The following is a 54,536-nucleotide window of genomic DNA, read 5'->3' as shown; positions in this document are numbered from 1 at the left end:
CGGCGGCGTGCAGCTTCGAGGGCCCGGCGATGACGGCCGAGTGGAGGAAGTTGCGGCGGCCCCAGCGGCAGGGCGTGCCGCCCAGGCAGTCGGAGTACAGCTCGATGTTCGCGCCCATGCGGCGCAGCTCGGAGGTGTAGCCGAAGCGGTTCTCGTACACGGTCTCGTGCATGATCGACAGGCCGTCGGCCTGCGTGAGCGCCACGACGATCGGCTGCTGCCAGTCGGTCATGAGCCCGGGGTGCACGTCGGTCTCGAGGGCGACGGGCTTGAGCGGGGTGCCCGGGTGCCAGAAGCGGATGCCGCCCTCGATGGGGTCGTCGTTCACCTCGTACGCGCCGCCGATGGAGCGGAACACGTTGAGGAACGTCATCATGTCGGCCTGCTGCGCGCCGCGCACGTACACGCTGCCCTGGGTGGCGAGCGCCGCCGAGGCCCACGAGGCGGCCTCGATGCGGTCGGGCAGGGCCCGGTGCGAGTAGCCCTTGAGCTCGTCCACGCCCACGATCTCGATCACGCGGTTGGTGTGGACCTTGATGATCGCGCCCATCTTCTGCAGGATGCAGATGAGGTCGATGATCTCGGGCTCGATCGCGGCGTTGCGCAGTTCGGTGGTGCCCTTGGCCATCACGGCGGTGAGCAGCACCTGCTCGGTGGCACCGACGGACGGGAACTCGAGCTCGTAGCGGATGCCGTGGAGGCCGTTGGGGGCCGAGAGGTGCGTGCCGTCGGCGCTCTTCTCGACGACCGCGCCGAACTTGCGGAGCGCGTCGAGGTGGAAGTCGATGGGGCGGCCGCCGATGTTGCATCCGCCGAGGTCGGGGATGAAGGCGCGGCCGAGGCGGTGCAGGAGGGGCCCGCACAGGAGGATCGGGATGCGGCTGGTCCCGGCGTGGACGTTGATCTCCTCGACGCCCGCGGACTCGACCGAGGTGGGGTCCATGTAGAGCGTGTCGCCGTCGAGATCGACGTCGACGCCGTGGACGCGGAGCAGCCCGGTCACGACCTCGACGTCGCGGATGGCGGGCACCGAGCGCAGGACCGAAGGGGAGGTGCCCAGCAGGGCGGCGACCATGGCCTTCGAGACGAGGTTCTTCGCACCGCGGACCTGGACCTCGCCGTCGAGGGGGGTGCCGCCGTGGATGATCAGCATGTCTTCGGAAGGCGCGGTTTCGGGGGTGGTGGCGTCGGTGCTGCTCAAGAGGTCTCCTCGGTGGGTGGAGTTCTGGGACTGAGGCCGGGAACTGGGGAGTGGTCCGTTGGGTGTGCGTTCACCCTCGCATCACTCGGCGGACCAACGATAACGGAATAGCCACGGGAGAAACGCCCAGGTAGCGACATAACCTACGGTGATCATGCGCACCTGGAACCGGCCAGTGCACGAACCCGTCAAAGCGTTGGTGAACGCCCGACGCGGGCCGCCGCGAGCCCCTTCCAGGAACACGCGGCGGCCCGCGTCGGCGGTTGCACTTGTGGCGGCACTCGCTCTACGGCAGCGCGAGCATCCGGTCGAGCGCCTCGCGCGCGTACCCGGCGGTCTCGGCGTCCACGGTGATCGTGTTCGGGACGCGCCCGGCCACGAGTTCCTCGAGCGCCCACACCAGGTGCGGCAGGTCGATCCGGTTCATGGTGGAGCAGTAGCAGACCGTCTTGTCCAGGAACGAGATCTTCTTGTCCGGGAACTGGTTCGCCAAGCGCCGGACCAGGTTCAGCTCGGTGCCGATGGCCCACGACGAGCCGGGCTCGGCCGCTTCGAGCTTCTTGATGATGTACTCGGTCGAGCCCACGTAGTCGGCGGCCTCGACGACCTCGTGCTTGCACTCGGGGTGCACCAGGATGTTGACCTCGGGGTCGAGGCGGCGCATCTCCTCCACGCATTCGAGCGTGAAGCGCCCGTGGACCGAGCAGTGGCCCTTCCACAGGATGATCTTGGCGTTCCGCAGCTCCTCGTCGGTGAGGCCGCCGTTCGGCTTGTGCGGGTTGTAGAGCACGCAGTCCTCGAGCGAGTAGCCCATCTCGCGGACCATCGTGTTGCGGCCCAGGTGCTGGTCGGGCAGGAACAGGACCTTCTCGCCCTGGTCGTAGGCCCACCGCAGCGCCCGCTCGGCGTTCGAGGAGGTGCACACGAGGCCGCCCTCGCGGCCCACGAAGCCCTTGATCGCGGCCGTCGAGTTCATGTACGTCACCGGGACGGTGACGTCGGCGATCCCGACGCGCTTGAGGTCCTCCCAGCACTGCTCGACCTGCGAGGCGGTGGCCATGTCGGCCATGGAACAGCCCGCGGCGAGGTCGGGCAGGATCACCTGCTGGTGGTCGCCGGTGAGGATGTCGGCGCTCTCGGCCATGAAGTGCACGCCGCAGAACAGGATGTACTCGGCGTCGGGCCGCGCTGCGGCCTGCTGGGCGAGCTTGAACGAGTCGCCGGTGACGTCGGCGAACTGGATCACCTCGTCGCGCTGGTAGTGGTGGCCCAGGATGAAGACGTTGCCGCCGAGCTTCTCCTTGGCGGCGCGGGCGCGCTCGACCAGGTCGGGGTCGGAGGGCGCGGGCAGTTCACCGGGGCAGTCGACGCCGCGCTCGGAGCCGGAGTCGGTGCCGCGTCCCAGGAGCAGGAGCGCGGTCTGAGTGGAAGCAGGTTCGTTGAAGCCCGTCATGGCGGCAATGTTAGACCTTTTCGAGCCCGCCTCGGACTCCCTGAATCCGCCATGCGGACAAGCCGTCCACAGGCTGGGCCCTCCGATCCATCGGAAAGCGGTTACACCCAGCTTCCGGGCATCCACTAGGCTCACGGTGTGCGCATCCTCATAGCTCCCGACAAGTTCGCCGGCACCATGAGCGCCGCCGAAGCCGCCGACGCCGTAGCCGCGGGCTGGCTCCGCGGCCGACCCGAGGACACCGCGGTCACGCTGCCGCTCGCCGACGGCGGCCCCGGCTTCGTCGACGTCCTCGCCCACGCCCTCCCCTCCGCGGTCCGCCGCACGGTCGAGACCTGCGACCCCCTCGGCCGCCCCGTCAAAGCCGACTACCTGCGCGACGGCGAGACCGCCTACATCGAGTCCGCCGCCGCCTGCGGCCTCCACCTCCTCGAAGCCACTGAACGCGACCCGCGCCGCACCACCACCTACGGCCTCGGCCTCATCGTCGCCGACGCCGTCGAGACCGGCGCCCGCCGCATCGTCGTCGGCCTCGGCGGCTCCGCCACCAACGACGCCGGCGCGGGAATGCTCACCGCCCTCGGCCTCACCCTCCTCGACTCGACCGGCGCCGCACTGCCCTACGGCGGCGGCGTCCTCTCCGCCTGCACCGAGATCGAGGGCCACGCCCGCACCCGCGGCGTCGAGTTCATCGCGGCCACCGACGTCGACTCGCCGCTCCTCGGCCCGCACGGCGCGACCTACATGTTCGGCCCGCAGAAGGGCGCCAGCGGCAACGCGCTGCCGTTCCTCGAGATGTCCCTCTCTTCCTTCGCCGAACTCGCCGAACGCCGCCTCGGCCCGGTCGGCGCCTCCGAGCTGCCCGGCGCCGGCGCCGCCGGGGGCCTCGGCTTCGCGTTCTTCCTCCTCGGCGGGCACCGCGAATCCGGCGCCCGCCTCACCTGCGACGCAGTCGGACTCGACGCGCAGATCGCCGAAGCCGACCTCGTCATCACCGGCGAGGGCTCCTTCGACGCCCAGAGTCTGCGCGGCAAGCTCGCCGCCGAGGTCGCCTCGGGCGCGAGCGCCCACGGGAAGCCCTGCCTCGTCATGGCCGGCCGCTCCGACGTCGACGCCCACCCCGACCTCGCGGGCGTCCACTCGGTCACCGACCTCCTCGGCAGCCCCGAGGCCGCGATGCGCGAACCCGTGCAAGGACTCACCTCACTCGCCGAGAAGGTGGCGAAGGGATGGCAGGAGTAGGTACGGTCGAGGACTGGTCGACAGCGCACGTCACACCTACGGGTATGTGACCTCCGGAATAACGACACACGCGACGCCGTTGGGTACTGTTGACCTGTCGAAGAGACCCGATCGACTTGGATCTCGCACACACACGAGGGAGTTGCCAGTGAGCGCCACCCAGCAGGCCGACGACGTCAAGGACAACGCCACCAAGGTCGGCGTCGTGCTCACGGAAGCGGCCGCCACCAAGGTCAAGGCCCTGATCGAGCAGGAAGGCGAGGAAGGCCTGCGCCTGCGCGTGGAGGTCAGCCCCGGCGGCTGCTCCGGCCTGCGCTACGGCCTGTACTTCGACACCGACGTGCGCGAGGGCGACACCGTCCAGGACTACGAGGGCTTCGGCGTCGTGGTCGACAAGATGAGCATCCCCTACCTCATCGGTGCCAGCATCGACTTCGCCGACCGCATCGACGCCCAGGGCTTCACCATCGACAACCCGAACGCCCAGGGCTCCTGTGCCTGCGGCGACTCCTTCCACTAGAGGGATCGAATCGGTAGCGCTCCAGCCCGGTCGATCTCCGGATCGGCCGGGCTGAGCCATGCGCTAGGCTGGCTGCTCCCACCACGGGCCTACCGCCCGTTTCTGTACCGCGCGCAGCCGATGCGCCTTGCGCGCTTGCGTTTCGCAAGACCACCATTCTCCGCGTCCCCGACTGAACGAGGACAATCCCAGTGCCACTTGTCGTGCAAGGCATGAAGACCGCCGTCACCGGAGCGACCGCTGAAACGGTCGGCCACGGCATGAACCGACTCGGCCAAGCGCCGGTCGTGATCGACGGCGAAGAACTCGACCTCATCGAGGTCATGGAGCGCGACGGTACCCTCCGCCTCGTCCACATCGGGCCTGGCGAGGCCAAGGCCATGCACGCCTACGCCGACCAGTGCCGCGACCTCGGCCTCGAGTTCAGCGCCGACCCCGGCGACCTCGAAGGCGAAGAGGCCGTTGACTTCCTGACCGGCGCCAAGTTCCTCGTCACGAGCCAGGACCGCTACCAGCTGCTCCAGGCCACCACGGGCCTGAGCGACGACGAGATCCTGGAGCGGGTGCGCGTCCGGGTGACCACTCTCGACCAGGACGGCGTCGAGATCGCCGGCCACGACATCGAACGCGTCCGCGTGCCCTTTCCGCGCGCCCGCGAGATCATCGACCCCGCCGGTGCGGGGGATGCCTTCACGGCCGGCCTCCTGGCCGGTCTGGGCTGGGGGATGGGCCTGCGCCGCGCGGCCGAGGTCGGTTCGCAGATGACCGCGCTGGCTCTTGAATCCATTGGGCCGCAGGGCTATGCGGTGAACCCCGTGGAGTTCGTGCACCGGCTGGAGCAGTCGTACGGCCCGGCCGCCGCGGCCGAGGCCTCCGCGTACCTGCTGCCGGAGTGATCCCAAGTGCCCCTTGGGACATCACGAGAAACTTGCATCTCATTAATTGGGATTACAACGGCAATACGGACGAAATAATTGCAGCCCAAGGTCTCTGCCAACCGTCTGCACGGTAACGATTTCACAACGCACTCTATCTTTTGAGGGTGTTGTGCGCCATGGTGTGAGTTATCCCACGACCCACTCACGCTCTGGAGACCCTCGTGAAACGAATGCGAATGACGGTGGCCGCAATCGCCGCCGCCGGAATGACGGCGGCGACCGCCGCCTGCGCCGGAGACGAAGGCGACGTCGGTGGTGAAGGCGGCGGCAGCGGCGGCACCGTCAACATGCAGATCGGCGAGATCCGCAGCCTCGTCCCCGGAGGCTCCGGCGAGTCCGAGGGCTACCGGATCATCAAGAACGTCTACGACGGCCTGGTCTACTACGACCGCGAAACCGGCGAGCCGAAAAACCTGGTGGCCGAAGAGATCTCCTCTCCCGACAACCAGACCTGGACCATCAAGATCAAGGACGGACTGACCTTCCACAACGGGGAGCCGGTCAACGCCGACGCGTTCATCCGCTCCTGGGACCGCACCGCCTACGCGTCCAATTCGCTCCCGCTGAACTACTTCTTCGGGACCTTCGAGGGCTGGGAGGAGATGAACCCCGACCCGCTGCCCGAAGACCAGTGGGCCGACCCCGAGGTCCCCGAGTGGGCGCCGATCGAGACCACCCACCTCTCGGGTGTGACCGCGGTCGACGACCTCACCATCGAGGTCAAGCTGACCGCGCCGTTCATCGGCTTCCCCACGATGCTCGGCTACGAGGCGTTCTATCCGGTGGCCGAGGAATGCCTGGCTGACCTCGAAGCCTGCGAAGCCAAGCCGATCGGTAACGGCCCCTTCATGTTCGAAGAGCCGTACGACATCGAGAACGGCGGCACGGCGGTCCGCTGGGAGGACTACAAGGGCGACATGCCGGCTCAGATCGACGAGGTCAACTGGAAGGTCTACCTCGAAGGCGACGACTGCTGGGCGGACTTCCTGACCGGTGACATCGACGTCTGCCGCCCGACCGCGGCCGACTACGAGAACGCCATGAACGACCCCGACCTGAGCGAGCGGCACATCCAGCAGGACGACCCGAGCATCCTGATGCTCGGATTCCCGCTCTACGACCCGAAGTTCCAGGACGTCAACCTGCGCCGCGCCATCTCGATGGCGATCGACCGCGAGGGCGTCGCGAACGTGGTCGGCCCCGAGCGCTTCTACCCGCTCGACCAGTGGGTCCCCGAGTCCATCCTCGGCGGTGGCACGCACTCCTGCGGTGAGTACTGCGTCTACGACGCTGCCGCTGCCGCTGACCTGCTCGAACAGGCCGGCGGCTGGCCCGAGGGCGAGAAGCTGAAGATCTGGGTGAACGACGCCAGCGACAACGTCGACATCTTCCGCGCCATCGGCGACTCCATCAAGGACAGCCTCGGCATCGAGTACGAGCTCGTCACCATGGACTTCCCCGAGTTCCTCGCCACCCGCGAGGAGCACAACCTCGACGGACCGTTCCGCTCCGGCTGGGGCCCGGACTACAACCTGAACGAGAACTACCTGGAGCCGATCTACGGCGGCGGCGCCTCGGTCAACGACCAGGGCTGGGAGAACGCCGAGTACGACGCCAAGATCGCCGAAGCGGGCTCCGCGGCGACCCTTGACGAAGCCGTGGCCCTCTACGCCGAGGCCGAGGCCATCCTCGCCGAGGACATGCCGAGCGTCCCGATCTTCGGCGAGCGCTTCAACTACTTCTACACCGACCGGCTCGAGAACGTGTACGTCCACCCGATCTACAGCGGGCCGGGCGGCGACTGCGAGCTCCGAGAAGTCACCGTCGTCGAGTAGCGCCTACAACTGAAGACCGCCCGGGCGGCACCCGCCGCGGCTGCGCGAGCAGACCCGCGGCGGGGCCCCTCGGGGGCTCTGGATTTGGAAAGAACCATGGGACGCTACATCATCCGACGCCTCCTCCAATCCCTTCTCACCCTCGGGATCGTGCTCTTCCTGCTGCACTACCTGACGGCGCTGTCCGTTCAGGTCAGGGGCAACCCCGCCCTGCTGTTCTTCGGCGGGGACCGCACGCCCGACCCGGGGATGCTCGCCCAGGTCGAACGGCTCTACGGGCTCGACAACAAATGCTATGAGCGCGTGGGCGACCCGTGCCTGTCGCCATTCGTCGACCGTCTCCAGAACTTCGTTCGAGGCGACTTCGGCACCACCCTCAACGGCAACCGCGACGTCGGCCAGCTCCTCGGGATCTACATTCCGAACACCTTGCGGCTGTTCGTGTTCGCGACGATCACGCTCGTCGTCGTCTCGATGGTGCTCGGCACCTGGGCCGCCCGCCACCGCGGCAGGTTCATCGACCACACCGTGCGCGGCACGACCATCCTGGCCGACTCGGTGCCGGTGTTCCTCATCCTGCTGTCCTACGTGTACATCGTGGCGGTCCCGCTCACCCGCTGGGCCAGGGGCATCTGGGGCACCGAGTCCTTCATGGGCCAGGTGTTCAGACCGAACTACAACGCCGACTACCCGTGGACGACGATCATCATCCCGGGCATCATCGTCGGGACCGTCGGCCTCGCGACCATGACCCGCCTCATCCGCGCCGCCCAGCTGGAGAACCTCGGCTCGGACTTCGTGCGCACCGCGAAGGCCAAGGGCCTCAAGCCGATGCGCATCACGATCGTGCACGTCATCCGCAACTCGATGATCCCGATCGTCACCGGCATCGGCTTCCTGTTCGCGTTCATGCTCTCCGGGGCCGTGCTCACCGAGGGCGTCATGGGCATCCCGGGCATGGGCCGAATGATCTTCCAGGCGGTGCAGCGCCAAGAAGGCAACCTCGTCATCGTGGGACTCACCGTCTCGGCATTCGTCGTGGTCTTCGTGAGCCTCATCGTCGACCTCCTCTACGCCGCACTCGACCCGAGGATCCGCTATGAGTGAGCTGACCGCGCCCGTCGCCGCCGAGGAACGCCAGGCCTCCCTATGGTCGGACGCCTTCCGCACCATGCGCAAACGCCCCGATGTCATCATCGCCACCGCGGTGCTCCTGCTCGTGTTCGCGATGGCGGCGTTCCCGGGCCTGTTCACCGACAAGGACCCGACCGTGTGCCTGGGACGCGAGGCGAAACTGCGGCCCGACACCTGGTTCACCGGCGACCACCCGATGGGCACCGACGCGTTCGGCTGCGACTTCGCCTCCACGCTCGTCCACGGCACGAGGCCCACGATCGCACTGGCGCTCAGCGTCATCATCGTGTCGGTCCTGGTCGGACTGGTGCTCGGACTGCTCGCCGGCTACTACGGCGGCTGGATCGACAGCCTCATCTCGCGGTCGCTCGACGTCTTCATCGTCATCCCGATGCTCATGGGCGCCATCCTGATCCTGAGCCTGTTCCGCGGGCGCGTCTCCGCCGACACCCTCGTCGGGACGATCGCCGCCCCGGCGATCGCGCTCGCGCTGTTCGGCTGGATGGAGTTCTGCCGGTATACCAGGGCGGCCACATTGGAGACGAAGCACCTGGATTACGTGGTCGCCGCCAAGTGCCTCGGCGCGAGCGACCGCCGCATCATGTTCCGGCACATCCTCCCGAACGCCATCGTCCCGGTCACGGCCGTCGTCCCGACCACCATCGGCGGCATCATCGTCACCGAGGCCGCCCTCGCCGTCCTCGGCATCGGCGTCCAGCCGCCGGCCACCAGTTGGGGCGTGCTCCTCTCCAAGGGCACCGAATGGGCCGGAGGCGGCTACGTCTACCTCTTCGCCTGGCCGCTGGTCATGCTCATCCTGACCGTGTTCGCGTTCGCGACCTTCGGCGACGCCCTGCGCGACGCCCTCGACCCGAAACTGAGGTGAGCGAGCAATGGTTTCCCAAGTGCGCGTCGTCGGCGACACCCTCCCCGGCGCCGACCTGAACGCCCCACTGCTCGAAGTGGACGGCCTGCGCGTCGAGTTCCAGGTGCGCGGCAAGCGGATCCCCGCAGTCCGCAGCGCGAGCTTCACCCTCGAGCAGGGCCGCACCCTCGCCATCGTCGGCGAGTCCGGCTCCGGCAAGTCGGTGACCTCCCAGGCGATCATGGGCATCCTCGACACCCCGCCCGCCCACATCACCGGCGGCCGCATCCTCCTCCGCGGCGTCGACCTCCTGGAACAGGACGAGGACACGCGCAGGACCGTGCGCGGCAACCACATCGCCATCGTCTTCCAGGACGCCCTGTCCGCCCTCAACCCGCTCTGGTCGGTCGGGTTCCAGATCGGCGAGCTCTTCCGCGTGCACCGCGGCCTCAGCCGCGCCGACGCCAAGCAGCGGGCGGTCGAGCTGCTCGACCTCGTCGGCATCCCCGACGCGAAGAACCGCGTCGGCCACTACCCGCACCAGTTCTCGGGAGGCATGCGCCAGCGCGTCATGATCGCGATGGCGCTCGCGCTCGACCCGGAGATCCTCATCGCCGACGAGCCGACCACGGCCCTCGACGTCACCGTCCAGGCCCAGATCATGCGCCTGCTCAAGCGCATCCAGGCCGAGCGGCACATGGGCCTGATTCTCATCACCCACGACCTCGGCGTGGTCGCCGACGTCGCCGACGACGTGGCGGTCATGTACGCGGGGGAGGTGGTCGAGCGCGCCGGCATCCGCGACACGTTCAAGCGCCCCGCCCACCCCTATACGAAGTCCCTGCTGCGCGCGATTCCGCGCGTCGACACGGTCGGCCGGGAACTCGAGGTCATCCGGGGGCTCCCGCCGAACCCGGCGAACCTGCCGAGCGGCTGCCCGTTCCATCCGCGCTGCTTCGCAGCCGAGGACAAGTGCGCCACCGAGGTGCCGCCCTGGCTCGAGCCGTCCGAATCCCACGGCAGCCGCTGCCACTTCGCCGAGGAGGTCTACGCCGATGAACGCTGAACTCGGCCAAGCGAACACCAGCACCGAGCCGGTCCTGGAGGCGAAGGACCTGGTCAAGCACTTCCCGATCCAGCGGGGCGTCGTCGTCAAGCGCACGGTCGGCAAGGTGCAGGCGGTCGACGGCGTGGACCTGAAGCTCTACCCGGGCAAGACCCTCGGCGTCGTGGGCGAGTCGGGCTGCGGCAAGTCCACGCTCGCGAAGCTCCTGGTCGGCCTCGAGACGCCGACTTCAGGCTCGATCAAACTGCAGGGCAAGGAGATCGGCAACCTCTCTGCCCGCCGGATCCGGCCGTTCCGGCGGGACATCCAGCTGGTCTTCCAGGATCCGTACACCTCGCTCAACCCGCGGCTCACGGTCGGCGACATCGTGGGCGAACCCTTCGAGATCCACCCCGAGGTGGTCCCGAAGGCGCAGCGCGCCAAGGAGGTCAAGGAACTGCTCGACATGGTCGGCCTCAGCCCCGACCATGTGAACCGCTACCCGCACCAGTTCTCCGGCGGCCAGCGCCAGCGCATCGGCATCGCCCGCGCGCTGGCGCTGCGCCCGCAGGTGCTGGTGTGCGACGAGCCGGTGAGCGCCCTCGACGTCTCGATCCAAGGCCAGGTCATCAATCTCCTCGAGCGGCTGCAGGACGAGCTCGGTCTGGCGTACGTGTTCATCGCGCACGACCTCTCGGTGGTGCGCCACATCGCCGACGAGGTCGCGGTGATGTACCTCGGCAAGGTGGTCGAGCGCGGCACGGGCCGGGAGATCTACGACCGCCCGCGGCACCCGTACACGCAGGCGCTGCTCTCGGCGGTGCCCGTGCCGGACCCGGACCTGCGGGGCCAGCGCGACGAGATCATCCTGCAGGGCGACGTTCCGTCCCCGATCAACCCGCCTTCGGGCTGCCGCTTCCGCACGCGCTGCTGGAAGGCCACGGACCACTGCGCCGAGGAGGTCCCGTCACTCGAGGTGGGGGACAAGGGCACGCACCCGACGGCCTGCTTCTACGCCAAGGAGCGGGACGTCACGCACGCCGTCAAATAGCCCTATCCCCGCGGTCGCCGGAGGCACGCCTCCGGCGACCGCGACCTCGAAGTCGGCGGTAACCTCCTGCGGGTCGCGCAGCCGCCCATGTAGGTGCATGCGCTGCGATCCGAGGTCTACCCTTCCCTGGTGCCCCAGGACCCGTACGCCGCCGCCCCGGCCGACCTCGACGCCCTGGCCTCGGCCTACGGGCTCGGCGGCTTCCACGAGATCCGCCACCTTCCCGACGGGCGCATGAACCGGAACTGGTACTTGGACACCGATCGCGGCCGCTTCGCCCTCAAACACCTGACCGACCGCGACCCGGAGGCGGTCCGCCGCAACCTCGGCTTCCTCGACCGCCTTGCCGCCGTTGGGATCCCGGTCGCCGCGCCCGTCGCCGACCGCTCCGGTGAACTCGTCACCGACATCGATGGCAACGCCTACTACCTGTGCGAATGGATCGACGGCACCCACCCCGGCGCGGAGCTGACCCCCGCCCAGGCCGAGCACATGGGCGCCCTGATCGCCCGCATCCATGACGCGCTCGCCGACCCCGCCTTGGGTCTCCCTGCACCGCAGCAGGTCCCGACGGGCATCCCCGATCCGGCTGCAGCCCTCGCCGAGACCGGACGGTTCCTCGAACTCGCCGCGGGGCACCCCGCCCAGGACTCGTTCGACCGCGCCGCCGCCCCGGTCCTCCGGCAGCGACTCGACCTCATCGCCGCCCACGCTCACCGTCGCCCGGGCCCGAACACCGCCACCGGCCCCCGCGGCTGGACCCACGGCGACTGCCAGAACTTCAACCTCATCTGGTCCGGCGACCACGTCAAGGCCGTCATCGACTGGGACCGCATCCGCGTCGGCTCTTACGCCGAAGAACTCGCCCGCGCCGCGGCCTACCAGTTCTGCACGCCCGACGCGCGCATCGACCTCCCGAAGGTCGCGGCCTTCCTCACCGGCTACGGCGCCATCCGCCCGATGGACCCGGGAGACCTGGCCGCTGCCGCCCGCCTCCGCTGGTGGAAGATCCTCGCCCACTGCTGGCAACTCGACTTCCACTACGACCGGGGCGACCCCGGCTGCGACGACCTCTTCTTCCGGGACCACCGCCTCATCGCCTGGTGGACAGCGAACCTCGAAGCGGTCGAAGCGACCTTCGGGGGTCCCGCCTTACTTTCGGGCCTTGTGGACGGTGGTCTTCTTGATGGTGCCGTCGGTGTTGTAGTAGTGCCACTCGCCGACCTTCTTGTCCTGCTCGTAGCGGCCGCTGTCGATGAGGGCGCCGTCGACGGTCCAGCGTTCCCAGAGGCCTTCGCGCTTCTCGTGGTCGAAGTCGCCGCGCTGGAGGACCTGGCCGTTGGCGCGCCACCAGGTCCACTGGCCGTGCAGGAGCCCGTCGGCATAGCCGCCCTCGGAGCGGAGGCGGCCGTCGTCCGCGTAGTGCCGCCAGATGCCCTCGCGCTGGTCCGCGACGTACTCGCCGACGACGAAGCCGCCGTGGGCGTCCTCCTCGGCCCACAGGCCGGTCTTGCGGCCCTCGTCGTCGAGGCGGTTCTCGGCGTCCTCGGGTCGCGGCCTGTCCCGCTGTGCCATGGTCGACCTCCCGTCTGCTCGGTGGGCGCTCCCGCGAGCGGCCCACCGCCGAGCCTAGGCGCTCGGCGGGGCGGGCACTCAGGCTTCGAGGAGGTCCTGCGCGGTTTTCAAGGCGCCGGAGAGCCGCTCCTGGTAGGTGAGGAGGTCGGTCTCGATCACCGCATAGGCCGCCAGCGCTTCCGCGTCCGCCGCGGCACTGAACGCCACCAGGTACCCGACCTCGTCGGCGCGGCCGGCGAACGCGACGGTCATCTCGCACACCTGCGCCCCGCCGGCTGCTACGCGAGGAATTTCGCGTAGCAGACCGAGATGTCCCAGTCGGCGTAGTGCCCGAAACGGGGGATCCGGTGGTAGCCCTCGCGCTCGTAGAAGCGGATCGCGTCGGGCTGGGCGACGCCCGTCTCGAGCTTCACCGTGCCCCAGCCCCGTTCGCGGGCGGCGTCCTCCAGCGCGGCGAGCAGCGCCGGGGCCACACCGGAGCCGCGTGATCCGGGGACGACGTACATGCGCTTGATCTCGGACGACTCGGCGTCGAGTTCGCGGAGCGCGCCGCATCCGATCGCCTCGCCGCCGGGGCCGAATGCCATGAGGAAGACCGAGACGTCCTCGGCGGACGGCAGCGGGCCGGGCTCGTGGTCGTCGCAGCCGTACCGCTCGTCGAGTTCGGCGCGCTGGCACGTGCGGAGGGCGACGCCCTGCGGGTCTTCCCAGTCGCGGGCTTCAATGGTCCAGGTGGCGGTGGTCGGCATGGGTCCTCCTCGTCGCAGTTGTCGTAACAGATGTTACGGTAACACTTGTTACGAAAACGAGGGGAGCGGGCCATCGCACGCAGGGCGGATCACGAGGCGCAGCAGGAGCGCATCTCGAAGGCGGTCTGGAGCATTCTGGCGGGCAAGGGGATCGAGCACCTGACGATCCGCGCCGTCGCGGCCGAGGCCGGGTGCACGACCGGCCTGGTCATGCACCGCTTCCCCGGGCGCAAAGCGCTGCTCGCCCACGCGCGGGACCTGCTGCACGCCCGCACGCGGGTGCGTGTCGAACGCCTCGAAGCCGAGGCCGGGACGCCGCGCGCGGCGCTCCGCGCAATCCTCGCGCAAGGCATGGCGCTGAGCGAGGACTCGGCGCAGGAAGCGCTGGTGTGGATGGGGTTCCTGGCGGCCTCGGTGGGGGACGAGGAACTGATCGCCCTGCACCGCAAGAACAACCGCGCCTGGCGCGACCGCGTCGAACGCCTCGTGGCGGCGTCTGCCCCGGACTGGGAGCCTGCACGGGTCCGCACCGCGGTCTTCGCCCTCGTGGGCGCCACCGAAGGCGCGGCCCAACTCGGCTGCTTCGACCCCGCGTCCTACAGCGCCGCAACCCAGGAGGCGATGCTCGACTCCCTACTGGTCGCTTACGGCCTTTCCTGATCGGAGGCGCCGACGAATGCGGCGAGCTCCGCATCCAGCGGATACGCCCGCTCGACCGGCAGCAGGCGGCGGACCTCCTCGCCGCCCCCGGCTTCCGCTCCGATGCGCACGGCAAGGTCGGTGACGTCCTCGATCGCGGTGATCCAGCGGTCGACGTAGCGGTCCACGGCCTCGCCGGAGAGGCCGATCTGGATCGACCGGTGCTCCAGCCGCTCCAGACCCGGCCCGCGCTCGGGATCCCACTGGACTCGCACCGGCGACGCCGCCAGCCGTGCCTTCCAGGCCTCCTCGGTCTCGCACTCGGCCGGGCGGCTGCCGCACGAATGCGCCAGCGCCCACTCGAAGCCCTCCCGCGTGATCCGCAATGCCAGGACCCGCTCCTGACCGGGCTTCGAGGCCCAGCCGCAGCGGTACATCATCCACAGGAACGAGGGCTTGATCCAGGTCATGCGCTCGCGCTTGAACGGCAGCGCGAACGTCTGCGCGGCGAGCGCCGGTTCGGCGATCGCGGGGGAGTACGCCTGGTAGACGGTGATCGTGTCCGCGTCGAAGACGGCGCGGATCTGGCGGGAGGGGGTCGGCATGGTCCGAATCCTGCCAGCACCCTCCTTGCGCGACAACCCGATTGGAAACCCGCGGACCGCCGCGCGCTCCTCACATAAGCGGCGCGGTGCTTGTCGTGGTGCAGTCGAGGACCCGAAGACGCGCAAACCCTATCGAGACAACCGCCGAATGCCCTCTACCAGGCCCGGCAGCACCTCGAGGAACCGGTCCACCTCGTCCTCCGTGGTCTCCCGGTGCAGCGACACCCGCACGTTCCCGTGACTGAGCACGCCCATCGCCTGCAATACATGCGAAGGCCGCAACCGCGTCGAAGCGCACGCCGAACCCGACGACACCGCGAACCCGGCCCGGTTCAACTCCGTCAGCAGCACCTCACCGTCCACCCCCAGGCAGGAGAACGTCACGATGTGCGGCAGCCGGTCCACCGGATCGCCCGGCAGCTCCACCTCCGGAATCGTCTCAGCGATGTGCTCCCTGATCCGCTCCGTCATCGCCCGCACCCGCTTCGACAGCGCATCGCGCTCAGCGGCCACCGCACGCAGCGACGCCGCCGCGGCCACCGCCGCCGGAACGTCGATCTCGCCGATCGCCTCGCGGATAGAGGAGTCCTCCCCGGGGAACGGGTTCCGCCAGCGCGTCCCCTTGCGCACCACCAGGATCCCGGCCCCTGACAGCCCGCCCCACTTCCGGGCGCTGGCGGCCAGCACCGACCACCCCTCGGGCACGGGCTCCCACGGCAGGCTCGCGGCCGCGTCGCACACCAGCGGCACGCCGCCCGCGTTCGCCGCGATCTCGGCGATCGGCTGCCTGGTGCCGACCTCGTGATTCGCGCTCTGCACGACCAGCACCGAGGCGTCCTCGATCCCCGCCAGCGGGTCGGCGTCGACGCGCCCGAGCCGGTCCACGGGGACCGCGACCGCGGTCCCACCCCTCAGCTCATGCCACTGGGCCGCGTGCAGCACCGACGAGTGCTCCACGGCGCTGTGCACCAGCGGCCCCGGATCGCTCCGGGCTGCGATGACGCCGAGTACGCCCGCGTGCACGGCCTGTGTCCCGCTCGATGTGAAAGTGACCTCATCAGGGCTCACGCCCAGGGAGGCGGCCGCCGACTGGCGGGCGGCCTCCAGCAGCATCCGGGACCTCCGGCCCAATGTGTACAGTCGGCCGGGGCCCGCCCAGCCCTCCGACAAAGCCGCAGCATAAGCATCGCGGGCCGCCGGATGGGGCGGCTGCGCGGTCGCGCCGTCGAAGTACGTGTCGGTCACCTGTCAAATGTAGAAGACTTCTCGCCGCGAACCCAACCCCTTGCACTTCCGGGCCCGGGCCAAGCAGTAGGCTCTTGCCGTCAAGATCTGCGCCTTGCCGCCCGCCCGGCGGCGGACGCGGAGCCGAGCGCTGAGAAAGGCATGAGACAGGTGGTCGGAAAACCGTCCCGAGAACGTCGCGGCCGAGCCCGCCGCGCGATAGGTCTCACCGGGATCGCCGCGCTGCTCCCGATCGTGCTCGCGGGGTGCAGCCTTGACGACGCGTTCTACCTGGGCTGGCCGCGCACGCGCCCCACGTCCCAGTCCGAGCAGATGTTCGATCTGTGGATCGGCTCCACGGTCGCCGCGCTTGCGGTCGGCGTCATCGTGTGGGGTCTGACCTTCTGGTGCATCGCCGCCTACAAGAAGAAGGACAGCGACACCGAGCTGCCCCGCCAGACCAAGTACAACCTGCCCGCCGAGCTCACCTTCACGGCGCTGCCGTTCGTGCTCATCGGCATCCTGTTCTACTACACGGTCATCGTGCAGGACAACGTCACCGAGATGAGCGACGAGCCCACCTCCTGCACCAACGTGACGGCGTTCAAGTGGAACTGGCAGTTCACCTACTCCGACGAGCAGTGCGAGCCGCTCGTCGGCGCCGACGGCCAGCCCGTCACCGAGACCGGCGACTCGGACTACATCCCGATCATCGTGGTCCCCAACCAGGAGGACGTGCGCTTCGTCGGCAACGCCGAAGACGTCATCCACTCCTTCTGGGTCCCCGACCTGCTCTTCAAGCGCGACCTCATCCCGGGCTCGGACGCGCAGACCACCCGCTGGGAGGTCGACTTCGAGTCCGAGGGCACCTTCGTGGGCCGCTGCGCCGAGCTCTGCGGCGCCTACCACGCCTTCATGAACTTCGAGATGCGCGTGGTCTCCCCGGAGGACTACGAGACCTTCGTGAACGCCCGTGTCGAAGGCATGACCACGCCGGAGGCGCTCGAACTGATCGGGCAGGCGCCGTACGCGACCACCACCCACCCGTTCGACACCGACCAGGCCACTGGCGAAGCGAGCTAGGGGAACGCCATGAAGACCGAGAACCGCCTCTTTTTCATCGTGATGATCTCGATGTTCATCTTCGCGGCCATCTACGGATACGTCACCTGGATCAACGACAACCCGGCCTACGGCGTGCCGAACCACGTCGAATGGGTCGGCACGGTCGCCCTCATCTTCTCCGGTCTGCTGACCGGCATGGTGTGGCTGGTGTTCTGGGTGATCTCCCGCCGCATCGACCCGCGCCCGGAGGACCGCCCCGACGGCGAGATCGCCGACGTCTCGGGCGAGGTCGGCTTCTTCAGCCCCGGCTCGTACTGGCCGCTGGGTCTGGCGCTGACCGCCGTGCTCGCCGGTGTGGGCGTCGTGTTCTGGCTCCCGTGGCTCATCTTCGCGGGCGGCGTCGCGATCCTGTTCGCAGTGGGCGGCCTGACCTTCGAGTACTACACGGGCACCCGCAAGCTCGGCCCGCAGTAGCGCGATACGTCGAGAGGCCCGGAACCACCCTGATTCACGGCGCGCAAGCTTCGCCGAGGGTGGTCCGGGCCTCTTCGCTTTCCGCCCTTGGCAACCCCTCAGCGCAAGGGACGCCGTCGTGCAGCGTCCGCCGGTCCCCTGGGTAGGGTGTGGCGGTGACTCCCTCTGTGCAGCGCCGGAAGGCGCCGCTGCTGCGGCGCCTCGCCGGAGTGGTGTTCTACAACCTGCCGCACCCGATGCGGCGCCGGATCGTACGGATCGCCACGCCCACCTACACGCTCGGCTCGGTCGTCCTCGTCATGGACGCGGACCGCGAACGCCTGCTCATGCTGCGCCAGCCCCCGGGGAAGCGCTGGTCGCTCCCGGCCGGCCTCCTCAACCGCCGCGAGCAGCCCATCGAAGGCGCCCGCCGCGAACTCGCCGAGGAGACCGGCATCGAGGCCGAACTCGACGAACTGGTCCCCGCGAACCCCTGCGCGGTCGTCCACACCTCAGGCCGCTGGGTCGACAACGTCTTCCACCTCGAGCGCGACCCCGAGACCACGCAGATCCTCGTCGACGGCCACGAGGTCTGGGACGCCGGATGGCACCCGGTCGACGACCTCCCCGAAATGACCCGTGCGACCGCGAAGCTCCTGGCCCACTACAAGATCGGCCCGCTCGCCTAGCGCAGCCCGGGTCGTGCCGACCCGCTCGCCTACGCCAACCGCAGCAGGACCCCGGTCGCGTCGTCATGCCGCTTCGCCTCGGGATGGAACCGCGTATCGGCCTCGCCGTGCTCCCTGACGAGCTCGACCAATCCCTCCACCCCGACCTCCGCGACCCGCTCGAACAGCTCCGGCCACGAGTACCCGTACCGCTCGACGAGCCGCGTCAACCCGTCGGTGCACAGCAGCACCTCGCTCACCTCGCCGATCGCCAGCGACCCGGTGAGCGCCTGCGAAGCGGCCCGGTAATCCGCGGCCGCCACCCAATACCCGCCCTCTCGATTCCGCACCGACTCGACATACGCGATCGGCCAGCGCCGCACCCCGCCCACCGACTCGGCAGGCACACCGTCGAGACGCGCCAACCTGTCATCCGACCGAAATTCGACCCGACCCTCGCGATCGCGCCACGCCACAGTGCAGTCCCCGAGAAGCAGCCAATCGAGCCGATCCCCCTCTCGCCGGACCAGCCCCACAGTCGACCCCGGTGTCACGGGATTGCCCAGATCGCAGGTCCCCGCCTCAAGATGCGCCTCCCCGATCTCGGCGATCGCCTCCGCGAGCACCCGCCGCAACCCACCCCCAGGCGACCCGATCCGACGCCCCACCGCAGCCCCGAGCCGCCGCACGAACCAGGGCACATCGTGAACACAACCATCGTCCGGATACCGGGTGATCCCGTCGAGCACCAGCGCCGACTCAGCCCAGACCAGAAAGTGATCCTCATTCGGGGCGCCGCCACCAGGCGAGGAGAACGCGGAAACCTGCATACGGCCATCCTGCCGTGCAACGACTGGGAACGAGATGGCCGATACGCCGGGTTCTGTCGTTGAGCGGCCATCCATCTAGGCGCGCCATCGCTGGCGCGCTCGAGCGGTCTACCCGCGAAGGTAAGGCGAGGCGTCGCTTTCGCGCGCATCGACCGGTTTCGGGCGGGCAGCCCTCGAACCTTCGCGCAGAGCCTCACGGCTCCTCTTGACCTTGCTCCGGGTGGGGTTTACCGAGCCGCCACCGTCACCGGCGGCGCTGGTGGTCTCTTACACCACCGTTTCACCCTTACCGGCCCGAAGACCGGCGGTCTGCTTTCTGTGGCACTGTCCCGCGGGTCGCCCCGGGTTGCCGTTAGCAACCACCCTGCCCTGTGGAGCCCGGACGTTCCTCGCCGGATGTGGTCTCCCGCATCCGCCGCGACCGCCTGGCCATCTCGTTCCAGCGCTCAAGCGTACGCTGCCTGAGCCATGAATCTGCTCCAGGTCTCCGCACTGCTCATCGCCGGTCTGCTCGGCGGCGGGCTCAACGCCGTGGCCGGAGGCGGCTCGCTCATCACCTACCCGACCCTGATGGCGGTCGGCGTGCCGCCGCTCCTGGCGAACGCCACGAACGGCATCGCGGTCGCGCCCGCCTACACGGCCGCCGCGGTCGGCTCCCGCGAGAACCTCCGCGGCCAGAAGCGCCGCGCGCTGACGCTCATCCCGACCGCCCTGGTCGCGTCGGTCTGCGGAGCACTGCTGCTGCTGAACACGCCGCATTCGGTGTTCGAGACGATCGTGCCGTTCCTGGTGCTCGCGGCGACCGTGCTCATGGCGATCGGCCCGTGGGTCAACCGGAGGGTGACCAAGCTCAACGGCGGCCGCGCACTCCACCCGGCGGTCCTCCACATCGGGGTGTTCGCCGGGTGCCTCTACGGCTCGTACTTCAACGCCGCCCTGGGCCTGATCCTCATGGCCGTGATCGCCATGGGCGTCTCCGAGACGCTCGGCCGCGTGGGCGCCCTGAAGAACTTCTGCACGATGCTCGTCGGCGTCGTCACCAGCGTCATGTACGGGATCTGGGCCGACGTCGCGTGGTGGGCGATCGGCGTGCTCGTGCCCGCCACGTTCATCGGCGGGTACATCGGCGCGCGGATCTTCCAGCGGATTCCCGAACGGCCGCTGCGGATCGCGATCGTCGTCTACGGCCTCGTGCTCTCCGCGGTCCTCCTGGTCCGCTCGCTCTGATCCAGACCACTTCCCGGAACTCCGGTGACGGGAGCGGCGCGGGCGCGGAAGAATAGGCCTATGCCGACGCTCCGAATCGCACTCGCCCAGGACAACCCCATCGTGGGCGACCTCGACCACAACGCCGACCTCATCCGCCGGGCCGCCTCCGCGGCCACGGCCGCCGGGGCGCACCTGCTCGCGACCGGCGAGCAGTCCCTCACCGGCTACCCGGTCGAGGACCTCGCGCTGCGCCACTCCTTCGTGGAGGCCAGCCGCGACCGCCTCGTCCGACTCGCCGAAGAGATCGCCGCGGACGGGAACGGATCGCTGCCCGTCGCCGTCGGATATCTGGACGCGGACGGACCCATCGGTTCCACCACAGGTCACGGCATCCGAAACGCCTTGGCGCTGCTTCAGGACGGCAAGGTCCTGTTTCGCTACTACAAGCATCATCTTCCGAACTACGGCGTCTTCGATGAGGACCGTTGGTTCGTCGCGGGCCACGAACTGCACCTCGCGCGCATCGGCGGGGTGGATGTGGCCTTCACCGTCTGCGAAGACGTGTGGGGCGGCGTGCCGTTCACCGTCGCCGAGGAGGCCGGCGCGGGCCTCGTGGTCAACATCAACGCCTCGCCGTACGAGCAGGGCAAGCACGAGCGCCGACTCGCGGTCGTCAAGGAGCGGGCCGCCGGTCTCGGCGCCCCGGTCGCGTACCTCAACACCGTGGGAGGCCAGGACGACCTGGTGTTCGACGGCGGTTCGATCATCGTCGCCGCGGACGGCTCGGTCCTCTCCAGCGCCCGCCGCTTCGCCTCCGAGCTGCTCGTCACCGATGTCGAGTGCCCGGCTTCGGGAGGCCGCGACATCGCGAACCACTCCTCGGAGCTGATGAGCACCGCGCTCCACGTCCTCTCCGCCGAGCCGAAGGTCCTGGAGACCCGCGTCGAGCCGTCGTTCGCGCCCGAGCTGGGCCACCACGAAGAGGTCTGGGAGGCCCTGCGCCTCGGTCTGGCCGACTACGTGAACAAGAACGGCTTCCCTTCGGTGCTGATCGGTCTCTCCGGCGGCATCGACTCGGCGGTCACCACCGTCCTGGCGCGCGACGCGATCGGCGCCGACCGCGTCTTCACCGTCGCGAACCCGAGCCAGTTCTCGTCGCAGCACTCGCTCGACGACGCCGCCGACCTGGCGGAGCGGTGCGGCATCACGCACGTCGTGGAGCCGATCCAGCCGATCGTCGACGCGTACCTCTCCGAGATCGCCGTCTCGGGGCTCGCCCTGGAGAACCTGCAGGCCCGCGTGCGCGGCGTGATCTGGATGTCCCTGTCGAACCAGCACGGGCACCTGGTGCTCGCGGCGGGCAACAAGAGCGAGTACGCCGTGGGCTACTCGACGCTGTACGGCGACTCGTGCGGCGGCTTCGCGCCGATCAAGGACGTGCTGAAGACCCTCGTCTACGAGCTCGCGAACTGGCGCAACGAGAAGGCCCGCAGCCTCGGCGAGACCGAGCCGATCCCCGAGAACATCATCATGAAGCCGCCGAGCGCGGAGCTGCGGCCCGACCAGCTCGACTCCGATTCGCTGCCCGACTACGCGGTGCTCGACGGCATCCTCGTCGGCTACGTGGACGGCGACGCGGGACGCGAGGATCTAGTAGAGCAGGGCTACCCCGCCGAGGTCGTCGAGCGCATCGCCGGGCTCGTGGACCGCGCCGAGTACAAGCGCCGCCAGTCCGCTCCGGGCACGAAGATCACCGTGAAGTCGTTCGGTCGGGACCGGCGCCTGCCGATCACGAACCATTTCCGCGGAAAGCCCGGTCGAGGGAAGTAGTAGCTGGATCACCCGGCCCTCGGGCCTGTGCCGATTTACGGCTCGCAAGCTTCGCCGAGGGGTTATTTGTCACAGCAAGCGCTTCGCCGGATGACAAGGACATCGATGAGCGTTAGTTTGGATCGGTATTACCCGGGGACCGGCCTGGCCGGCCACGAGGAGATTCTGGAGCAGCGACGATGACGTCCTCATCGATTTCCCCTGACGAGATCCCGAGCCTGTACGGGCCGGGCAAGAACGTCAAACGCGTCCGCACCCGCCACCTCATCGAAGCCAAAGAGCGCGGTGAGAAGTGGGCGATGCTGACTTCCTACGACATGTACACGGCCGCCCTCTTCGATGAAGCCGGTATCCCGGCGCTGCTCATCGGCGACTCGGCGGCGAACAACGTCTACGGCTACGAGACGACCCTGCAGATCTCGGTCGAGGAGCTCGTGCCGCTGGTCGCGGCCGTCGCCCGCTCGACCCAGCGGGCGCTCGTCATCGCCGACCTGCCGTTCGGGTCCTATGAGACCGGCCCGGCCCAGGCCCTCGAGACCGCCGTGCGGTTCATGAAGGCCGGGGCCCACGCCGTCAAGCTCGAAGGCGGCCGCCGCATGGCCGAGCAGATCCGGGCCCTCACCAACGCGGGCATCCCCGTGATGGGCCACATCGGCTTCACACCGCAGAGCGAGCACGCGGTGGGCGGCTACCGCGTGCAGGGCCGCGACGCCCAGGCCGCCGAGGTCGAGGCCGATGCGCACGCCGTCGCCGAGGCCGGCGCGTTCGCCGTGGTCCTGGAGATGGTCACCTCGTCGGTCGCCGCCGAGATCACCAAGCAGATCCCGATCCCGACAGTAGGCATCGGCGCGGGTCCCGACACGGACGCGCAGGTCCTCGTCTGGCAGGACATGGCCGGGCTTCGGCGCGGCCGCCCGCAGCGGTTCGTCAAGCGCTACGCCGAGGTCGCCGACGTCCTGCAGGACGCCGCGAAGGCGTTCGCGGACGAGGTGCGGGCCGGGGAGTTCCCCACGAAGGCCCACAGCTTCGAATAAGGCGTGAGTCTGGTCGCCTTGCCCTTTGGGCGAGGCGGCCTTTCGCGTAGCGTCTCCGTACGTGAACGACGCGATCCTGCTGTTCGACTACGACGGCACCGTGCGGCTCGGCTCCGAGCACGCGACCCATTACGCCCGTCTCGTGGCCTCCCACCTCGACGCCGTGGACGAGCGCGCCTTCCTGGCCGCGCACGCCGCCTTCGTCGCGGGCAAGCCCACGACCGCCTCCACTTTCGACGCCTACGACGCCGACAACGCGGTGCGCCGGCTCGCGGGCGAGTACGGCGTCGACGAGTCGATCCGCCACGACGCGTATGTCGAGACGCGCAAGCGCATGGCCGCCGGTGATTTCGAGATCTGGGCGCCGAAGGGCTTCCAGGAGTTCATCTGGAGCCTGCCGCGCGGCATCGAGGTGGCGCTGGTGACGAACGCCCCCGCGGCGGGCCTGGAGGACACCCTCGAGCGGCTGGGTCTCGACGGCCTTTTCGATCACGTGATAGGTGACGCCGGCAAGCCCGAAGGACTCGATTCGATCATCGACGAGCTGCTGGAGGAGCGCCCCGCCGAGGCGCTGCTGAGCATCGGCGACATTCCCCGCAACGACCTCGCCCCCGCCGCCGATCGCGGCTGCGCGACCGCGTACATCGACCACTACGGGCGGCCGTGGCCGCGCGCCACGGTCTCGGCGGCGTCCCTTGAGGAGCTGTACCCGTTCATCCACCGCTGGGTGACCGAGCGCAAGTGACGCTCGCCGGGCCGCGCAGCGCGTGAACCCTGCTTGTCGCACCCACGCTTTATGCTGGGAATGCGCCCTGAGCCGACCGATCCCCGGCTCAGGGCGTCCTTTCGTTCAAGGGTGCTTTACGCGGCGATCGCGTCGCCGACCTTGATCGTCACCGGCTCGCTGATCCGCACATATACGCCGAAGTGATTGCCCAGCTCGGTAATGATGTGCTTGTGCAGGTCCTTGTCGCGGACGTTGGCGCCGTTCGGGTCCCAGCTCGGGAGCACGCACCGCTCGCAGGGCTTCTGCAGCGTGAACTCGTGCTCGCCCAAGCGGATTGCCAGGCCGGGTTCGAGCGCGGTCTCCGCGAACGGCTCCAGGTCGGCGTCCACGATCACGTTCGGCCGGAACCGCATCGCGTCGATGTCGCGGCCCAGCTGCTCGCTGAGCTTGCGCACACTCGCCTCGAAGACCACGAGCATCCGGCCGTAGTCGCGCTTGACCTTGCGGATCTCCACGCCCTTCTCAGCGTCGACGGTCTCGGCCAGCCGCTCGGGGAGCCCGGCCTCATCGGCGCCCCAGGCGGCCCCGCCCGGCTCGTACAGCACCGGTTCGCCCGAGACCGCGTCGGCGCAGCCGCACTGCGCGGGCCAGGCCGCCTCCCAGCCCATCAGCTTCGGGTGGCTGCCGCCCCACACCGCCTTGTCCGAGCCCGGCTCGAACACGCCGAACAGCCGGTCCCCGGCCAACCCGTCGAAATCGACCACCGCGGAACGAAGCGACTCGCCCCGCAGCCCTTTGAGGGGGTAGCGCCACAACTCTTTGATCTCGCCTGCGAACATGCTCACCAATGTACCTAGGCTCACGTTTTAACGGCCATCTACCACATTCAGTTAAGCCTCGCAAGCTCGCCAAGGCCGGTTAACGTCAGTGACATAAACAGGTGAGACAATTGCGGCCCCAGGACCTAGGAGGACACACCATGGAACGCCAGAAGGAGTTCGTGCTTCGCACGCTCGAAGAACGCGACATCCGCTTCGTGCGGCTGTGGTTCACGGACGTCCTCGGCACGCTCAAGTCAGTGAGCGTCGCGCCCGCCGAGCTTGAATCCGCCTTCGACGAGGGCATCGGCTTCGACGGCTCCGCCATCGAGGGCTTCGCGCGGGTCTACGAGTCGGACATGGTCGCCATGCCCGACCCGACCACGTTCCAGGTCTTCCCGTTCGAGGGCCGCGGCATCGGCGAGTCCGCCCGCATGTTCTGCGACATCCTCACCCCCGAAGGCGCACCGTCCTGGGCCGACCCGCGCCACGTGCTGCGCCGCTCGCTCTCCAAGGCCGCCGACCGCGGATTCACGTTCTACGTGCACCCCGAGATCGAGTTCTTCCTGTTCAAGGACATCTTCCCGGAGACCGGCGACAAGCCCGAGCCCGTCGACGACGGCGGCTACTTCGACCACACCACGCACTCCGTGGCCCGCGACTTCCGCCGACAGGCGATCCTCGCCCTCGAGCGCATCGGCATCTCCGTCGAGTTCTCGCACCACGAGGTCGCCCCCGGCCAGCAGGAGATCGACCTCCGCTACGCGGACGCGCTCACCACCGCCGACAACATCATGACGTTCCGGCACACCATCAAGGAGGTCGCTCTGACCTCCGGCGTGACCGCCTCCTTCATGCCCAAGCCGTACAACACGCAGCCCGGCTCCGGCATGCACAGCCACCTCTCGCTCTTCGAGGGCGAGGACAACGCCTTCCACGACCCGGGCGACGAGCAGCGGCTCTCCAAGACCGCGAAGGCCTTCATCGCCGGGCTCCTGCGCCACGCGCCCGAGTTCACCGCGATCACCAACCAGTGGGTCAACTCCTACAAGCGCCTGTTCACCAGCCCGCAGCCCGGCCAGATCTCCGAGGCGCCCTCGTACGTCTCGTGGGGCAAGGCCAACCGCTCCGCGCTCGTGCGCGTCCCGGCCTACGGCAAGCCGAACTCGGCCCGCGTCGAGATCCGCTCGCTCGACTCCGCGACCAACCCTTACCTCGCCTACGCCGTGCTCCTCGGCGCCGGCCTCAAGGGCATCGAAGAGGGCTACGAGCTGCCCCCGGGGACCGAGGACGACGTTTCGGCGCTCACCAGCGCCGAGCGCACCGCGGCCGGCTACCAGCCGCTCCCGGGGAACCTCGCGGAGGCGCTCGACGCCATGGAGTCCTCCGAGCTCGTCGCCGAGGTCCTCGGCGAGCACGTGTTCGACTACTTCCTGAAGAACAAGCGCCAGGAGTGGGAGGACTACCGCACCCAGGTGACGGCGTTCGAACGCAAGCGGTACATCAACTTGTGACCGATTAGCATGGGGGAGTGACCACCGCACTCGTCATCGAGAACGACCCCGCGCAAGGGCTCGGGCGGGCCGCCGCCTGGCTCGCCGAAGCCGGTATGGAATTCGACACGGTGCGGCCCCACCTCGGTGAGGCCGTACCGAACTCCGCCGGTGGGCACGACGCGCTCATCGCCCTCGGCGGCGGCCGCGGCAAGGACTGGGCCGACGACCTCACCGGGCTCATGGAGACCGCGGTCGCCGACACCACCCCGGTGCTCGCCATCTGCTCCTCTTCGCGGATGCTCGCCGTCGCTTTCGGCGGTGCGGTCGAGGACCGCGATGAGCCCTTCGGGCCCCGGATGCTCGCCAAGCGCGACGCCGCCGGACGCGACCTGATCTTCGGCCCGGCCCCGATGACCCTCGACGTGATCCGCTGGCGCCGCCAGGAACTCGTCGAGCTCCCGCCGGGGGCCACGCTGCTCGCGGCCTCCCCGCAAGGGGCGCTCGAGGTCTTCCGCATCGGCGACACGGCCTGGGGCGTCCAGTCCCACTTCGAGTTCACCCCTGAGCAGCTCGCGGGCTTCGGCGCCTTCGACCAAGCCGCGCTCGCCAAGGCCGCCGAGGTGGACGAGCACATCGTCGCCACCTGGAAGCCGATCCTCCAGCGGTTCGCGCGCGTCACCGCGGGCGAGCGGAAGGCGCTGCCGGTACTCGATGCCTGAATCGGAGAAGAGCGCGAACACTGACGAGGCCCGACTCGCCGTCATCGAGGCGAGCAACGCGCTGGGCGACTTCATGCGCGCCCACCCCGAGACGGAGGCCGCGCTCACCGAGGACGAGGAGGCCGGGCTCGCCCGCATCCGCGAAGCGGGCGCGTTCGGGCTCAACGCCGCGTGGAAGGCGAACCTGCTGCGGATCGCCGCCCGCGACCTCACCGGCGGGACGGACCTTCGCGCCACCTCGGCCGCCTTGTCCCGCTTGGCGGACGCGGTGCTCGCCCGCGGCCTCGAACTCGCCCGCGACGAGCTGGACTCCTCTGACAGCGCCGGTGAGACCAGGCTCGCGGTCGTCGCCATGGGCAAGACCGGCGCGGAAGAGCTCAACTACGTCTCCGATGTGGACGTCGTGTTCGTCGCCGAAGGCGACCTCGACCTCGCCACCCGGCAGGCCGCTCGCATGATCCAGATCGTCGGCCCCGCGACCTGGCCGGTCGACGCGGGCCTGCGGCCCGAGGGCCGCCACGGCGCGCTCGTGCGCTCGATCGACTCCTACCTCGCGTACCTCAAGGACTGGGCCCGCACCTGGGAGTTCCAGGCGCTCTTGAAGGCCCGGCCCGCCGCGGGGGACCTCCAGCTCGGGCTCGACTGGCTCGCGGCCGTGCAGCCGTTCATCTGGGGCGCGGCCGACCGGCCCGGCGTCGTGGCCGACATCCGCGACATGCGCCGCAAGGTCGCCGAGTCGGTGCCGCGCGCCGAGCGCCGCTTCGAGATCAAACTCGGCCCGGGCGGCCTGCGCGACATCGAGTTCGCGGTCCAGCTGCTCCAGCTCGTGCACGGCCGCGGCGACGCGACCCTCCGCGTGCGGTCCACCCTGGAAGCGCTCGAGGTGCTGGTGGCCGCCGGGTTCCTGTCGCGACGCGACGGCGACGAACTCGCCGACACTTACGTCTTCCTGCGCACCGTCGAGCACCGGCTGCAGCTCCAGCGGCTGCTGCGCACGCATCGCGTCCCCGAAGGCGGCGAACCGCTTCACCACCTCGCCCGGACCCTCGGCTACAAGACCGACGAGGCGTTCCTCGCGGCGTGGCGCGCCCACGCGACCACCGCGCGCCGCCTGCACGAGAAACTGCTGTACAAGCCGCTGCTCGACGCCGTGACACGGGTGCCCACGCACGAACTGCGCATGACCGAGTCCGAGGCCGCCTCGCGTCTGGCCGTGCTCGGGTTCGCCGACCCCGCGAGCGCGCTCACGCACATCAAGCAGCTCACCGCGGGCGTCTCGCGCACGGCCACAGTGCAGAAGGCCCTGCTTCCGGTCGTGCTCCACGAACTCGCCGACTCGCCCGAGCCCGACCGCGGGCTGCTCGCGTACCGGCAGGTCTCCGACAAGCTCGGCTCGACGCCCTGGTACTTGCGGCTGCTGCGCGACGGCGGCCCGGCGGCGGTGCGCCTCGCCCGGCTCCTCGGCACGTCCCGCTACTTCACGAGCCTGCTGCTCCATGTGCCGCAATCGCTTCGGTACCTCTCGGACAACGCCGACCTCACGCCGCGCTCGCGCGCCGAACTCACGATGGGCATGAGCCAGGCCGCCGCGCGGCACACCGAGCCCACCGCCGCGATCGGCGCGGTGCGCGCGATCCGACGCCGCGAGCTCATCCGCATCGCGGCCGCCGACCTCCTCGGGCTCCTCGACGACCAGGCCGTGGGCCTCGCGCTCTCCGACCTCACCGACTCGGTGCTCGACTCGGCCCTCCAGATCGCCTCCCGCGACGTCCCGGACGCCCCGCCGATCGCCGTGATCGGCATGGGCCGCTTGGGAGGGCGCGAGACCGGCTTCGGCTCCGACGCCGACGTCGTGTTCATCCACACCGGAGAGAGCGACGCGAGCCGCAAGGCCGCCACCAAGATCGTCGAATCGGTGCGCGCGCTCCTGGCGGCCCCGACCGCCGACCCTCCACTCCAGATCGATCTCGACCTGCGGCCCGAGGGCAAGGGCGGCTCGATCGCACCGAGCTTTGCCGCGTACCAGCGGTATTACGCGGACCGGGCGCGGCTGTGGGAGCGCCAGGCGCTGCTGCGGGCGCGGCCGGTCGCGGGGGACCCGGGGCTGTGCGAGGCTTGGACCGCGTTCGCGGACGGGGTGCGGTACCGGCCCGGCGGGCTGACCGAAGCCGAGCGGACCGAGTTCCGGCGGGTGAAGGCGCGGGTCGACTCGGAGCGGCTGCCGCGAGGCGCGGACCCCAACGGCCACACCAAGCTCGGGCGCGGGGGGCTGGTCGACATCGAGTGGACCGCGCAGCTGCTGCAACTCGAGCACGGGGCCGACGTCTCGATGCACACGACACGGACGGTGCCCGCGTTGGAGGCCGCCGCGGCGGCCGGGTACCTGAGCCGCTACGACCTGGCGGCGCTGCGCGAGGCCTGGGAGTTCGTGTCGCGGGTGCGCAACGACATGACGCTCGCGCGGGGCGTCCCGCGCGACGACCTGCCGCGCTCGGGTCCCGAGCTCGCGGCGCTGGCGCAGACCCTCGGCTTCGGCGAGGACACCGAGCGGTTCCTCAATCATTATCGAAGGCTCACGCGTCGCGCCCACGACGCGGCGCACCGGATCGTCTACGAGCGTTGAGCGCCGGCCGGGGCCGGTTCACCTCCGCGACCGAGTCGACCGCCCTCGCGAGCCCCGACCGCCGTCGCACACCGGCGTCCGCGAGACTTGCATTTCACTCGATGCGGTGAACTTCGGCCGCTAGGGTTCGTTGGGCGGCGGTTTTCGTCGGGCGGGCGCGACATGATCGCGGCGGAGACGTACTTTCCCCTCTGGTGGTGGGTGGGGGCTATGGACGGCAGTTGCCGCGAGCCGAATTCGGAGGTGCGGATGATCGACTACACCGTGATCGGTCCCGATGGGGCCGAGGACAAGAGCGGCAGCGCCGAAGACCTGCGCGCGGCCGCTGCCCCCGAGGACACCTTCGTCTGGGTCGAGCTCGACGCCCCTGGTTCCGAACGACTCACCGCCGCACTCGAGGCGCTGGGCCTCGACCGCTTCAGCACCGACCCCGCGCACCCGATCCACCGCCGCCCCAAGGTCGAGACGGTCGAGGGCGCGGTGCTCGTCCTCGTGAAGACCGTCTGGTACATCGAGTCGACCCGGCAGGTCGAGACCGGCGACCTCACCTTCTACAGCGACGGCCGCTCGCTCGTGACCCTCCGCCGCGGCGTCGTCGATCCCGTTCCCGCCGTGCGCCGCCGCCTCGCCGCCGAACCCGAGCTCCGCGCCGAGGGCCTGCCCGGTGTCGTCCACGCCCTGTTCGACGCGATCGTCAAGCAGTACGACGGCGCGGTCGAGGATCTCGCCGACGACGTGAGCGACCTCGAGCGCGCGATCTTCTCCGGCGAGCGCATCGACCGCAACCAGGAGATCTACTTCCTCATCCGCGAGACCCTCGAGTTCCAGAACGCGGTGCGCCCGCTCGTGCCGTTCGCCCGCTCGCTCAAGCAGCGGCACGGCGGCGCGGGCGTGCTGCAGCACAAGGGATTCGGCACGGTCGCGGCGCACCTCATCCGCGTGGACGCCACGATCGAGACCTGCATGAGCCTCCTGACGACCGTGCTCACCGCCCATCAGGGCCAGATCGGCACCTGGCAGAACGAGGACACGAAGAAGATCTCGTCGTGGGCCGCGATCGCCATCGCGCCCACCATCATCGCCGGGATCTACGGCATGAACTTCGACGACATGCCCGAACTCCATTGGGTGGTCGGCTACCCGTTCGCGCTGTTCCTGATGGCGGCCGTGTGCGTTCTGCTGTACCGCGGCTTCCGGCGCAACGGCTGGCTCTGAGGTCCGGGGCCCGCCTCGGGGGGACGAGTGAGGGGCGGTACCGCCGCGTCCGCACTCGACTCGCGAGTGCGCCGCGAGGGTGCCGCCCCTCTGGCCCTGCCTGCCTTCGCAGACCACTGTAGCGGTGCCGTGCAACGCGAAAGTGTGGAGGCGGCGGTCGCGCTGCGTCGCAATAGCACGCTCCCATTCCCGACTTACCGGGCTATTGAAATTTTTCAATGCAAATCCTTGACTTCGATCTGCGTTCACGTAAAAATAAAGATACCTATCAGTTAAGTCTCTTTACTTTTCGGGAGGAACGTTGAGACGACTGAACACCAGACGGATGATCGCAGCGCTCACCGCGGCCCTGGCCGTGATGACCGCCGGCGTGATCTACACCGTCGCCAACCCCCTCGCCTCCGCCGCGACCGCCTGCTCCGCCGCCTGGTCCGCGTCCAAGGTCTACGTCGGCGGCGACACCGCCAGCCACAAAGGCACCGAATACCGCGCCAAGTGGTGGACCCAGGGCGAGATTCCCGGCACCACCGGCGAATGGGGCGTCTGGGAGTCCAAGGGCGCCTGCGGCGGCGGCACCGACCCCACCCAGTCCGCGAGTCCCACCGCGGCCCCGACCGAGCACCCCACCGGCAACCCCGGCCAGGGCGGCAAGATCAACGCGGCCTACTTCACCGAGTGGGGCGTGTACGGCCGCAACTACCACGTCAAGAACATCGTCTCCTCCGGCTCGGCCGAGGACCTCACCCACATCGTGTACGCGTTCGGCAACGTCAAGAACGGCCAGTGCACGATGGACGACTCGTACGCGGCGATCGACAAGGCCTACACCGCCGACCAGTCGGTCGACGGCAAGGCCGACACCTGGGACCAGCCCCTCCGCGGCAACTTCAACCAGCTCAAGAAGCTCAAGCAGATGTACCCCGACCTCCAGATCCTCTGGTCCTTCGGCGGCTGGACCTACTCCGGCGGCTTCGGCCAGGCCGCGCAGAACCCGGCGGCCTTCGCCGAGTCCTGCTACAACCTGCTGCACGACTCGCGCTGGAAGGGCGTGTTCGACGGCATCGACATCGACTGGGAGTACCCGAACGCCTGCGGCCTGACCTGCGACGCCAGCGGCACGAACGCGTACCCGAACCTGATGAGCGCCTTGCGGAGCAAGTTCGGGAACGAGCTCGTCACCTCGGCGATCACCGGCGACGGCAACGCGGGCGGCAAGATCGACCTGGGCGGCTACGGCAAGGCCGCGCAGTACGTCGACTTCTACATGGTCATGACCTACGACTACTTCGGCGCCTGGGACACGGACGGCCCCACCGCGCCGCACGCGCCGCTGAACAGCTACAGCGGCCAGCCGATCGCGGGCTTCGACGGCGCCACCGCCATCGCCAAGCTCAAATCCCTCGGCATCCCATCCGAGAAACTCCTGCTCGGCTTCGGCTATTACGGCAGAGGCTGGACCGGCGTCACCCAATCGACGCCCGGAGGATCGGCCACCGGCCCGGCCCCCGGCACCTACGAAGCCGGCATCGAGGACTACAAGGTCCTCGTGAACGAATGCCCCGCAACGGGAACCGTCGCGGGCACCGCTTACGCCTACTGCAACGGCGAATGGTGGAGCTACGACACCCCCGCCACGATCGCGACCAAGACGGCCTGGGCCAACGGCCAGGGCCTCGGGGGCGCGTTCGCCTGGGAGCTCTCCGGCGACACCAGCGACGGCGACCTCGTCAGCGCCATCGCCGCCGGAATCAACTAGCGCCGCAAGCTGACCCGCCAGGCCGGTGGGACCCTCGGGTCCCGCCGGCCGCTCGCGCCTCAGGCGACGATCATCAGCCACAGCACCGCGACGCTCAATGCCAGGAACAGCAGCGGACCGTAGAAGTTGTGGAAGACCCGGTGCCTGATGTGGAGCGCCGTCGCCAGCAAGAAGAACACCACGAGCCCCACCGAGGCCGCGATCCCCAAGGGCCGCCAGAACAACCCGACCGCGAGACCCGCCGCGGCCGCGCCCTTCACCAGTCCGAGGAACGGCAGCATCGAGTCGGGCACACCGACGGCGTGCGAGTTCCGCTTGACCCAATCGGCCTGCATGAAGTTCGCGACGGACTCGATCGCGTTGAACAGGATGTTGACAAAGGTGACGGTGACGAGCGCGATGACCATGACGGCGGCTTCCTGAAGCGGTTCCGGTTGACCCCTTCAGTCTCCGAGGCCCCACGAGCGCCGTCCAATACATGCATCGATAACCTCCGGTTATGGATGTGGACACCAGGCTCCTCCGCTACTTCCGGGCCGTCGCCGAGGAAGGCAACCTCACGAAGGCCGCGGCGCGCCTCTACATCTCGCAACCGGCGCTGACGAAGCAGATCCGCCAACTCGAGGACCAACTCGGCGCGACCCTCTTCGAGCGCTCCAGATCCGGTATGGCCCTCACCGGACCCGGTTCGGCGCTGGCCGAATCGATCGACGCGGTCCTCGACGCCTGGGACCGGGCCGAACGCGCCGTGCGCGCCGCCGATGCCGAGGCGTCCAAAGTGCTCAGAGTCGGTTTCCTCGCCAGCGCCGCCAACGAGAAGACCCAGGCGATCCTCGCGGCCTTCCGTAAGCGCAGGCCGGATTGGCGGGTCGAGCTGCGCCAGGCGAGCTGGGGCGCGCCCGCCGCGGCGCTGGCCTCCGGCGAGGTCGTGGCGGCGTTCATGCGGCTGCCGTTCCCGAACCAGGAGGACTGTCACCTGCTGGAGCTGCTGACCGAGCCCCGCTGCGTGGCGATGGCCGCGAACCATCCACTGGCGCAACAGGAAACGCTTCGGTTCGAGGACCTCCTCGACGAGCCTGTCATCGCGGCCCCGGGAGCGACCGGCGCCTTCCGCGACCATTGGATCGGCGCCGAGGCGCGAGGCGGCCGTCCGGTGAAGATCGGCGCGGTCACCGAGCACCCGGACGACTGGCTGACCGCCATCGCCAACGGCGACGGCATCGCCCTCGCGCCGGAGAGCGCCGCCCGCTACTACGCCAGGCCCGACATCGCCTACCGCCCGCTCACCGGCATCACTCCGAGCACAGTGGCCCTGGTATGGCCCAAAGCGGCGCGACCGACCAGTGTTCTAGGGGACTTCATCGCCGCCGCCCGCGAGGCGGCGGACCGGCGTTGAACCCCCCAGTTCGGTGCCGGTCCGCCATTTCTTGCGGTGTGAGGCCTTATTTGACGAGCTTGGCGGGCAGGGTCGCCCAGTGCATCGGGTACTCGAGCGGGCCGCGCTTGAGGAACCGCTTCCAGATCGGGGCGAAGATGAGCATGGCCACGACGAAGACCGCCCACATCCTCCAGCCGGTCGCGTAGCCGACCTCGTTGGCAGGGTGGTCGATCAGGAACCAGACGGCCGCGATGTGGGCCACGTAGGCCGTGAGCGACATCGAGCCGACCGCGATGAGCGGGGCGAACCAGAACCGCAGCTTGCCGAAGCGTCCCAAGAGGAGCACGAGACCGGCGATGATCGTGAACGCGACGCCGATGTTCCCGGCCAGTTCGAACGGCATGTTCGAGTGCGGGCTCGCGGCCACCAGGCTGGTCCAGTCGAAGCCGCCGCCCATGCCCTTGTCGCCGGGCATCAAGTCGTAGATGGAAGCATGCTCGGCGTCGAAGGCCTTCCACTGCTCCTCGGTCCAGTTCTCGGTGTCCTTGCCCTCCAGGGCCTTCGACATGGCCTGGTCGAAGGCCGACCATTTCGCGTCCATCGCCGACGTGTCAGCCGAAGGCAGGAACTTCCCGATCAGCCAGGCGCCGCCGTAGCCGAGCAGGGCCAGCGCCGGGCCGATGATCAAGAGCCGCACCTGGATCGCGAGCTTCGTGAGGTCGAGCTTGCCGATCGCCATGCCCGCGAACATGTACGCCATCCACGCGATGCCCGGGTAGGTGCCGTTGATCAGGAGCGAGGTCACGCCTTCACCGCTCCACATCGCGAGCGGGTCCTTCGCGTCGATCGCCTCCATCCACGAGGTGTCGGACGACCACGCCCACTGGATGATCATCGGCCCGCCGATGCCGAAGACGACCGCGAGGATCGCGAGCGTCCGCGTCCGCAGTTTGATGAACGGCAGCGCGAGCAGGAAGAACAGGCCGTAGTACGCCAGGATCACCACGATCGAGGTGCCCAGAGCGACCAGCCACGAACCGAGGGCCAGCAGCAGCACCGAGCGGAGGGCGATCCGCACCACCGCCTGCCGCATCGGCCGTCCGGTCTTGGGGCGGCTCCCGCCCGCGATGAGCACGAGCGAGAGTCCCGCGAGGGTCGCGAACAGCGCCGAGGAGCGCCCGTGGGGGATCTCCATGAGGAAGCTCTTCCACGTGCCCGACTCTTCCGCCCAAGGCCCGACGTGCGAGTAGTACATGCCGAACACGGCGAGGGCGCGGGCGGCGTCGAGGCCCACGATGCGGCCGATGGACGCGTCGCGGGCGGGCGGCTCCTCCGGCTCGGCCGCGATCGCGCGCGGCTTGAAGGCGATGATGTTGGTCATGACGCCAGCGTGCGGCGGTCGGCGGCCCGTTCCCATCCGGCGATGCGCGGGACCGGGCCCGCTGCCGGGCAGCAACCGACCCGCCGTCCGGCCGGAACGCACCCGCCGATCGGCGGGTCTTGCCCACACCTCCCGGTTCCGGGGAGGCGGGAAGTGGCCGGAACGTGCTACCAATCGTCACAGCGAAAACGAGAGGAGGCCGCACATGATCCGGGTACTGGTCGTCGACGACGAGGCCCTCATCCGCACCGGCTTCCAGCACATCCTGAACGCCGCGGGCGACATCGAGGTGGTCGCCGCCGTCTCGGGCCGCCAGGCGCTCGCCGAGGTCGGGCGCCTCCATCCCGACGTGGTGCTGCTCGACATCCGCATGCCGGACGTGGACGGCCTCACCGTGCTCAAGCGCCTCCGGGCCCTCCCCAGGCCGCCGGTGGTCGCCATGCTCACCACCTTCGACACCGACGAGTACGTGGCCGCCGCGCTGCGCATGGGCGCGGCCGGGTTCCTCCTCAAGGACACCGACCCCGAGCACCTCGCCCTCCAGGTGCGCACGCTCGCCTCCGACGGCGTGGTGCTCTCCCCGAAGGTCACCTCCACCGTCGTCGACGGCTACCTCGCCGGGCGGACGCCCACGGGCGGTCTCGTCGAGCGCCTGAGCGCCCGCGAGCGCGAGATCCTCGTGCTCCTCGCGGACGGCCTCTCGAACGGCGAGATCGCCGCCCGGCTCTACCTCGGCGTGGGCACCGTCAAGGACCACGTGAGCGCGATCCTCACGAAACTCGAGGTCTCCGGCCGGGTCCAGGCCGCCCTCGCCGCCGAACGCGCCGGGCTTCTGCGGGACCGCGGGTGAACCGGTTGCGGCGCTGGTGGCGCCCCTGGATGACCGACGTGCTGCTCGTGGCGGTGAGCGCCTTCGACGTCTGGTTCGTCTACTGGTGGCTCGAAGCGACCTGGGACGTGTGGTTCATGGGCGCGGGCGTCTTCGCGCTCCTGCTGCGCCGCCGCTGGCCCCTCGCGGTCTTCCTCCTGACGATGCCGACCGCGTACTTCATGGGCCCGGCCGCGGCCCCGCTCGTCGCCTTGTTCACCCTCGCGTCCCGCACCCACCGGCGCTGGCTGCTCGCCGCCTGCACAGCGGTCCTCGCGCTCTGCATGATCTGGCCGGTCGGCACCGGCATCGCGGACCTGCCGGTCGACTCGTGGCTCCTCGCGGACGCCGCGTACGCGCTGGCCCCGGCCGCGGCGGCGGCGTTCCTCGGCCAGTTCGTGCAGATCCGGCACCAGCTCTCGGCGCGGCTCGCGGAGATCACCGAAGCGCGCGAGCACGAGCAGCTCATGGCCACGCAGAAGGTCCTCTCGGAGGAGCGCGCGCAGCTCGCCCGCGAGATGCACGACGTGGTGTCGCACCAGGTCAGCCTGATCGCGGTCCGCGCGGGCGCGCTCCAGGTGAGCACCGCCGACGCGGAGGCGAAGGAAGCGGCCGGAACCATCCGCAAACTGAGCGTCCGCACCCTCGACGAGCTGCGGCACATGGTGAACGTGCTGCGCGCGGGCGGCTCCGGCCCCACCGAGCTCGCTCCGCAGCCGACACTCGCGCAGCTCGCGGACCTGGTCGCGGGCAGCGGCATCGAGGCGACCCTGCGCATCGGCCCGCACCCGGAACTCGGCCCGCCCGCCGAACGCGCGATCTACCGCACGGTCCAGGAATCGCTGACGAACGTCCGCAAGCACGCCCCGGGCGCGAGCGCCGAGGTCGCGATCGCCCACGAGAGCGGCGGCGTCACCGTCACGATCACCAGCACCGCGCCCACCCGCCCCACCGTGCCGCTGCCGAGCTCCCGGCACGGCCTCCTGGGCCTCCACCAGCGCGCCGCCCTCCTCGGAGGCACCCTCACCTGGACCGCCACCCCTGACGGCGGCTGGCGCAACACGCTGACCCTCCCGGTGTGACGGTTTCCGCGCGTCCCGCCGCGGGTACCTTCCGCGCATGGCGACGCAGACCCTGCACATCAACGGCCACGACCTCGAGCTCTCCAAGATCGAGAAGGAGCTGTACCCGCGCGACCACGTCAGCAAGGGCGACATCGTCGAGCACTGCCGGGCCGTAGCGGAGACGATGCTCCCGCACCTGGCCGACCGGCCGCTGACACTGCGCCGCTTCCCCGACGGCATCGACGACTCCGGGTTCTTCCAGAAGCACGCCTCCGGCTACTTCCCCGACTGGGTCCGCACCGAGACGATGCGCGCGGAAGGGGGCACGGTCGACTACGTCGTGTGCGACGACGAGGCCACCCTCGTCTACCTCGCGAACCAGGCCGCCATCGAATTCCACATCTGGCCCTCCACAGTCGACAAACCGGATCACCCCGACCGGTTCGTCATCGACCTCGACCCGCCCGACGGCACTCCGGTGGCGACACTCCGAGACGTCGCCCGCCGGGCCCGCGACCTGTACGCCGACGTCGGCTTGACGCCGTTCGTACAGGCCACGGGCGGCCGCGGCTTCCACGTGGTCGCGCCGCTCGACCGCTCCGCCGACTTCGAATTCGTCCGCGACTTCGCCTCCGAACTCGCCGACCGCCTCGCCGCCGCCGACCCCGACCACCTGACCACCGCGCAGCGCAAACTGAAGCGCGGCGAGCGGATCTTCCTGGACTGCAACCGGAACGGCTACGCCCAGACGTTCATCTGCCCGTACTCGCTCCGCGCCCGACCCGGCGCGCCCGTGGCCACACCGCTCGACTGGGACGAGCTGGGCCGCGCGACCCCGAACGGCCAGGACCCCGCCTCCATCCGCAGGCGCCTCGCCCGCAAGACCGACCCGTGGGCCCGCATCGACGACCACGCCGCGTCCGCGATCGACGCCCGCGAACGCCTCCTCGCCCTGGGGGACTAGCCCCGGCGTCCGAGGCCACTCGGGACGGGGCGAACTAAGATCGAGCGGTCACCCCCTCCTCCCGACCGCCTAGGACGCGCCGTGAAGACTCCCCTCGAAACCGAGGCCCCCGCCCGCAAGCGGCGCTGGCTGCGCCCCGTCGTCATCGTGCTCAGCGCCCTCCTCGTCCTCGCCCTCGGCGGGATCGGCGCGGCGGGCTGGTACTTCTCCGGCGAGGTCATCAACGTCTCGCACGAAGAAGACCCGTACGGGCTCACCGTCATCGCCGCCGACGGCGCCACGGTGACGCTGCCGCACACCGACGCCACCGAGCAGACCGGCACGTGGGGACTCCAGTGGGAGGACGGCCAGGCGGTGCTCGGGGAGGTCCTCGCCAGCGACGCCGAGACCGTCACCCGCGCGGTCGACTCGGTCCTCTTCGGCGAACTCGCCGCCGGCACGCAGGCCCGCATGGACAAATGGACCTTCCGCGACGACCCGAAGACCGGCCTCGGACTCGACTTCGAGAACGTCGACGTCCCGACCGACCTGGGGGACATGCCCGCCTGGTACGTACCGAGCGCGGCCGCCTCCGCCAACGCCGGCACCTGGGTCGTCACCGTCCACGGCCGCAACGCCGCTCCCGCGGAGACCCTGCGCGGCATCGGCCTCTACGCGGAGCGCGGCCACCCCGTCCTCGCCGTCACCTACCGCAACGACGAAGGCGCCCCCAAGGCCCCCAACGGGATGCACAGCCTCGGCGAGTACGAGAGCGAGGACGTGATCGCCGCCGTCGACTACGCGCTCGCGAACGGCGCGACGTCCGTCATCCTCCACGGCTGGTCCATGGGCGGCGCCGTCATCGCCACCGCCTACCGCCACCTCGACGACCCTTCGGTCGTCAAAGGACTCGTCTTCGACTCGCCCGTGATGGACTGGAACTCCACCCTCGACATGCAGGCCGCCGACCGGAACGTCATCGCCCCGATCACATGGGCCGCCAAGCGCATCGTCGAATTCCGCGCGGACATCGACCTGGACGACCTCGACCAGCGCAACGTCGCCTCCGACTTCGACCTCCCGATCCTGCTGTTCGTCGACACCGCCGACGAGACCGTCGACCACACCGCGACCCTCGATTTCGCCGAGCTGCTCGACCCCGCGCAGACCACCGTCATGGAGACCGCCTCCGGCCACACCGCGTCCTGGAACGAGGACCCGGCCGCCTACGCCGCGACCCTGGAGTCCTATCTCGCTTCCCTCTGACCGGCCTGAAATTCGGCCGTTGACCTGTGCATCCGCCACTTCGCGCGCGGGAGGAAATGTCGTACCCCCCGTCTAGAGTCGTACCTAGAGCACGACGAACGGAGTGGATGCATGAACGTCACCCCAAGCCCGCGCATCGCACAGCGCAACCCCCGCGGCCTCACCAACCGCGACCTCGCCCTCATGGTCCTGGAGGAGGCCGACCGGGCCGACACCGCCGAATCGCACCTCGAGGTCCTCGCGCCCGCCGCCGAATCATGGCACCGCCTCGCCTCCGCGCGAGGCACCTTCTCCGCTGCCGACGCGGCGAAGATCCTCTCCCGCGACCCGGCCATCGACCTCGGCCAGAACCGTCTGTTCAGGACGCTCGGCGACCTCCGCTGGGCCTACCGCCAACGGCGCGACCGCGCCTGGCGCGCCCGCCAGTCCGCCGTCGACGCCGGCTGGCTCACCGAGATCCCGCAGTCCCACCACCACCCGCGCACCGGCGAACTCCTCCTGGACGCACCGCAGCTGCGCATCACCCTGAAGGGCCTCTCCGAACTGCGCCAGCGCCTCGGCACCGCAGCCCCGCTGCCGCTCAAGCGCGACAACGACCGCGCCCGGCCCGAGGACAACCGCCCGTAACCGCCAGTGGGCCCGATCGCCCCGCAAAGCGATCGGGCCCGGCGCTCACCCGCGCCCTGCGAGACTGGCCCGGTGAACCGACCCCGCGTCATCGCAACGGATCTCGACGGCACCCTCCTCGCCCCCGGAGGCATTCTCACCGCACGCTCCCGCCTTGCGCTGCAAGCCGCCCGAGCCCAAGGCATCGCCGTGCTCGCGGTGACGGCCCGCCCGCCCCGGGTCTTCGACGCATGGCCCGACCTCGCCGCCTCACTCGACGCCGCGATCTGCTCGAACGGCGCGATCGTCTACTCCCTTACCCGGCGCGAGATCGACTCGACCCGCACCCTCGAGCCGGAAACCGCTGCGGCCGTGGCGAAGACGCTCCGGGCCGCCCTCCCCGGCGTCAAGACCGCGGTCGAGACCGGCTTCGAGGTCGTCGCCGAACCGGGCTACCGCAAAGTGGACAGCGTCGGCGACAATCGCGTCTTCGTCGAGGACTTCGGCGAGATCTTCACCGCCGCCGCCCCGATCGTGAAACTGCTCGTCCACGACGCCGACGGCCGCGCCGACGCGATGCTCACCGCCGCCCGCGACCTCGCGCTCCCCGGCGTGCACGTCTCCCACTCGGGCGGCGAAGGCCTGCTGGAGATCACCGCCGCCGACGTCTCCAAATCCACCGCGCTCGCCGCCTGGTGCACCGCTCGCGGCATCGCATCGGCTGAGGTGGCCGCATTCGGGGACATGCCCAACGACGTCCCGATGCTGCGCTGGGCGGGCCGGTCCTACGCCGTCGCCGGTGCCCACCCCGAAGCGGCCGCGGCCGCCACTCACCGCTGCGGACCGAACGACGACGACGGCGTCGCCCGCGCGATCGAGACGCTCTTGCTTGCCGCTAGCGCCCGCCGCCGCGCCGGGAACCGGCCCCTTCGCACATGACCTTCGGCACCAATCTGCGCAAAAACCTGGGACATTACCGGACAAACAACCAAATGCGAGAATAATTTCCGCGTTGGCCGGGTGCAATGAGGCGGCGGTGATGTAGTGTCCAGGGGTCACCTCGGTTCAAAGCAATGCGAACCGGAGTGGTGAAGCGCCAGCAATGGCGGCAATATCAGACCGTGTGGCGGCTGAAGATCAGGGCGTGAAAACCCGGATTGCGAAACCGTCGGTCTGAGCATCAACACCAAGGATATTTCAGCATGGCGCAAGGCACCGTTAAGTGGTTCAACTCGGAGAAGGGCTTCGGCTTCATCGCTCCGGAGGGCGACGGCCCCGACATCTTCGTTCACTTCTCCGCGATCACCGGCAACGGCTACAAGTCGCTCGAAGAGAACCAGCGCGTCGAGTTCGACATCGAGCAGGGCAACAAGGGTCCGCAGGCCGCTAACCTGCGCGCGCTCTAGCCTCCACAGCTCTTAAACACGAAGCCGCTGCCCTTCATCGAAGGACAGCGGCTTTCATGGTGTCCGGGGGTCAATCCGCCACGGTGATGACGACATTGCCGCGGGCGTGGTGCCCGAACATGTGGGCTACGGCCTCCGGAGTCTCCTCCAGCGGATAGGAGCGGTCGATGACCGCCCTGATCTCGCCCGAGCCGAGCAGTTCCCCTATGGCCGTGAGGTTTTCGCGGGTCGCCTCCGAGGGCGAGAAGCGCACATCGGCGCGCCCGGTCAGCCCCAGCAGCTTCGCGCGGGCCATCCGGCCGAGCCCGGCGAGCAGTCCGCCGCTGTTCCCGACACTGTTGGGGACGAGGACGCCGCCGGGGGCCAGCGCCCGGGCTGTGCGGCGCGGCGGATGATTGAGGACATTGTCGAGGATGACGTCGTACTGTTCATTCCCCTGAGTGAAATCCGTTTCGGTGTAGTCGATGACGTGGCTCGCGCCGAGTTCACGCACGATCTCGACATTCGAGGGCCCGCATACGCCGGTCACTTCGGCGCCGAAATTCGCGGCCAATTGGACGGCGAACGTCCCCACGCCGCCAGAGGCGCCGTTCACCAGCACTTTCATTCCCTTTCGGACGCTCACGGTATCCCGCATGGCGCACAACGCGGTCACTCCCGACATGACCGAAGCCGCCGCCTCCCCGAATCCCACGCCGGACGGCACCGGCGCGAGCTGAGCGGCGGGCACCGCTGCGAATTCCGCGAACGCCCCGGCCGTCACGAGCCGACTCGTCCACAGTGATCCGAACACCGCGTCGCCCACGCCGATATCCGTGACGCCCGCGCCGAGCGCTTCGACGATCCCGGCGACATCGCTGCCGCGCACCACATTGGCGGAAAGCCTGCCGCTTTGAAGCCGCAGCACGTAGGGAATGCCGGTGACGGCGATCCAGTCGGGGGTGTTGACGCTGCTGGCCCGCACGCGCACGAGCACCTCGCCTGGACCGGGCGTCGGCCGGTCGATCTCCTTGAGTCTGAGCACTTCCCGGGGTGGCCCGTAGCGCTCCTGAACGATGGCTCTCACGACAGCTCCTCCACGATCTTACGTTGTAAGCCACAATAGACTTACGCTGTAAGCTTGTCAAGCGCCGACCGATGCCCTACCAGCGTGAACAGGGAGAAAACCGGCCTAACCGGCGGCGCGCAGCCGCTCCAGACCGTCCAGGATCAGATCCAGACCGAACTCGAACTCGGCCTGGTAGTCGCACCAGCCGAGCACCGCGCCGCCGTGCGACGCGTCCGCGATCATCGCCACCAGATGCGGCACCTCCTCGGCCATCGCCGCCAGCGCCTCCTCGGGAGCCTCGATCCCGTCGGGCTCGAACAGCTCCTGCGAGAACCCGAGTGCCCGACTTCCCAAGGCGTGCAAGGCGCGATGCCCCAACTCATAGCTGAAGCCGCCGCGCCGCATCAGCCCGAGCACCCCGTCGAAGTACCGGGCCACCGCCAGGCTCGTCCCGGTCCGCGTCTCGAACACACTCGGGGCCCAGGGATGCCGGACCAGCACCTCGCGGGCGGCGAGCACGCGCATCCGCATCGCCCGCTGCCAGTCGTCCTCGGGCGCGGGCGCGTCGAGGCCCGCCACGGCCTCCTCGATCTCGGCCATGACGACCTCGACCAGCCCGTCGAGCACCGCTTCCTTGTTCGCCACATGGTGGTACAGCGACATCGCCTCGACCCCCAGCGACTCCGCCAGGCTCCGCATCGTCAGCGCCGCCAGCCCGCGCTCGTCCGCGATCGCCACCGCACCGCGCAGCACCCGCGGCCGACTCAACCCGACCTGCTGCCCTGGCCCCGAACCTCCACGCACGCCAGCCATCGCCACCCCTTCCCGGCGACCGTACCGTACAACGTAAGCCGCCGGACCTGCCAGCCGCTTCGACCACGCCAAGGCCAGGGCCCGCCCCATCGGCCGGACCTCCGGTTTCCCGGCCGGGGTGTTCGATCGTCGTGGTGAGGCAGGCCGCTCGTGGGGGAAATGGCCCTGCCCGATACCGAGCACTCGACGAGGTCGGATGCGCGCCCCGGTCCGTGCTGGTCATTCCCGGGGCAGCAGCGGCCCTAGCGGGCCGAGGTCGATGTTGAGATCCTCGGGCGACAATCCGAAGTGCTCCCGAAGCTCCGTCATCTTCTCCTCGAGCGCCATCAGCGTGGCGCCGATCTGCTCGATCTGGTCGTCGGTGAGGTCGCCTTGGTCGATCCGCCGGATCGCCTGCCGCTCCATGAGTTGGCGCACGAGTTCGACGATGGTCAGGACCAGCCCGGCGACGCCCCGTTCCACGGATTCCCGGTCGACCTCGATCCGGGGCTGGAGGGAGCCGGAGCTCGGCTGTTCCGGTTGCGGCGCTTGGGGATCGCTCATGACCGCCCCGCTTGCTGGTCCATGCCGGCCGGGGGCGGCGGTCCGGGGCCGCCTGCCCGCACGGACGAGATGAGCGCCTGGAGCGAGATGTACACCAGGTCGACGTCGGCGATCGATATGGTCACGTCGCCGGTCACGACCACCCCGGTCGCGAGTACCCGGTCGAGCAGGTCGACCAGCGCGATCCGCTGGGGCGCCATCGCCTGATCCGTTCGGCGTGCCGGAGTCGCGTCGGTCATGTCCGGGCCTCTGCTTCCTGAGCGGCGTCGTCGGCTTCCGCCGGCTCGCCCGCGGTGAAGGAGTAGGGCGGCCATGGTCCGGTCAGCTCAAGCCTGACGGTGGGCTGCGCGGCCTTCAGCGAGTCGACCGCGTGCGCGAATTCATCGGCCCGCGTCACGTCGACCAGGTACGCGCCGTTGAGCACCATCCACTCTGGCGTGCCCGTCAGCTGCGCGTCCTGCGGGGCGTGCCGACGCGACGCCACCGCGATCTCGCTCAGCCTGGCGTGTACGTGTTCGGCGCTGTCCACTGCCGTCTGCCGGGCGCGGTCCAGCGTCTCCAGTTGCGTTCGGCGGCGCAGCAGGTACGCGGTCCCAGGACCGGCGTCGGAGGTCGCCTCCGCGTCCGGTTCGGCAGGCGACGCGGGCGCCGCATAGGCCTTTACACCCCACTCGAAGCGTCCCGAGATGCGTTCGAGCGCGGTGGTGAGTTCGTCATGCCGCTGCGCGAGCAGATCGGCGATCCCGTCGTCGCCGCGGTACACAGTGGCGAGACGGATCGGGACCACGGGTGCGAGGCGGGCGGCGGCGTCGACGACCGCGTGGTGCGCCCGTGCGATCGCCTCCAGCGTTTCGAGGTGGTCGAGTTTGCGGCGCAAGGGCGCTTCGCCGAACTCGTCCAGGTCGACCGAGCCGACGACCGCGACCAGCCCGTCCCGTTCCACGGTTCGCAATCGCTCCGCGTCGACACCGGTCGTCCCCGCCAGGCCTGCTTCGGAGACCAGGCGGGAGGACACCGCGTAGAGCCACACGCCGCTGCCGGGCATCACGACTCCTCTTCTTCCTCATCCGCTTCGTCGTCTTCGGAGGCCGTTTCGTCCTCATCGCCGGCCTCAAGCTCGTTCTCTTCTGCTGACTGGTCGATTTCGCCGCTGCGCTGACTGTCCGGCAACTCCGTGCGAGCCGCGGAGGTGAGCCACGGGTCGTGCTCCCACCAGTCGATCCCCAACTGTCGGGCGGTGTCCACGGACGCCACCAGAAGGCGCAGTTTGATGGTGAGCAGCTCGATGTCGAGCAGGCTGATGCGGATGTCGCCCACGATCACCAGCCCGCGATCCAGAACCCGTTCCAAGATGTCGCCGAGGTTCGTCGAGTCGCGGCCGCCCGAGGGCGCCATCGCACCGGACTGGGGAGATACCGCTGATTGGCGTCCGTCGGTCATCACTGCCCCCTGTTCTCGCTGCTCCCGCGGGAGTACCGCCGCTTGCGGCTGTACCCCTGCAGGGTCCCGTCCTCGGACAATTGCAGCTCGTACAAGGCGAGCATGTCGGTGGACGAGGGCACGCGACGGTCCTCCAGCACCTCGACGCCGACCCGCCAGCCGTCCTCCGCGGATTCCACCGATGTCACTCCGAGGGTCTCCTTGTCGATCAGCTCGGAGATCTGCCGCAGGCCGACCTGAGCGGCACGCGCGGCGGTCATGCCCTCAGAGGTTTCCTCTTCGGACTTCTCTGCCTCTTCTCCCACTGGTCACTCCTCACTCTCGTCGCCGTCGTCCTCGTCCGGTTCGGCTGCCTCCGCTGCATCAGGGGCAGTGGGCACGACGGCGGCTTCAAGGGTTTCCTGCTGCTCCTGCTCGGCTTCCTCCTCGGTGAGCTCCCCGGCCTCAACCGCAGCGTCCGTCTCCTCGATCCGGCGGCGCAGCGCCGCCGGGTCGTACAGCTCGCGCTCGGCTTGGGTCTGGATGATCCTCGAGACGGCGACCACGCCGCGCAGCGGCGCCAGCGGGAGCTCCAGGAGGATCGAGAACAGGTTCATCTCAGTCTCCGGGCTTGAGCTGCACCACGAAGTCGTACGGCGCGAGCGGCCCGCGCAGCCGCAGGTTGACCCGGCCTTCCCAATCGGAGGCCAGCGCTTCGACGGATTCCTCGATCTCCTTCTCATCGGAGAGCTTGGCGAGGACCGCGACGTTGACCGCATCCAACTCATGGCTCGGCTCCCGGGCGGCGGTGGCGACGACGTGGTCCGCGAGTGCTTCGATCACTCGCCCGCTGTCCGCCTCCCTCTTGGCCTCGACCGCCTGGTGGATAGTCTCGCCCAGCTCGATCCGCAGATTCTCGGCCTCGTCTTCAGGCAGGTCCTTGAGCTGGTCTTTGAGGCTCGCCGCGGCGCTGTTCTCTGACAGCACCTCCCTCAACACTGCTTCCTCTTCGTACCGGCCTTGGACGATGTACTCGGCGCGCCCCTCCAGCTCCTCAAGGGCGGATGCGAACAAGTCGCTGTTGGTGCCCAGCAGCTCGTCGCTGACCGCCTCCCGGCTGCTCAGCACCGCGCCGAAGCGCAGCGGCAGCACCGGGATCTCCGCGGCGACGGTCGAGTCGAGCAGGCGCTCGTGCAGCTTGAGGTCCGCTGCGCGCCCGAGCTTCTTGTCCAATTCGACCTCGCTCACCAGGGCCGCGACATCGCCTTGATGGACCAACTGGATCTCGCCGGGCGGGTCCCCGACGCCTTTGGAGTCGGGCACGAGTTCCACATCCCCGGGGACGATCCCGTAGACGTAGACCCCTACTCGCCGCTCCGCCTTCCCGTTTTCCGGCGGTGTCATCGACGTCCTCCTTCAAGTGCAACTGATCAGTCTTTGCTGCGGGACGGTTCCCGCTCCTTCTCCTCATCGAGGCCCGCGACGTTGCGGATCTTCTCGCCCGCGGCCTCCAGTGCGCCTTTGGTGGCGCCCTTCAACTTCTTCTGCGATCCGTCTTCCTGCACGTTCTCGACGATCTCCGGCAGTCCCTTGCCCTGGCTGGAGGACAGGTCCAATCGGTTGGCCGCTTCGGCGAAATCGAGATAGGTGTCCACGCTTGCTACGACGATGCGGGCGTTGACGGTGAGCAGTTCGATGCCGACCAGCGAAGCCGACACATACGCGTCGATCACGAGGCCTTTGTCGAGGATCGTGTCGACGACGTCGGCCAGGCTGGAGCCCGCCTGCGAGCGCTGCACCCCGCCTCCTCCGCCGACCGGTTCTATATCGGTAGTCATAGGTTCGCTCCCTTACCGGCCCGGTGTCCCGGGCCGGTGCTTCGATCAATCGGTGGCCTTGTCCTGGTCCTGCGCGCGCGATGTCGATTCCGCATCTTCGGGCGATTCCTCGGACTCCCCGGACTCTTTGGACTCCGCGGACTCCTCAGACTCCGCGGACTCCTCAGACTCCTCAGACTCCTCGGACTCCTCGGACTCCACGTGGCCATCGTGGATCTCCCCGCGCCAGCCTTCGACCTCGCCGGGGTGCAAGACGGCTTGGGTCATGACGTGCCGGGCGAAGTGCTTGAGCTCCAACCGTGCTCGCCGGCCCTGGGCGCGCCAGAGGTTCCCGGTGTGTTCGAACAGTCCCTGCGGGTGGTACTCGAGCACCAGAATGACGCGGGTCATCTCCGGCGCCAGTTCGTGGAACGTGACAGCGCCGTCGACATATCCCTTGTCGCCGGTCGACTGCCAGACGATGCGTCGGTCTGGAACCTGCTCGATGATCGTCGACTGCCAGGTGCGGTGGGACCAGAAGACCTGGGCCTTCCAGTTCAGCTTCTCGTCCGACTCCTGTTCGACGTTCTCAACCTTCTTCATGAACGTCGGGAAGTCGGTGAACCTCGTCCACTGGTCGTAGCACACGCGTACCGGGGCGCCGATGTCGATTTCCTCGACGATGTTGGTCACTTTCGTCTTTTCGCCGCCGCCGCCGTTGCCGCCGTTGCCGTCTCCGTGGCTGGTCAATGCGTCCTTGATCCGGTGCGCCGGGCGTGCGATCGCGGCTCCGGCCTTGCCGGCGAGCGCTGCTGTACCAGCGAGCGCGCCGGGGCCGTCCTTCGAACTCTTGCCGGTGAGCGCGCTGATGAGCCCGGTGTCACCGGGGTGCTTTGCGTACTCCGCCAACCGATCGGTGACCGAGTCCATCTTGTGGGCCACACCTGCCAGGGCGCGATCACCGACCGCGACCATCAGCTTGCGGACTTCATTCCCGAGAATGCCGGTGGCCCCATTCGAGGGGCTCTTCGATTCTTCAGCCATCGCTCTCACGTCCTCTTCCGCCGAACCGGTGCGCCAGTGGTGGCCTTCTCGCGAGAGGATGAGCGCTTCTTTTCGCCATCCTGCTCGTCACTGTCCGGTTCGTCCTCAGACTGGTCCTGCTCGCTGGCCCGTTCGGGCTTCTTTTTCTTCTCGGCCTCGGGCTCGTCGTCCTGGGCTTCGGTGTCCTTGGATTTTTTGGACTTCTTGGCCTTATCGCCCTCGGTGTCCTTCTCTGCCGATTCCTTGCCCTTGGATTCCTTGCCCTTGGTCTGCTTGCGCTCGTCCTTCTTCGCCTTGGGTTTCTCAGATTCGTCCTCCTTGCCTTCGGATTCCTCGCCCTTGTGCGCCTTGGATTCCTTGCCCTCTGTCGGCTCGGCCTCGGTCTCCTGCTCCGCCTTCCCTCTCGGGTAGCGCACTGCCTCGGCTCGCTCCTCGAGCTGGTCGCTGAACGTCCCTATCCGATCGGCCACGGCTGCCACCGCGGCCGTCCTTCCGGCTTCCAACAGGCGCTTCCCGGGGTCGGCGAGGTTCCCCATGCCTTCAGAAGAGGCGAGTTTCTCCGCTGCCTGCTCTTTCAGCACGTCGCGGACGTGACCGAGCTGGCCGGCGGCCGCCATCGCGCCCAGTGTGAACGCCGCGCGCATCTTGTGCTTGCGCCCCAGCACATAGCCCACTCCGATCGCGCCGGCGACTTTCAGTCCCGGTTTCATAATCCCTGCCTTCTCGACCCGAATCGCCCCCTACCGGTGACCGGTGAGACAGAAGATGCGGGTGCGTCTCGATGAACGGCCCCGGAATACCCGTGCTGTGACCACCGAAACAGGCAAGGGCAAATGGCGGCTCGCGAGATTTCCGACTCGTATTGCGCGTCGACTACCTGGCAATTCGCCCGTCGCGTCGGTGCGTTTCGGCTCAGTCGCGACGCTAGCCCCGGTTTGCAGCGAGGTGGGGCGGGTACTTGGCACGAGCCGAAAGAGCGCGGCCGCGATGACTGCGCGGCGTCCTGGGTCGTGGGCGCTTCCAACATCCACGACTCCGACGACAACCGGCCCGCGAAGCGCTCCCGCATTCAGCACAGCATTGGACCCTGGCCGCCGGACAAGAGCAACGAGGCCGGTTGACCGGTAGGAGACGAGGAGGGTGAAATGCGCTGGCTCGTGAGGAACATTGCGCTTGCGGCAGTACTGGCGGTACTGCGGTACGGGCTGCGCGAGATCATGCGCCGCCATGCCGGGCGAAACCCCTCAACCGCCCGACCGCAAAGCTGAATCGACAGCGCTAGAGCGCTACCGGACCGAAACGAACACGGGAGGACTTCATGATCGGATTCATCGTGGCAGGGCTCGTCATCGGCGTGCTCGCACGCCTCATCAAGCCGGGCAAGCAGCGGCTCGGCCTCCTCGCCACCCTCATCCTCGGCCTGGTTGGCTCGGTGATCGGCGGAACGGTCGCGAACCTGCTCGGCACCGGCGACATCTGGGAACTGAACGTCCTCGGCTTCGTCGTGTCCGTGATAGCGGCGGTCCTGCTCATCGGCGTCGCCGAGAGCATCGCCCAAAGCCGCCACCGCCCCGCCCACTGACCGCCAACGTCAAGCTGACGCCGCCGATTCGGGAGCGGGAGAAACCGTCGGACGCGAGGCGACACGTCGCGATCTCGGGGCTGAAGGTGCGCCGTGAGCGCTGTTCTAGGCCCTATCCGGCGTCCTGTGCCGGAACGTCACTGTGTGTTCAGCGGCTGACCGGGTATTCGAGGAGGCATCATCGGCAATCTGAGAAAGGACGAGGCCATGGGCGGGGTCGATAAGGCTAAGGACAAGGCTGAACAGTTGAAGGGCCATGTCAAGGAGAAGATCGGCGACGCGACCGACAACGAGCGCTTGGAGAACGAGGGCCGCGCCGAGAAGCTCAAGGGCAAGGCGAAGGAAAAGGCCCACGACCTGCGCGAGGAGGCCGACGACAAGCTCCATGAAGGCAAGGAACGCCTCATGGGCAGGGGCTCCGACGACGAGGACCGGTGAGTGGCCGCGGAGGTGGAGATCGCCGCTCGCACCGTGAACAAGCAGCGTGCCCAGGAAGGCGAGACCCGCACCGCGAGTCGCAGCTCCACCAAGGACACGTCGCCTTCAAGGCGCGGCGGGAAGCGCTCGCGCTCGGGGCCGAAGGGCCGCACGAAGGAGCAGCTCTACGAGGAAGCCCGGCGCAAGAACATCAAAGGCCGATCCAAGATGAACAAGGCCGAGCTCCAGCGCGCGGTCAATCGTAAGAAGTAAGCCGGCGCGAGGCTCGTACCGATATCCCCACGAGCCGAATGACTTCACTGCGGTGGTGCCTGGCAGCGTGGTCCACGTGCATACCCCCGCCCTGGCGGTGTTCGCCGCCGGGGCGGCTGCCGCAGGCACGCCACAGACTCATGCTGGTGGCGAGCGCCGCCGGAACTGTGGGGCACAACGAGAGCCTGGGGTTGCGGTCGCCGCTACGCGGGATTGCCCTGTGACCTATGACCGGCACCTCCCTGTAGCAGGCGCCAAGATGACCAGGGTTGCGCAGGTCAGTCAGCGGTCCAAACCTCGAGCGACGTCTGTAACGTCGGGAATACCTGGCGGCGTTTTGAGGCAGTAGTGCTGTACCCTGGCTGAGGCCGCTTTGCGGTGGTGATCGGGACGTGGCGCAGCTTGGTAGCGCACTCGCTTTGGGAGCGAGGGGTCGCAGGTTCAAATCCTGTCGTCCCGACAGTATAGATAAATATGTGAATATAGCTCTGCTCTGGCCAGTCGATCAATCGACTGGCCAGAGCTCTTAGGCTCGGTTGTTCCAAACCAGTGGGGCTTGGCCGATCCAGGTGCCTTGTTCGACGGTGTCGAGGACGAAGCCTGCGAGGTCGGCGCGGCTGATCTTCTTGCCGGGTTTGACGGTGCCGCGTTCACCGGCGCGGACCGGGCCGAGCCCGGTCTGGTCGCTGAGGACGACGGCCCGGGCGAGTGTCCAGTCGGTTCCGGAGGCGCGGACGAGCCGGTCGACGCCGGTGTGGTCGTCGAAAGCAGCCTTGATGTTGGACATGCTGATGAAGGCTCGGACCAGCGGGTTGAGCCGGTGCCAGTCGTCGCCGGCGCCCATGGTCGAGACGACGGCGATGCGGCGGATGTCCTGCTCGCCCATGACGGTGAGGACGCTGCGGACGGCGTCGGTCATGAACGCGGGCGGGCTGACGGGCTTGGCCCAGGGGTTGTCTGAGGCCCGTGCGTTGTTGAGCGCACTGATGACCGCGTCGGTTCCTTTGGCGGCGGCGCGGAGGTCGTCGGTGTCGGCGGGCGTGCCCTGGATCAGTTCCACGCCGGGCGGGGCCGCGACCGCTCCGGGGTCGCGGACGAGAGCGCGGACGCGGTGGCCGCGGGAGGCCGCTTGCTTGAGCAGATGGATCCCTGTGCGGCCGCTGCCGCCGAGGATAAGCAGGTTCGCCATTAGAGAGACTCCTTCTTCAGTCGGGTTTTTAGGTCAGGCTGCGGCGATGGCGGCGGCGAGTTCCCGCGCGCGGGCGTGGGCGAAGGTCTGTGCGACCTGGCGGGAGGCCGAGGCTTCGCCGAGCGAGGACGAGTCGATGTGCAGCAGATATGACATGGATGGTTCCTTCAACGTGTGTCGGTATTCGCGGGCTGGTCGGTCCGCGAAAGTGCGTTACATACCGCTGGTGCGGTAGCATTCGGTTCGGGAAGGTGTTGGTGATGGCAGCGAGGACGATCGGCGGGCCGTGCCAGGCCTGGCCGGAGGAGAGCGGGTTCATCCGGGAGGTCCTGGACCGGATCGGCGACAAGTGGACCGTGCTGGTCATCAGCACGCTCGCCGGTGAGCCGATGCGGTACTCCGATCTGCAGGCGAGCATCCCGGGCATCTCGCAGCGGATGCTCACCGTCACGCTCAAAGCCCTCGAGAGGGACGGCTTGCTCTCGCGCACCGCCTACCCAGAGATCCCTCCTCGTGTGGAGTACGAGCTCACCGCCCTGGGGCGGTCGTTGCTGGACTCGGTGATGGCGCTCGCGGCGTGGGCGGCGACCCATCACGAGGACGTCGCTGCCAGCCGCCGCGCGCACGAGCGGACCGGGGTCGGCCGGGAGAAGACGCGGAGCGCCGCTCCCGACACTGCCCCGGCTCGCTGACCGAAGCCTCAGTCACGGTCAGGGTCCGCTCCGGCGTGAGCCTCCGCATCGATGCCGCCAGGTTCACCAGGTGCGTCTTCGGCACTGCCGGGGGGCGCGGCGCCGGGAACGGCGCACACGTCGGAGTCCGGCTCGCACCAGCCTGACGCATCCGATTCCAAGACCCGCAGTGCGGGGCGAATGTCCGTGCCGCTCATGCCGACACCGCTTCCGTCGCAGCCCCGACCGCCTCGTCTAGGGCGCGGGCGTAGCCGTTGACAGTCTGCGCCCCCGAGACGGCCAGGCGCCGGTCGAACACGGTGAACGGCACGCCCCTCGCCCCGAGCTCGAGGCCTTCCTGCACATCAGCGCGGACCGCAGCCGCGTACTCGTCGCCGGCGAGGATCTCGTGCACCCGCCGCCCCGACAGCCCGACCAATTCGGCCGCGCCGGCGAGCGCCTCCGGATCGAACGGGTTGAGGTCCCCGGCGAAGTACCGGTCCTGGACCAGTGAGAAGAACTCGGCCCCCTGGCCCGACTCGTCGGCGTAGTGCATGACGCGGTGCAGGTCGAAGGTGTTCGCGTTCAGGCGGTCGAGATCGAACGCGAGCCCCTCGCGCCGGGCCAGCGCCTGGATGCGGCGCTCGGCCGCCATCACGACCGATGCGTCACCGCCGTGCGAGCGGATGAACGCGCTTTCGATCGTTTCGGGCTCGTGCGGTGCGTTCGGGTTGAGTTCGAACGAGCGGATCTTGACGATGAAGCGGTCGGCGTCGGGGCGGCGGCTGATGGCTTCCTCGAGCCGGTGCTTGCCGACGTAGCACCACGGGCACCCCAGGTCGGCCCAGACTTCGACGGTGACCGGGGCTGATGCTCCGGCTTGGTTCCTTTCCATTTTCTCACCTCACTGATAGTGCGTAACACCATCGTAGGTTCGTGAAATGAGGCGTGCAAAAGGCACTTTCAAGTGCGTAAGGCGCATGGAAGTCAGCCTTGACAGGCGATGGCCCCGATCTTCCGGGCGTCCGTGGTCAGGTGTGCCGCATGAAGGGCGCAGCCTGCGAAGACGATGTTGGTCCCCCTTGGAAGCGGCGACTCGTCACACTGTCAGGCGTCTCCTGCGTCTGGTCGAGCTTCGCGGAGGATGCGTTTGATGGTGCTGAGATCGACGCTGTAATCGCGGGCGAGTTCGGCTTGGGTCGCACCGGTGGTGGCGTAGGTGTGGGCGATGGTGTGGCGTTGGTCGGGGGTGAGTCGATTATTAGTGGCTTGGGGTCGGTTGGAGTTGCCGCGGACGAGGCGTTTGACGCTGCGGATGCTGATGCCGTACTCGGCGGCGAGTTGCTTCTGGCTGGCGCCGGCGTTGAAGGCGGCGATGAGGGTGCCGCGGTCGGTGGGGGAGAGGCGTTCGCCGAGAGCTCGCGGGGGTGCTGACGGGTAGGCAACCTCGGGGAGTTCGCCGGGGAAGCCGGGGGCCACGGGCCCGGTTTCGGGTCCGCGGGCGGGCAACGGGCCAGACAGGCGTTTGAGGAGGCCGTCTATCTGCGGGTTCAGGTTCGAATAAGCGAGAGTTAGGCCGACCGTTGCTCCAGGCCAGAGACTATGTCTCTGGCCTGGAGTTCTCAAAATCTCGGATTCGTCCGTCATTCGTCCGTGGGACAGCGCATCCGTCCCCGACAGTAGCCCGCAGTATCTGCCCAAGCTACGTGACGTCGGTCACGTTTCCTCGCGAGGTCTAGTCACTGCTCCACCTCGTTCGATTCTTCCCAGGGTGAGTTCGCTTTGGCCCCAAGTGCACTCAGCTCGCAGGTGTGTTGCTGGTGTTGTCGGTGGTGCGGGTTAGGCTCGCGGCATGACGCAGATTGGAAGCGCGTTCCTGCCGGTCAGCGATCCGTAAGCGGCAGCAGCGTGGTATTCGAGGGTGTTTAGGCTATCCGTCGCCAGTAGCTGGGGCATGCGGCCGCACCCGAGTTCGCCGACCCGGTCGGCAGGGTGATGGGACTCAAGAGCGGTATCCCCGTGACGCCCGGTCTGAAGTGGGCGCCGTTCAATCTGATCGCCGAGGACCTGCATGCGATGCGCGAGTGCTTGTCCGATGCCGGTGTCGAAGTTGGTGCGGTCAACGGTGACGACCTGACCTGCCTTTGGTTCACCGCTAAAGGCTGTCCCGTTATTGCTTGTGCTGCAGGGGTTTAGGATGCCCGGGTGGGTGTGGTGACAGCGGCTGAGGAGTGTTGGATCGAGCCGTTCTCAGGGCTGCGGCCCAGGGTGTTCTCCCGCCTCGTGCGC

At 68.9% G+C, this 54,536-nt stretch carries 59 protein-coding genes, 1 tRNA gene, 1 other RNA gene and 2 pseudogenes (1 of these 63 running past the window's edge); 36 read left to right on the top strand and 27 right to left on the bottom strand.

The window, feature by feature from the left end:
- Together murA and nadA are read right to left on the bottom strand one after the other, a co-directional pair.
- A protein-coding gene (gene murA / locus O1R50_RS14110; protein ID WP_408612696.1) for a UDP-N-acetylglucosamine 1-carboxyvinyltransferase crosses the window boundary here: on the bottom strand, window positions 1-1,153 show its 5' portion. Its footprint begins 191 nt before the window's first position; the window shows 1,153 of its 1,344 coding nt (coding positions 1-1,153); it begins with the start codon at window positions 1,151-1,153; the stop codon falls past the left edge of the window.
- A 334-nt stretch (window positions 1,154-1,487) separates the two neighbouring features.
- Window positions 1,488-2,654: a quinolinate synthase NadA gene (gene nadA, locus O1R50_RS14105; RefSeq protein ID WP_270110711.1), complete on the bottom strand. Its 1,167-nt coding sequence runs from the start codon at window positions 2,652-2,654 to the stop codon at window positions 1,488-1,490.
- A gap of 138 nt (window positions 2,655-2,792) precedes the next feature.
- Between nadA and O1R50_RS14100 the strand changes: the two genes are divergently transcribed.
- The 9 genes and pseudogenes from O1R50_RS14100 to O1R50_RS26350 form a co-directional block, all read left to right on the top strand.
- Window positions 2,793-3,896, top strand: coding sequence for a glycerate kinase family protein (locus O1R50_RS14100; protein WP_270110710.1), 1,104 nt, complete (start codon window positions 2,793-2,795; stop codon window positions 3,894-3,896).
- 148 nt (window positions 3,897-4,044) lie between these two features.
- Window positions 4,045-4,416, top strand: coding sequence for an iron-sulfur cluster insertion protein ErpA (gene erpA, locus O1R50_RS14095; RefSeq protein WP_205324780.1), 372 nt, complete (start codon window positions 4,045-4,047; stop codon window positions 4,414-4,416).
- A gap of 191 nt (window positions 4,417-4,607) precedes the next feature.
- Window positions 4,608-5,312: a PfkB family carbohydrate kinase gene (locus tag O1R50_RS14090; RefSeq protein ID WP_270110708.1), complete on the top strand. Its 705-nt coding sequence runs from the start codon at window positions 4,608-4,610 to the stop codon at window positions 5,310-5,312.
- 212 nt (window positions 5,313-5,524) lie between these two features.
- Entirely contained in the window at window positions 5,525-7,189 is a 1,665-nt protein-coding gene (locus tag O1R50_RS14085; RefSeq protein WP_270110843.1) for a peptide ABC transporter substrate-binding protein, read from the top strand.
- A 96-nt stretch (window positions 7,190-7,285) separates the two neighbouring features.
- On the top strand, window positions 7,286-8,296 hold the full coding sequence (locus O1R50_RS14080) for an ABC transporter permease (RefSeq protein ID WP_270110707.1): 1,011 nt from the start codon (window positions 7,286-7,288) through the stop codon (window positions 8,294-8,296).
- On the top strand, window positions 8,289-9,209 hold the full coding sequence (locus O1R50_RS14075) for an ABC transporter permease (RefSeq protein WP_270110706.1): 921 nt from the start codon (window positions 8,289-8,291) through the stop codon (window positions 9,207-9,209). The genes O1R50_RS14080 and O1R50_RS14075 overlap by 8 nt, the downstream gene beginning before the upstream one ends.
- Before the next feature lie 7 nt (window positions 9,210-9,216).
- Window positions 9,217-10,254: an ABC transporter ATP-binding protein gene (locus tag O1R50_RS14070; RefSeq protein WP_270110705.1), complete on the top strand. Its 1,038-nt coding sequence runs from the start codon at window positions 9,217-9,219 to the stop codon at window positions 10,252-10,254.
- The gene (locus tag O1R50_RS14065; RefSeq protein WP_270110704.1) at window positions 10,244-11,284 is read left to right on the top strand and encodes an ABC transporter ATP-binding protein; all 1,041 of its coding nucleotides are present in this window, start codon (window positions 10,244-10,246) and stop codon (window positions 11,282-11,284) included. Before O1R50_RS14070 ends, O1R50_RS14065 begins: the two co-directional genes overlap by 11 nt.
- A gap of 93 nt (window positions 11,285-11,377) precedes the next feature.
- Window positions 11,378-12,232: pseudogene (locus O1R50_RS26350) on the top strand (phosphotransferase); the annotation flags it as partial.
- A gap of 204 nt (window positions 12,233-12,436) precedes the next feature.
- On the opposite strand, the gene O1R50_RS26345 reads toward O1R50_RS26350, so the two are convergent.
- Both O1R50_RS26345 and O1R50_RS14055 read right to left on the bottom strand, forming a co-directional pair.
- A complete protein-coding gene (locus O1R50_RS26345) occupies window positions 12,437-12,859 on the bottom strand; it encodes a toxin-antitoxin system YwqK family antitoxin (RefSeq protein ID WP_408612695.1) in 423 nt (140 codons plus the stop codon).
- Between the two features lie 278 nt (window positions 12,860-13,137).
- On the bottom strand, window positions 13,138-13,608 hold the full coding sequence (locus tag O1R50_RS14055; protein ID WP_270110702.1) for a GNAT family N-acetyltransferase: 471 nt from the start codon (window positions 13,606-13,608) through the stop codon (window positions 13,138-13,140).
- A 45-nt stretch (window positions 13,609-13,653) separates the two neighbouring features.
- Between O1R50_RS14055 and O1R50_RS14050 the strand changes: the two genes are divergently transcribed.
- Window positions 13,654-14,268: a TetR/AcrR family transcriptional regulator gene (locus O1R50_RS14050; protein ID WP_270110701.1), complete on the top strand. Its 615-nt coding sequence runs from the start codon at window positions 13,654-13,656 to the stop codon at window positions 14,266-14,268.
- Here the strand turns inward: O1R50_RS14050 and O1R50_RS14045 are convergent.
- Together O1R50_RS14045 and O1R50_RS14040 are read right to left on the bottom strand one after the other, a co-directional pair.
- A complete protein-coding gene (locus O1R50_RS14045) occupies window positions 14,253-14,852 on the bottom strand; it encodes a DUF4291 domain-containing protein (RefSeq protein WP_270110700.1) in 600 nt (199 codons plus the stop codon). The two genes, O1R50_RS14050 and O1R50_RS14045, sit on opposite strands and share 16 nt — an antisense overlap.
- A 129-nt stretch (window positions 14,853-14,981) precedes the next feature.
- Window positions 14,982-16,097, bottom strand: coding sequence for a cysteine desulfurase family protein (locus O1R50_RS14040; protein ID WP_270110699.1), 1,116 nt, complete (start codon window positions 16,095-16,097; stop codon window positions 14,982-14,984).
- Window positions 16,098-16,238: 141 nt separating this feature from the next.
- On the opposite strand from O1R50_RS14040, the gene ctaC reads away from it, so the two are divergent.
- The 3 genes from ctaC to O1R50_RS14025 all read left to right on the top strand — a co-directional run bounded on the left by ctaC (window position 16,239) and on the right by O1R50_RS14025 (window position 18,283).
- Window positions 16,239-17,159: an aa3-type cytochrome oxidase subunit II gene (gene ctaC, locus O1R50_RS14035; RefSeq protein WP_270110698.1), complete on the top strand. Its 921-nt coding sequence runs from the start codon at window positions 16,239-16,241 to the stop codon at window positions 17,157-17,159.
- Window positions 17,160-17,168: 9 nt separating this feature from the next.
- Complete coding sequence (locus O1R50_RS14030; RefSeq protein ID WP_270110697.1) at window positions 17,169-17,615, top strand: cytochrome c oxidase subunit 4; 447 nt, start codon at window positions 17,169-17,171, stop codon at window positions 17,613-17,615.
- A gap of 167 nt (window positions 17,616-17,782) precedes the next feature.
- Window positions 17,783-18,283, top strand: coding sequence for an NUDIX hydrolase (locus tag O1R50_RS14025; protein ID WP_408612694.1), 501 nt, complete (start codon window positions 17,783-17,785; stop codon window positions 18,281-18,283).
- Window positions 18,284-18,312: 29 nt separating this feature from the next.
- Here O1R50_RS14025 and O1R50_RS14020 read toward each other — a convergent pair whose 3' ends face one another.
- Window positions 18,313-19,092: a protein phosphatase 2C domain-containing protein gene (locus tag O1R50_RS14020; RefSeq protein ID WP_270110695.1), complete on the bottom strand. Its 780-nt coding sequence runs from the start codon at window positions 19,090-19,092 to the stop codon at window positions 18,313-18,315.
- Between the two features lie 26 nt (window positions 19,093-19,118).
- An RNA gene (rnpB, locus tag O1R50_RS14015) (RNase P RNA component class A) lies at window positions 19,119-19,529 on the bottom strand.
- Window positions 19,530-19,560: 31 nt separating this feature from the next.
- On the opposite strand from rnpB, the gene O1R50_RS14010 reads away from it, so the two are divergent.
- The 4 genes from O1R50_RS14010 (at window position 19,561) to O1R50_RS13995 (ending at window position 23,910) form a co-directional block, all read left to right on the top strand.
- Window positions 19,561-20,319, top strand: a complete 759-nt coding sequence (locus O1R50_RS14010) for a sulfite exporter TauE/SafE family protein (protein ID WP_270110694.1) — start codon at window positions 19,561-19,563, stop codon at window positions 20,317-20,319.
- A 60-nt stretch (window positions 20,320-20,379) separates the two neighbouring features.
- The gene (locus tag O1R50_RS14005) at window positions 20,380-22,131 is read left to right on the top strand and encodes an NAD+ synthase (protein ID WP_270110693.1); all 1,752 of its coding nucleotides are present in this window, start codon (window positions 20,380-20,382) and stop codon (window positions 22,129-22,131) included.
- A 179-nt stretch (window positions 22,132-22,310) separates the two neighbouring features.
- The gene (panB, locus tag O1R50_RS14000; RefSeq protein ID WP_270110692.1) at window positions 22,311-23,165 is read left to right on the top strand and encodes a 3-methyl-2-oxobutanoate hydroxymethyltransferase; all 855 of its coding nucleotides are present in this window, start codon (window positions 22,311-22,313) and stop codon (window positions 23,163-23,165) included.
- Between the two features lie 61 nt (window positions 23,166-23,226).
- Window positions 23,227-23,910 (top strand): HAD family hydrolase, encoded by a 684-nt coding sequence (locus O1R50_RS13995; protein WP_270110691.1) that lies wholly within the window; start codon window positions 23,227-23,229, stop codon window positions 23,908-23,910.
- A 116-nt stretch (window positions 23,911-24,026) separates the two neighbouring features.
- Here the strand turns inward: O1R50_RS13995 and O1R50_RS13990 are convergent, their stop codons facing one another.
- A complete protein-coding gene (locus O1R50_RS13990) occupies window positions 24,027-24,731 on the bottom strand; it encodes an MOSC domain-containing protein (RefSeq protein WP_270110842.1) in 705 nt (234 codons plus the stop codon).
- A 140-nt stretch (window positions 24,732-24,871) separates the two neighbouring features.
- Between O1R50_RS13990 and glnA the strand changes: the two genes are divergently transcribed.
- The 5 genes from glnA to O1R50_RS13965 all read left to right on the top strand — a co-directional run bounded on the left by glnA (window position 24,872) and on the right by O1R50_RS13965 (window position 32,519).
- Window positions 24,872-26,224 (top strand): type I glutamate--ammonia ligase, encoded by a 1,353-nt coding sequence (glnA, locus tag O1R50_RS13985; RefSeq protein ID WP_270110690.1) that lies wholly within the window; start codon window positions 24,872-24,874, stop codon window positions 26,222-26,224.
- Between the two features lie 17 nt (window positions 26,225-26,241).
- Window positions 26,242-26,925, top strand: coding sequence for a type 1 glutamine amidotransferase (locus O1R50_RS13980; RefSeq protein ID WP_270110689.1), 684 nt, complete (start codon window positions 26,242-26,244; stop codon window positions 26,923-26,925).
- On the top strand, window positions 26,918-29,548 hold the full coding sequence (locus O1R50_RS13975) for a bifunctional [glutamine synthetase] adenylyltransferase/[glutamine synthetase]-adenylyl-L-tyrosine phosphorylase (RefSeq protein WP_270110688.1): 2,631 nt from the start codon (window positions 26,918-26,920) through the stop codon (window positions 29,546-29,548). The genes O1R50_RS13980 and O1R50_RS13975 overlap by 8 nt, the downstream gene beginning before the upstream one ends.
- Window positions 29,549-29,797: 249 nt before the next feature.
- A complete protein-coding gene (locus tag O1R50_RS13970; protein ID WP_270110687.1) occupies window positions 29,798-30,763 on the top strand; it encodes a magnesium and cobalt transport protein CorA in 966 nt (321 codons plus the stop codon).
- 325 nt (window positions 30,764-31,088) lie between these two features.
- Window positions 31,089-32,519, top strand: a complete 1,431-nt coding sequence (locus O1R50_RS13965; RefSeq protein ID WP_408612693.1) for a glycosyl hydrolase family 18 protein — start codon at window positions 31,089-31,091, stop codon at window positions 32,517-32,519.
- A gap of 59 nt (window positions 32,520-32,578) precedes the next feature.
- Here the strand turns inward: O1R50_RS13965 and O1R50_RS13960 are convergent, their stop codons facing one another.
- The gene (locus O1R50_RS13960) at window positions 32,579-32,926 is read right to left on the bottom strand and encodes a DoxX family protein (protein ID WP_270110685.1); all 348 of its coding nucleotides are present in this window, start codon (window positions 32,924-32,926) and stop codon (window positions 32,579-32,581) included.
- Window positions 32,927-33,018: 92 nt separating this feature from the next.
- On the opposite strand from O1R50_RS13960, the gene O1R50_RS13955 reads away from it, so the two are divergent.
- Complete coding sequence (locus tag O1R50_RS13955) at window positions 33,019-33,915, top strand: LysR family transcriptional regulator (protein WP_270110684.1); 897 nt, start codon at window positions 33,019-33,021, stop codon at window positions 33,913-33,915.
- Between the two features lie 46 nt (window positions 33,916-33,961).
- Here O1R50_RS13955 and O1R50_RS13950 read toward each other — a convergent pair whose 3' ends face one another.
- Window positions 33,962-35,278 carry a DUF418 domain-containing protein gene (locus tag O1R50_RS13950; protein WP_270110683.1) on the bottom strand — a complete coding sequence of 439 codons (1,317 nt, stop codon included), beginning with the start codon at window positions 35,276-35,278 and terminating at the stop codon, window positions 33,962-33,964.
- Window positions 35,279-35,483: 205 nt separating this feature from the next.
- On the opposite strand from O1R50_RS13950, the gene O1R50_RS13945 reads away from it, so the two are divergent.
- From O1R50_RS13945 to O1R50_RS13915, 7 genes are all read left to right on the top strand, one after another.
- Window positions 35,484-36,128: a response regulator gene (locus O1R50_RS13945; protein WP_270110682.1), complete on the top strand. Its 645-nt coding sequence runs from the start codon at window positions 35,484-35,486 to the stop codon at window positions 36,126-36,128.
- Window positions 36,129-36,157: 29 nt separating this feature from the next.
- The gene (locus O1R50_RS13940) at window positions 36,158-37,228 is read left to right on the top strand and encodes a sensor histidine kinase (protein WP_270110681.1); all 1,071 of its coding nucleotides are present in this window, start codon (window positions 36,158-36,160) and stop codon (window positions 37,226-37,228) included.
- A gap of 37 nt (window positions 37,229-37,265) precedes the next feature.
- A complete protein-coding gene (gene ligD, locus O1R50_RS13935) occupies window positions 37,266-38,174 on the top strand; it encodes a non-homologous end-joining DNA ligase (RefSeq protein WP_270110680.1) in 909 nt (302 codons plus the stop codon).
- Between the two features lie 81 nt (window positions 38,175-38,255).
- Window positions 38,256-39,419, top strand: coding sequence for an alpha/beta hydrolase family protein (locus O1R50_RS13930; RefSeq protein ID WP_270110679.1), 1,164 nt, complete (start codon window positions 38,256-38,258; stop codon window positions 39,417-39,419).
- A 111-nt stretch (window positions 39,420-39,530) separates the two neighbouring features.
- Window positions 39,531-40,046: a phage antirepressor KilAC domain-containing protein gene (locus O1R50_RS13925; protein ID WP_270110678.1), complete on the top strand. Its 516-nt coding sequence runs from the start codon at window positions 39,531-39,533 to the stop codon at window positions 40,044-40,046.
- Between the two features lie 72 nt (window positions 40,047-40,118).
- Window positions 40,119-40,964: an HAD hydrolase family protein gene (locus O1R50_RS13920; protein ID WP_270110677.1), complete on the top strand. Its 846-nt coding sequence runs from the start codon at window positions 40,119-40,121 to the stop codon at window positions 40,962-40,964.
- A 263-nt stretch (window positions 40,965-41,227) separates the two neighbouring features.
- Window positions 41,228-41,431, top strand: a complete 204-nt coding sequence (locus tag O1R50_RS13915) for a cold-shock protein (RefSeq protein ID WP_205324737.1) — start codon at window positions 41,228-41,230, stop codon at window positions 41,429-41,431.
- 70 nt (window positions 41,432-41,501) lie between these two features.
- Here the strand turns inward: O1R50_RS13915 and O1R50_RS13910 are convergent, their stop codons facing one another.
- From O1R50_RS13910 to O1R50_RS13855, 12 genes are all read right to left on the bottom strand, one after another.
- Window positions 41,502-42,497, bottom strand: coding sequence for an NAD(P)-dependent alcohol dehydrogenase (locus tag O1R50_RS13910; RefSeq protein ID WP_270110675.1), 996 nt, complete (start codon window positions 42,495-42,497; stop codon window positions 41,502-41,504).
- Between the two features lie 105 nt (window positions 42,498-42,602).
- Window positions 42,603-43,292, bottom strand: coding sequence for a TetR/AcrR family transcriptional regulator C-terminal domain-containing protein (locus tag O1R50_RS13905; protein ID WP_270110674.1), 690 nt, complete (start codon window positions 43,290-43,292; stop codon window positions 42,603-42,605).
- A 219-nt stretch (window positions 43,293-43,511) separates the two neighbouring features.
- Window positions 43,512-43,835: a gas vesicle protein K gene (locus O1R50_RS13900; protein WP_270110672.1), complete on the bottom strand. Its 324-nt coding sequence runs from the start codon at window positions 43,833-43,835 to the stop codon at window positions 43,512-43,514.
- The gene (locus O1R50_RS13895) at window positions 43,832-44,074 is read right to left on the bottom strand and encodes a gas vesicle protein (protein WP_270110671.1); all 243 of its coding nucleotides are present in this window, start codon (window positions 44,072-44,074) and stop codon (window positions 43,832-43,834) included. Before O1R50_RS13895 ends, O1R50_RS13900 begins: the two co-directional genes overlap by 4 nt.
- Entirely contained in the window at window positions 44,071-44,880 is an 810-nt protein-coding gene (locus O1R50_RS13890) for a GvpL/GvpF family gas vesicle protein (protein WP_270110670.1), read from the bottom strand. Before O1R50_RS13890 ends, O1R50_RS13895 begins: the two co-directional genes overlap by 4 nt.
- The gene (gene gvpJ / locus O1R50_RS13885) at window positions 44,880-45,275 is read right to left on the bottom strand and encodes a gas vesicle protein GvpJ (RefSeq protein WP_270110667.1); all 396 of its coding nucleotides are present in this window, start codon (window positions 45,273-45,275) and stop codon (window positions 44,880-44,882) included. Before gvpJ (O1R50_RS13885) ends, O1R50_RS13890 begins: the two co-directional genes overlap by 1 nt.
- The gene (gene gvpO / locus O1R50_RS13880; RefSeq protein ID WP_270110666.1) at window positions 45,275-45,580 is read right to left on the bottom strand and encodes a gas vesicle protein GvpO; all 306 of its coding nucleotides are present in this window, start codon (window positions 45,578-45,580) and stop codon (window positions 45,275-45,277) included. The genes gvpJ (O1R50_RS13885) and gvpO overlap by 1 nt, the downstream gene beginning before the upstream one ends.
- A 3-nt stretch (window positions 45,581-45,583) precedes the next feature.
- Entirely contained in the window at window positions 45,584-45,871 is a 288-nt protein-coding gene (locus tag O1R50_RS13875) for a gas vesicle protein GvpG (protein ID WP_270110665.1), read from the bottom strand.
- A 1-nt stretch (window position 45,872) separates the two neighbouring features.
- Window positions 45,873-46,658, bottom strand: coding sequence for a GvpL/GvpF family gas vesicle protein (locus O1R50_RS13870; protein ID WP_270110663.1), 786 nt, complete (start codon window positions 46,656-46,658; stop codon window positions 45,873-45,875).
- A gap of 26 nt (window positions 46,659-46,684) precedes the next feature.
- Window positions 46,685-47,092, bottom strand: a complete 408-nt coding sequence (gene gvpJ / locus O1R50_RS13865) for a gas vesicle protein GvpJ (RefSeq protein ID WP_270110661.1) — start codon at window positions 47,090-47,092, stop codon at window positions 46,685-46,687.
- Between the two features lie 45 nt (window positions 47,093-47,137).
- Window positions 47,138-48,115: an SRPBCC family protein gene (locus tag O1R50_RS13860; protein ID WP_270110660.1), complete on the bottom strand. Its 978-nt coding sequence runs from the start codon at window positions 48,113-48,115 to the stop codon at window positions 47,138-47,140.
- A 5-nt stretch (window positions 48,116-48,120) separates the two neighbouring features.
- Window positions 48,121-48,825, bottom strand: coding sequence for a hypothetical protein (locus O1R50_RS13855; RefSeq protein WP_270110659.1), 705 nt, complete (start codon window positions 48,823-48,825; stop codon window positions 48,121-48,123).
- Window positions 48,826-49,433: 608 nt separating this feature from the next.
- Between O1R50_RS13855 and O1R50_RS13850 the strand changes: the two genes are divergently transcribed.
- From O1R50_RS13850 to O1R50_RS13835, 4 genes and pseudogenes are all read left to right on the top strand, one after another.
- Window positions 49,434-49,697, top strand: a complete 264-nt coding sequence (locus O1R50_RS13850) for a GlsB/YeaQ/YmgE family stress response membrane protein (protein WP_270110658.1) — start codon at window positions 49,434-49,436, stop codon at window positions 49,695-49,697.
- Window positions 49,698-49,904: 207 nt separating this feature from the next.
- Window positions 49,905-50,135 carry a CsbD family protein gene (locus tag O1R50_RS13845; protein WP_270110657.1) on the top strand — a complete coding sequence of 77 codons (231 nt, stop codon included), beginning with the start codon at window positions 49,905-49,907 and terminating at the stop codon, window positions 50,133-50,135.
- Between the two features lie 15 nt (window positions 50,136-50,150).
- Window positions 50,151-50,387: pseudogene (locus O1R50_RS13840) on the top strand (plasmid stabilization protein); the annotation flags it as partial.
- Between the two features lie 386 nt (window positions 50,388-50,773).
- Window positions 50,774-50,847: transfer RNA gene (locus O1R50_RS13835), tRNA-Pro, on the top strand.
- Between the two features lie 66 nt (window positions 50,848-50,913).
- Here the strand turns inward: O1R50_RS13835 and O1R50_RS13830 are convergent.
- On the bottom strand, window positions 50,914-51,576 hold the full coding sequence (locus tag O1R50_RS13830) for an NAD(P)-dependent oxidoreductase (RefSeq protein WP_270110655.1): 663 nt from the start codon (window positions 51,574-51,576) through the stop codon (window positions 50,914-50,916).
- Window positions 51,577-51,609: 33 nt separating this feature from the next.
- On the bottom strand, window positions 51,610-51,732 hold the full coding sequence (locus O1R50_RS13825; RefSeq protein ID WP_270110654.1) for a hypothetical protein: 123 nt from the start codon (window positions 51,730-51,732) through the stop codon (window positions 51,610-51,612).
- A gap of 104 nt (window positions 51,733-51,836) precedes the next feature.
- On the opposite strand from O1R50_RS13825, the gene O1R50_RS13820 reads away from it, so the two are divergent.
- The gene (locus O1R50_RS13820) at window positions 51,837-52,268 is read left to right on the top strand and encodes a winged helix-turn-helix transcriptional regulator (protein WP_270110653.1); all 432 of its coding nucleotides are present in this window, start codon (window positions 51,837-51,839) and stop codon (window positions 52,266-52,268) included.
- 193 nt (window positions 52,269-52,461) lie between these two features.
- Here O1R50_RS13820 and O1R50_RS13815 read toward each other — a convergent pair whose 3' ends face one another.
- Window positions 52,462-53,142 carry a DsbA family oxidoreductase gene (locus O1R50_RS13815; RefSeq protein ID WP_270110652.1) on the bottom strand — a complete coding sequence of 227 codons (681 nt, stop codon included), beginning with the start codon at window positions 53,140-53,142 and terminating at the stop codon, window positions 52,462-52,464.
- A gap of 212 nt (window positions 53,143-53,354) precedes the next feature.
- Complete coding sequence (locus O1R50_RS13810; protein ID WP_270110651.1) at window positions 53,355-53,726, bottom strand: sigma factor-like helix-turn-helix DNA-binding protein; 372 nt, start codon at window positions 53,724-53,726, stop codon at window positions 53,355-53,357.
- 516 nt (window positions 53,727-54,242) lie between these two features.
- Between O1R50_RS13810 and O1R50_RS13805 the strand changes: the two genes are divergently transcribed.
- Complete coding sequence (locus O1R50_RS13805; protein ID WP_270110650.1) at window positions 54,243-54,443, top strand: hypothetical protein; 201 nt, start codon at window positions 54,243-54,245, stop codon at window positions 54,441-54,443.
- Window positions 54,444-54,536 lie beyond the last annotated feature (93 nt).

The organism is Glycomyces luteolus (assembly GCF_027622875.1).
In the GTDB taxonomy this organism is placed as follows: domain Bacteria; phylum Actinomycetota; class Actinomycetes; order Mycobacteriales; family Micromonosporaceae; genus Glycomyces; species Glycomyces luteolus.
This window is presented reverse-complemented; position numbering and strand designations above follow the sequence as displayed.

Bases quoted from the DNA above. Each gene is read 5' to 3' on its own strand.
- O1R50_RS14045 (WP_270110700.1), bottom strand. From the start codon at position 14,852: ATGCCGACCCCCTCCCGCCAGATCCGCGCCGTCTTCGACGCGGACACG.
- O1R50_RS13825 (WP_270110654.1), bottom strand. From the start codon at position 51,732: ATGTCATATCTGCTGCACATCGACTCGTCCTCGCTCGGCGAAGCCTCG.
- O1R50_RS13890 (WP_270110670.1), bottom strand. From the start codon at position 44,880: ATGCCCGGCAGCGGCGTGTGGCTCTACGCGGTGTCCTCCCGCCTGGTC.
- O1R50_RS13860 (WP_270110660.1), bottom strand. From the start codon at position 48,115: ATGGCTGAAGAATCGAAGAGCCCCTCGAATGGGGCCACCGGCATTCTC.
- O1R50_RS13925 (WP_270110678.1), top strand. From the start codon at position 39,531: ATGAACGTCACCCCAAGCCCGCGCATCGCACAGCGCAACCCCCGCGGC.
- O1R50_RS13905 (WP_270110674.1), bottom strand. From the start codon at position 43,292: ATGGCTGGCGTGCGTGGAGGTTCGGGGCCAGGGCAGCAGGTCGGGTTG.
- O1R50_RS13975 (WP_270110688.1), top strand. From the start codon at position 26,918: ATGCCTGAATCGGAGAAGAGCGCGAACACTGACGAGGCCCGACTCGCC.
- O1R50_RS13990 (WP_270110842.1), bottom strand. From the start codon at position 24,731: ATGTTCGCAGGCGAGATCAAAGAGTTGTGGCGCTACCCCCTCAAAGGG.
- O1R50_RS13945 (WP_270110682.1), top strand. From the start codon at position 35,484: ATGATCCGGGTACTGGTCGTCGACGACGAGGCCCTCATCCGCACCGGC.
- O1R50_RS14070 (WP_270110705.1), top strand. From the start codon at position 9,217: ATGGTTTCCCAAGTGCGCGTCGTCGGCGACACCCTCCCCGGCGCCGAC.
- O1R50_RS26345 (WP_408612695.1), bottom strand. From the start codon at position 12,859: ATGGCACAGCGGGACAGGCCGCGACCCGAGGACGCCGAGAACCGCCTC.
- O1R50_RS14055 (WP_270110702.1), bottom strand. From the start codon at position 13,608: ATGCCGACCACCGCCACCTGGACCATTGAAGCCCGCGACTGGGAAGAC.
- gvpJ (WP_270110667.1), bottom strand. From the start codon at position 45,275: ATGACCGACGGACGCCAATCAGCGGTATCTCCCCAGTCCGGTGCGATG.
- O1R50_RS13960 (WP_270110685.1), bottom strand. From the start codon at position 32,926: ATGGTCATCGCGCTCGTCACCGTCACCTTTGTCAACATCCTGTTCAAC.
- O1R50_RS13875 (WP_270110665.1), bottom strand. From the start codon at position 45,871: ATGAACCTGTTCTCGATCCTCCTGGAGCTCCCGCTGGCGCCGCTGCGC.
- O1R50_RS13845 (WP_270110657.1), top strand. From the start codon at position 49,905: ATGGGCGGGGTCGATAAGGCTAAGGACAAGGCTGAACAGTTGAAGGGC.
- O1R50_RS13855 (WP_270110659.1), bottom strand. From the start codon at position 48,825: ATGAAACCGGGACTGAAAGTCGCCGGCGCGATCGGAGTGGGCTATGTG.
- O1R50_RS13850 (WP_270110658.1), top strand. From the start codon at position 49,434: ATGATCGGATTCATCGTGGCAGGGCTCGTCATCGGCGTGCTCGCACGC.
- O1R50_RS14085 (WP_270110843.1), top strand. From the start codon at position 5,525: ATGCGAATGACGGTGGCCGCAATCGCCGCCGCCGGAATGACGGCGGCG.
- O1R50_RS14080 (WP_270110707.1), top strand. From the start codon at position 7,286: ATGGGACGCTACATCATCCGACGCCTCCTCCAATCCCTTCTCACCCTC.
- O1R50_RS14020 (WP_270110695.1), bottom strand. From the start codon at position 19,092: ATGCAGGTTTCCGCGTTCTCCTCGCCTGGTGGCGGCGCCCCGAATGAG.
- gvpJ (WP_270110661.1), bottom strand. From the start codon at position 47,092: ATGACTACCGATATAGAACCGGTCGGCGGAGGAGGCGGGGTGCAGCGC.
- ctaC (WP_270110698.1), top strand. From the start codon at position 16,239: ATGAGACAGGTGGTCGGAAAACCGTCCCGAGAACGTCGCGGCCGAGCC.
- O1R50_RS13895 (WP_270110671.1), bottom strand. From the start codon at position 44,074: ATGACCGACGCGACTCCGGCACGCCGAACGGATCAGGCGATGGCGCCC.
- nadA (WP_270110711.1), bottom strand. From the start codon at position 2,654: ATGACGGGCTTCAACGAACCTGCTTCCACTCAGACCGCGCTCCTGCTC.
- O1R50_RS13820 (WP_270110653.1), top strand. From the start codon at position 51,837: ATGGCAGCGAGGACGATCGGCGGGCCGTGCCAGGCCTGGCCGGAGGAG.
- O1R50_RS13830 (WP_270110655.1), bottom strand. From the start codon at position 51,576: ATGGCGAACCTGCTTATCCTCGGCGGCAGCGGCCGCACAGGGATCCAT.
- panB (WP_270110692.1), top strand. From the start codon at position 22,311: ATGACGTCCTCATCGATTTCCCCTGACGAGATCCCGAGCCTGTACGGG.
- O1R50_RS13950 (WP_270110683.1), bottom strand. From the start codon at position 35,278: ATGACCAACATCATCGCCTTCAAGCCGCGCGCGATCGCGGCCGAGCCG.
- O1R50_RS13955 (WP_270110684.1), top strand. From the start codon at position 33,019: ATGGATGTGGACACCAGGCTCCTCCGCTACTTCCGGGCCGTCGCCGAG.
- O1R50_RS14075 (WP_270110706.1), top strand. From the start codon at position 8,289: ATGAGTGAGCTGACCGCGCCCGTCGCCGCCGAGGAACGCCAGGCCTCC.
- glnA (WP_270110690.1), top strand. From the start codon at position 24,872: ATGGAACGCCAGAAGGAGTTCGTGCTTCGCACGCTCGAAGAACGCGAC.
- O1R50_RS13965 (WP_408612693.1), top strand. From the start codon at position 31,089: ATGATCGCAGCGCTCACCGCGGCCCTGGCCGTGATGACCGCCGGCGTG.
- O1R50_RS13815 (WP_270110652.1), bottom strand. From the start codon at position 53,142: ATGGAAAGGAACCAAGCCGGAGCATCAGCCCCGGTCACCGTCGAAGTC.
- O1R50_RS14005 (WP_270110693.1), top strand. From the start codon at position 20,380: ATGCCGACGCTCCGAATCGCACTCGCCCAGGACAACCCCATCGTGGGC.
- O1R50_RS14010 (WP_270110694.1), top strand. From the start codon at position 19,561: ATGAATCTGCTCCAGGTCTCCGCACTGCTCATCGCCGGTCTGCTCGGC.
- O1R50_RS13940 (WP_270110681.1), top strand. From the start codon at position 36,158: ATGACCGACGTGCTGCTCGTGGCGGTGAGCGCCTTCGACGTCTGGTTC.
- O1R50_RS14030 (WP_270110697.1), top strand. From the start codon at position 17,169: ATGAAGACCGAGAACCGCCTCTTTTTCATCGTGATGATCTCGATGTTC.
- ligD (WP_270110680.1), top strand. From the start codon at position 37,266: ATGGCGACGCAGACCCTGCACATCAACGGCCACGACCTCGAGCTCTCC.
- O1R50_RS13870 (WP_270110663.1), bottom strand. From the start codon at position 46,658: ATGACACCGCCGGAAAACGGGAAGGCGGAGCGGCGAGTAGGGGTCTAC.
- O1R50_RS14065 (WP_270110704.1), top strand. From the start codon at position 10,244: ATGAACGCTGAACTCGGCCAAGCGAACACCAGCACCGAGCCGGTCCTG.
- O1R50_RS13970 (WP_270110687.1), top strand. From the start codon at position 29,798: ATGATCGACTACACCGTGATCGGTCCCGATGGGGCCGAGGACAAGAGC.
- O1R50_RS13915 (WP_205324737.1), top strand. From the start codon at position 41,228: ATGGCGCAAGGCACCGTTAAGTGGTTCAACTCGGAGAAGGGCTTCGGC.
- O1R50_RS13900 (WP_270110672.1), bottom strand. From the start codon at position 43,835: ATGAGCGATCCCCAAGCGCCGCAACCGGAACAGCCGAGCTCCGGCTCC.
- O1R50_RS13805 (WP_270110650.1), top strand. From the start codon at position 54,243: ATGGGACTCAAGAGCGGTATCCCCGTGACGCCCGGTCTGAAGTGGGCG.